The 57,671-nt window shown below is 52.2% G+C and carries 55 protein-coding genes (2 of these 55 running past the window's edge); 40 read left to right on the top strand and 15 right to left on the bottom strand.

What is annotated here, in order from left to right:
- From Q7T66_RS14580 to Q7T66_RS14605, 6 genes are all read left to right on the top strand, one after another.
- Positions 1 to 1,197, top strand: the 3' portion of a protein-coding gene (locus Q7T66_RS14580; protein ID WP_304933925.1) for a TonB-dependent receptor. It extends 816 nt beyond the left edge of the window; 1,197 of the gene's 2,013 nt are visible here — the last part of the coding sequence; its start codon lies off the left edge, out of view; the stop codon is at positions 1,195 to 1,197.
- Between the two features lie 171 nt (positions 1,198 to 1,368).
- Positions 1,369 to 2,823: a hypothetical protein gene (locus Q7T66_RS14585; RefSeq protein ID WP_304933924.1), complete on the top strand. Its 1,455-nt coding sequence runs from the start codon at positions 1,369 to 1,371 to the stop codon at positions 2,821 to 2,823.
- 167 nt (positions 2,824 to 2,990) lie between these two features.
- Positions 2,991 to 3,527, top strand: a complete 537-nt coding sequence (gene hslV, locus Q7T66_RS14590) for an ATP-dependent protease subunit HslV (protein ID WP_304933923.1) — start codon at positions 2,991 to 2,993, stop codon at positions 3,525 to 3,527.
- A 59-nt stretch (positions 3,528 to 3,586) separates the two neighbouring features.
- Entirely contained in the window at positions 3,587 to 4,951 is a 1,365-nt protein-coding gene (gene hslU / locus Q7T66_RS14595) for an ATP-dependent protease ATPase subunit HslU (protein WP_304933922.1), read from the top strand.
- A 31-nt stretch (positions 4,952 to 4,982) separates the two neighbouring features.
- Positions 4,983 to 5,201 (top strand): hypothetical protein, encoded by a 219-nt coding sequence (locus tag Q7T66_RS14600; protein WP_370691653.1) that lies wholly within the window; start codon positions 4,983 to 4,985, stop codon positions 5,199 to 5,201.
- A 138-nt stretch (positions 5,202 to 5,339) separates the two neighbouring features.
- Positions 5,340 to 5,672 carry a cupin domain-containing protein gene (locus Q7T66_RS14605; RefSeq protein WP_304933921.1) on the top strand — a complete coding sequence of 111 codons (333 nt, stop codon included), beginning with the start codon at positions 5,340 to 5,342 and terminating at the stop codon, positions 5,670 to 5,672.
- Between the two features lie 66 nt (positions 5,673 to 5,738).
- On the opposite strand, the gene Q7T66_RS14610 is transcribed toward Q7T66_RS14605, so the two are convergent.
- The 5 genes from Q7T66_RS14610 to Q7T66_RS14630 form a co-directional block, all read right to left on the bottom strand.
- Entirely contained in the window at positions 5,739 to 6,734 is a 996-nt protein-coding gene (locus Q7T66_RS14610; RefSeq protein WP_304933920.1) for an NAD(P)H-dependent glycerol-3-phosphate dehydrogenase, read from the bottom strand.
- 97 nt (positions 6,735 to 6,831) lie between these two features.
- On the bottom strand, positions 6,832 to 7,281 hold the full coding sequence (locus Q7T66_RS14615; RefSeq protein ID WP_304933919.1) for an SH3 domain-containing protein: 450 nt from the start codon (positions 7,279 to 7,281) through the stop codon (positions 6,832 to 6,834).
- An 83-nt stretch (positions 7,282 to 7,364) separates the two neighbouring features.
- Positions 7,365 to 7,859: a protein-export chaperone SecB gene (gene secB / locus Q7T66_RS14620; protein ID WP_304933918.1), complete on the bottom strand. Its 495-nt coding sequence runs from the start codon at positions 7,857 to 7,859 to the stop codon at positions 7,365 to 7,367.
- 126 nt (positions 7,860 to 7,985) lie between these two features.
- Positions 7,986 to 8,249, bottom strand: coding sequence for a glutaredoxin 3 (grxC, locus tag Q7T66_RS14625; protein ID WP_304933917.1), 264 nt, complete (start codon positions 8,247 to 8,249; stop codon positions 7,986 to 7,988).
- A gap of 45 nt (positions 8,250 to 8,294) precedes the next feature.
- Positions 8,295 to 8,696, bottom strand: a complete 402-nt coding sequence (locus tag Q7T66_RS14630) for a rhodanese-like domain-containing protein (protein WP_304933916.1) — start codon at positions 8,694 to 8,696, stop codon at positions 8,295 to 8,297.
- Between the two features lie 106 nt (positions 8,697 to 8,802).
- On the opposite strand from Q7T66_RS14630, the gene gpmA reads away from it, so the two are divergent.
- The 4 genes from gpmA (at position 8,803) to Q7T66_RS14650 (ending at position 13,373) form a co-directional block, all read left to right on the top strand.
- The gene (gene gpmA / locus Q7T66_RS14635) at positions 8,803 to 9,549 is read left to right on the top strand and encodes a 2,3-diphosphoglycerate-dependent phosphoglycerate mutase (RefSeq protein WP_304933915.1); all 747 of its coding nucleotides are present in this window, start codon (positions 8,803 to 8,805) and stop codon (positions 9,547 to 9,549) included.
- A gap of 83 nt (positions 9,550 to 9,632) precedes the next feature.
- Positions 9,633 to 11,015 carry a murein hydrolase activator EnvC gene (locus Q7T66_RS14640; protein WP_304933994.1) on the top strand — a complete coding sequence of 461 codons (1,383 nt, stop codon included), beginning with the start codon at positions 9,633 to 9,635 and terminating at the stop codon, positions 11,013 to 11,015.
- Between the two features lie 2 nt (positions 11,016 to 11,017).
- Positions 11,018 to 12,493, top strand: coding sequence for a S41 family peptidase (locus Q7T66_RS14645; RefSeq protein WP_304933914.1), 1,476 nt, complete (start codon positions 11,018 to 11,020; stop codon positions 12,491 to 12,493).
- A 127-nt stretch (positions 12,494 to 12,620) separates the two neighbouring features.
- A complete protein-coding gene (locus tag Q7T66_RS14650) occupies positions 12,621 to 13,373 on the top strand; it encodes a molybdopterin-synthase adenylyltransferase MoeB (protein WP_304933913.1) in 753 nt (250 codons plus the stop codon).
- A 90-nt stretch (positions 13,374 to 13,463) separates the two neighbouring features.
- Here Q7T66_RS14650 and Q7T66_RS14655 read toward each other — a convergent pair whose 3' ends face one another.
- Entirely contained in the window at positions 13,464 to 14,267 is an 804-nt protein-coding gene (locus Q7T66_RS14655) for a type IV pili methyl-accepting chemotaxis transducer N-terminal domain-containing protein (protein WP_304933912.1), read from the bottom strand.
- Positions 14,268 to 14,570: 303 nt separating this feature from the next.
- Here Q7T66_RS14655 and Q7T66_RS14660 point away from each other — a divergent pair, with 303 nt between their 5' ends.
- The 3 genes from Q7T66_RS14660 to Q7T66_RS14670 all read left to right on the top strand — a co-directional run bounded on the left by Q7T66_RS14660 (position 14,571) and on the right by Q7T66_RS14670 (position 17,388).
- Positions 14,571 to 15,170 (top strand): Spy/CpxP family protein refolding chaperone, encoded by a 600-nt coding sequence (locus Q7T66_RS14660; RefSeq protein WP_304933911.1) that lies wholly within the window; start codon positions 14,571 to 14,573, stop codon positions 15,168 to 15,170.
- A 219-nt stretch (positions 15,171 to 15,389) separates the two neighbouring features.
- The gene (locus tag Q7T66_RS14665; protein ID WP_304933910.1) at positions 15,390 to 16,112 is read left to right on the top strand and encodes a response regulator; all 723 of its coding nucleotides are present in this window, start codon (positions 15,390 to 15,392) and stop codon (positions 16,110 to 16,112) included.
- Positions 16,105 to 17,388 (top strand): cell wall metabolism sensor histidine kinase WalK, encoded by a 1,284-nt coding sequence (locus Q7T66_RS14670; RefSeq protein ID WP_304933909.1) that lies wholly within the window; start codon positions 16,105 to 16,107, stop codon positions 17,386 to 17,388. The genes Q7T66_RS14665 and Q7T66_RS14670 overlap by 8 nt, the downstream gene beginning before the upstream one ends.
- Positions 17,389 to 17,413: 25 nt before the next feature.
- Here Q7T66_RS14670 and pabB read toward each other — a convergent pair whose 3' ends face one another.
- From pabB to Q7T66_RS14685, 3 genes are all read right to left on the bottom strand, one after another.
- Positions 17,414 to 19,276, bottom strand: a complete 1,863-nt coding sequence (pabB, locus tag Q7T66_RS14675; RefSeq protein WP_304933908.1) for an aminodeoxychorismate synthase component I — start codon at positions 19,274 to 19,276, stop codon at positions 17,414 to 17,416.
- 102 nt (positions 19,277 to 19,378) lie between these two features.
- Positions 19,379 to 19,954 carry a nucleoid occlusion factor SlmA gene (gene slmA / locus Q7T66_RS14680; protein WP_304933907.1) on the bottom strand — a complete coding sequence of 192 codons (576 nt, stop codon included), beginning with the start codon at positions 19,952 to 19,954 and terminating at the stop codon, positions 19,379 to 19,381.
- Between the two features lie 28 nt (positions 19,955 to 19,982).
- Entirely contained in the window at positions 19,983 to 20,708 is a 726-nt protein-coding gene (locus Q7T66_RS14685; protein ID WP_304933906.1) for a pyrimidine 5'-nucleotidase, read from the bottom strand.
- A gap of 40 nt (positions 20,709 to 20,748) precedes the next feature.
- Between Q7T66_RS14685 and Q7T66_RS14690 the strand changes: the two genes are divergently transcribed.
- Positions 20,749 to 21,711 carry a TraB/GumN family protein gene (locus tag Q7T66_RS14690; protein WP_304933905.1) on the top strand — a complete coding sequence of 321 codons (963 nt, stop codon included), beginning with the start codon at positions 20,749 to 20,751 and terminating at the stop codon, positions 21,709 to 21,711.
- 111 nt (positions 21,712 to 21,822) lie between these two features.
- On the opposite strand, the gene Q7T66_RS14695 is transcribed toward Q7T66_RS14690, so the two are convergent.
- Both Q7T66_RS14695 and argB read right to left on the bottom strand, forming a co-directional pair.
- Positions 21,823 to 23,421: a methyl-accepting chemotaxis protein gene (locus Q7T66_RS14695; RefSeq protein WP_304933904.1), complete on the bottom strand. Its 1,599-nt coding sequence runs from the start codon at positions 23,419 to 23,421 to the stop codon at positions 21,823 to 21,825.
- A 455-nt stretch (positions 23,422 to 23,876) separates the two neighbouring features.
- Positions 23,877 to 24,779, bottom strand: coding sequence for an acetylglutamate kinase (gene argB, locus Q7T66_RS14700; protein WP_304933903.1), 903 nt, complete (start codon positions 24,777 to 24,779; stop codon positions 23,877 to 23,879).
- A gap of 212 nt (positions 24,780 to 24,991) precedes the next feature.
- Between argB and Q7T66_RS14705 the strand changes: the two genes are divergently transcribed.
- A complete protein-coding gene (locus Q7T66_RS14705; protein WP_304933902.1) occupies positions 24,992 to 25,216 on the top strand; it encodes a cysteine-rich CWC family protein in 225 nt (74 codons plus the stop codon).
- Between the two features lie 38 nt (positions 25,217 to 25,254).
- Here Q7T66_RS14705 and Q7T66_RS14710 read toward each other — a convergent pair whose 3' ends face one another.
- The 3 genes from Q7T66_RS14710 to Q7T66_RS14720 are packed head-to-tail and all read right to left on the bottom strand — an operon-like array spanning position 25,255 to position 27,600.
- On the bottom strand, positions 25,255 to 26,007 hold the full coding sequence (locus Q7T66_RS14710) for an SPOR domain-containing protein (protein ID WP_304933901.1): 753 nt from the start codon (positions 26,005 to 26,007) through the stop codon (positions 25,255 to 25,257).
- Positions 26,001 to 26,780: a type III pantothenate kinase gene (locus tag Q7T66_RS14715; protein ID WP_304933900.1), complete on the bottom strand. Its 780-nt coding sequence runs from the start codon at positions 26,778 to 26,780 to the stop codon at positions 26,001 to 26,003. The genes Q7T66_RS14710 and Q7T66_RS14715 overlap by 7 nt, the downstream gene beginning before the upstream one ends.
- A gap of 34 nt (positions 26,781 to 26,814) precedes the next feature.
- The gene (locus Q7T66_RS14720) at positions 26,815 to 27,600 is read right to left on the bottom strand and encodes a biotin--[acetyl-CoA-carboxylase] ligase (protein WP_304933899.1); all 786 of its coding nucleotides are present in this window, start codon (positions 27,598 to 27,600) and stop codon (positions 26,815 to 26,817) included.
- A 112-nt stretch (positions 27,601 to 27,712) separates the two neighbouring features.
- Between Q7T66_RS14720 and Q7T66_RS14725 the strand changes: the two genes are divergently transcribed.
- The 14 genes from Q7T66_RS14725 to Q7T66_RS14790 all read left to right on the top strand — a co-directional run bounded on the left by Q7T66_RS14725 (position 27,713) and on the right by Q7T66_RS14790 (position 41,184).
- Positions 27,713 to 28,840, top strand: coding sequence for an ABC transporter permease (locus tag Q7T66_RS14725; protein ID WP_304933898.1), 1,128 nt, complete (start codon positions 27,713 to 27,715; stop codon positions 28,838 to 28,840).
- Entirely contained in the window at positions 28,840 to 29,733 is an 894-nt protein-coding gene (locus Q7T66_RS14730) for an ABC transporter ATP-binding protein (RefSeq protein WP_304933897.1), read from the top strand. The genes Q7T66_RS14725 and Q7T66_RS14730 overlap by 1 nt, the downstream gene beginning before the upstream one ends.
- An 18-nt stretch (positions 29,734 to 29,751) precedes the next feature.
- Positions 29,752 to 30,690, top strand: a complete 939-nt coding sequence (locus Q7T66_RS14735) for an MlaD family protein (protein ID WP_304933896.1) — start codon at positions 29,752 to 29,754, stop codon at positions 30,688 to 30,690.
- A gap of 21 nt (positions 30,691 to 30,711) precedes the next feature.
- A complete protein-coding gene (locus Q7T66_RS14740; protein WP_304933895.1) occupies positions 30,712 to 31,326 on the top strand; it encodes an ABC-type transport auxiliary lipoprotein family protein in 615 nt (204 codons plus the stop codon).
- Positions 31,296 to 32,453: a VanZ family protein gene (locus Q7T66_RS14745; RefSeq protein ID WP_304933894.1), complete on the top strand. Its 1,158-nt coding sequence runs from the start codon at positions 31,296 to 31,298 to the stop codon at positions 32,451 to 32,453. Before Q7T66_RS14740 ends, Q7T66_RS14745 begins: the two co-directional genes overlap by 31 nt.
- 37 nt (positions 32,454 to 32,490) lie before the next feature.
- The gene (locus Q7T66_RS14750) at positions 32,491 to 32,811 is read left to right on the top strand and encodes a ferredoxin (RefSeq protein ID WP_304933893.1); all 321 of its coding nucleotides are present in this window, start codon (positions 32,491 to 32,493) and stop codon (positions 32,809 to 32,811) included.
- Positions 32,812 to 32,867: 56 nt separating this feature from the next.
- Positions 32,868 to 33,491, top strand: a complete 624-nt coding sequence (locus Q7T66_RS14755) for an alpha/beta hydrolase (RefSeq protein WP_304933892.1) — start codon at positions 32,868 to 32,870, stop codon at positions 33,489 to 33,491.
- Positions 33,492 to 33,605: 114 nt separating this feature from the next.
- Positions 33,606 to 34,784 carry a D-alanyl-D-alanine carboxypeptidase family protein gene (locus tag Q7T66_RS14760; RefSeq protein WP_304933891.1) on the top strand — a complete coding sequence of 393 codons (1,179 nt, stop codon included), beginning with the start codon at positions 33,606 to 33,608 and terminating at the stop codon, positions 34,782 to 34,784.
- Positions 34,785 to 34,994: 210 nt separating this feature from the next.
- Complete coding sequence (locus Q7T66_RS14765; protein WP_304933993.1) at positions 34,995 to 35,843, top strand: D-amino acid aminotransferase; 849 nt, start codon at positions 34,995 to 34,997, stop codon at positions 35,841 to 35,843.
- 69 nt (positions 35,844 to 35,912) lie between these two features.
- On the top strand, positions 35,913 to 36,218 hold the full coding sequence (locus Q7T66_RS14770) for a DUF493 family protein (protein ID WP_304933890.1): 306 nt from the start codon (positions 35,913 to 35,915) through the stop codon (positions 36,216 to 36,218).
- 11 nt (positions 36,219 to 36,229) lie between these two features.
- A complete protein-coding gene (lipB, locus tag Q7T66_RS14775; protein WP_304933889.1) occupies positions 36,230 to 36,880 on the top strand; it encodes a lipoyl(octanoyl) transferase LipB in 651 nt (216 codons plus the stop codon).
- 187 nt (positions 36,881 to 37,067) lie between these two features.
- Positions 37,068 to 38,099 (top strand): lipoyl synthase, encoded by a 1,032-nt coding sequence (gene lipA, locus Q7T66_RS14780; RefSeq protein ID WP_304933888.1) that lies wholly within the window; start codon positions 37,068 to 37,070, stop codon positions 38,097 to 38,099.
- A gap of 56 nt (positions 38,100 to 38,155) precedes the next feature.
- Complete coding sequence (locus Q7T66_RS14785) at positions 38,156 to 39,742, top strand: BCCT family transporter (RefSeq protein WP_304933887.1); 1,587 nt, start codon at positions 38,156 to 38,158, stop codon at positions 39,740 to 39,742.
- Between the two features lie 161 nt (positions 39,743 to 39,903).
- A complete protein-coding gene (locus Q7T66_RS14790) occupies positions 39,904 to 41,184 on the top strand; it encodes an MFS transporter (RefSeq protein ID WP_304933886.1) in 1,281 nt (426 codons plus the stop codon).
- 120 nt (positions 41,185 to 41,304) lie between these two features.
- Here the strand turns inward: Q7T66_RS14790 and Q7T66_RS14795 are convergent, their stop codons facing one another.
- Entirely contained in the window at positions 41,305 to 43,161 is a 1,857-nt protein-coding gene (locus Q7T66_RS14795; protein ID WP_304933885.1) for an ABC transporter ATP-binding protein, read from the bottom strand.
- Between the two features lie 219 nt (positions 43,162 to 43,380).
- Here Q7T66_RS14795 and Q7T66_RS14800 point away from each other — a divergent pair, with 219 nt between their 5' ends.
- The 11 genes from Q7T66_RS14800 to Q7T66_RS14850 form a co-directional block, all read left to right on the top strand.
- Positions 43,381 to 43,827, top strand: coding sequence for a CopD family protein (locus tag Q7T66_RS14800; RefSeq protein ID WP_304933884.1), 447 nt, complete (start codon positions 43,381 to 43,383; stop codon positions 43,825 to 43,827).
- Positions 43,828 to 44,184: 357 nt separating this feature from the next.
- Complete coding sequence (locus Q7T66_RS14805; RefSeq protein ID WP_304933883.1) at positions 44,185 to 47,115, top strand: monovalent cation/H+ antiporter subunit A; 2,931 nt, start codon at positions 44,185 to 44,187, stop codon at positions 47,113 to 47,115.
- Positions 47,115 to 47,456 carry a Na+/H+ antiporter subunit C gene (locus tag Q7T66_RS14810; RefSeq protein WP_304933882.1) on the top strand — a complete coding sequence of 114 codons (342 nt, stop codon included), beginning with the start codon at positions 47,115 to 47,117 and terminating at the stop codon, positions 47,454 to 47,456. Before Q7T66_RS14805 ends, Q7T66_RS14810 begins: the two co-directional genes overlap by 1 nt.
- Complete coding sequence (locus Q7T66_RS14815) at positions 47,456 to 49,084, top strand: monovalent cation/H+ antiporter subunit D (protein WP_304933881.1); 1,629 nt, start codon at positions 47,456 to 47,458, stop codon at positions 49,082 to 49,084. The genes Q7T66_RS14810 and Q7T66_RS14815 overlap by 1 nt, the downstream gene beginning before the upstream one ends.
- Positions 49,081 to 49,587 carry a Na+/H+ antiporter subunit E gene (locus tag Q7T66_RS14820; protein ID WP_304933880.1) on the top strand — a complete coding sequence of 169 codons (507 nt, stop codon included), beginning with the start codon at positions 49,081 to 49,083 and terminating at the stop codon, positions 49,585 to 49,587. Before Q7T66_RS14815 ends, Q7T66_RS14820 begins: the two co-directional genes overlap by 4 nt.
- The gene (locus tag Q7T66_RS14825) at positions 49,584 to 49,862 is read left to right on the top strand and encodes a K+/H+ antiporter subunit F (RefSeq protein WP_304933879.1); all 279 of its coding nucleotides are present in this window, start codon (positions 49,584 to 49,586) and stop codon (positions 49,860 to 49,862) included. Before Q7T66_RS14820 ends, Q7T66_RS14825 begins: the two co-directional genes overlap by 4 nt.
- A complete protein-coding gene (gene mnhG, locus Q7T66_RS14830) occupies positions 49,859 to 50,233 on the top strand; it encodes a monovalent cation/H(+) antiporter subunit G (RefSeq protein WP_304933878.1) in 375 nt (124 codons plus the stop codon). Before Q7T66_RS14825 ends, mnhG begins: the two co-directional genes overlap by 4 nt.
- A 210-nt stretch (positions 50,234 to 50,443) precedes the next feature.
- A complete protein-coding gene (locus tag Q7T66_RS14835) occupies positions 50,444 to 53,803 on the top strand; it encodes a DUF748 domain-containing protein (protein ID WP_304933877.1) in 3,360 nt (1,119 codons plus the stop codon).
- 235 nt (positions 53,804 to 54,038) lie between these two features.
- Positions 54,039 to 54,224, top strand: a complete 186-nt coding sequence (locus Q7T66_RS14840; protein ID WP_304933876.1) for a hypothetical protein — start codon at positions 54,039 to 54,041, stop codon at positions 54,222 to 54,224.
- A gap of 147 nt (positions 54,225 to 54,371) precedes the next feature.
- On the top strand, positions 54,372 to 54,971 hold the full coding sequence (locus Q7T66_RS14845) for a hypothetical protein (RefSeq protein ID WP_304933875.1): 600 nt from the start codon (positions 54,372 to 54,374) through the stop codon (positions 54,969 to 54,971).
- Between the two features lie 495 nt (positions 54,972 to 55,466).
- Positions 55,467 to 57,671, top strand: the 5' portion of a protein-coding gene (locus tag Q7T66_RS14850; protein ID WP_304933874.1) for a Tex family protein. It continues 147 nt past the right edge of the window; 2,205 of the gene's 2,352 nt are visible here — the first part of the coding sequence; its start codon is at positions 55,467 to 55,469; its stop codon lies beyond the right edge, outside the window.

Here is a 57,671-nt window from a genome sequence, read left to right as displayed (position 1 = left end):
ACGCTGAAGCAAACTCGCTTCGACATCGATGGCTTGATCAAGGAGCCATTCGGCAACTTTGAATCCCTGCGCTTCAAACTGGGTCATACAGATTACAAGCACACAGAAAATCTGGAAGACGGCACACCGGCTACCGATTTCAAAAACAATGCGCTGGAAAGCCGCATCGAATTGACGCATAAACCGATGGCCGGTTGGCGCGGCACCTTCGGTCTGCAAACTGAAAACTCAGAGTTCTCGGCACTCGCCGCAGATGGCAGCGGACCGGAAACAGTACCTCTGACCAAAACCAATTCCATCGCGGGTTTCTTGGTGGAAGAACGTGACTTCGGCCCGTTCCGCGCCAGCGCGGGCGCACGGATAGAATCCGTCAAACGCAAGCCGGATGCGGTATCGGGATTGACGCAACGCGACTTTAATCTCGGCTCGTATTCGCTGGGAGGTTTGTGGACCTTCACGCCGGGTTATGGCTTGGGCGCTACTGCGTCTGTCGCGCAACGTGCACCTGCAATCGAAGAGTTGTATTCCAACGGTCCGCATGAGTCGACCGCGACCTACGATATCGGTGACAACAACCTGAACAAGGAAACTTCACGCAATTTTGAAATCAGCCTGCAAAAGACTGAAGGCTTGATCCGCTGGAAAGCCAACCTGTTCCAGAATCGCGTAAAAAATTATATCTACGGCCGCACTGATGGCACCACAGTTGATGAAGCTGGCGTGGTAGATCCAACAGGCGAATTCACCGAGCGTTTCTGGTCGCAAAACAGCGCGACGATACGCGGTGCCGAAGCAGAGATCAGTTACAACCTGCGCGGCGAAGGTTGGTCACTGCGTGGTTTTGCCGACACATCGCGCGGCAAACTGACTGGCCTAGACAACCTGCCTTTGCAACCAGCGACGCGTTTTGGCGGCGAAGTTGGATACCGTCAAGGCGGCTGGCGCTCGGGCGTCAAGGTATTGCATGCGCAAGAGCAGGACAAACTGGCCAGCTTTGAAAACTTTGTCACACCGTCCTACACACAGGTCGACGCCAATTTGTCGTACACACAACGCATCAATTCCAACGACGTAACCTGGTTCGCCATCGTCAAAAATCTGTTGAACGACGACATACGCCTGGCAACGTCGGTGTTACGCGAAGAAGCTCCACTACCGGGTAGAAACCTGATCGTTGGCGTTCGTACAAGTTTTTAAAGATAGTTCTTCGTTTTTTGGCTACACTAGTGACCTGCAGGAGCACTGCGGGTCGCTTTGTGCTGTCGGCCTGTGTTACCTTTAGGCGAGAATTTTGTCTGGTCTTTTTCGGGCGTAGATCCGATCAGGGCATTTATAAACTTGGCGCACTGTTAAATATTTGGCAAGTGCATGCCGTTGTTCACCAGGATAGACGTGGGGATTTTTTCGCTATTTGGAAAGAAGGACGGCCAATCGGCGCGCAAGCCGACTGAGCAAGAGATTTCGCAAAAAAAACGCGACGATAATGCCGCTCGCGCCGCAAAAACCGAAAACGAACAAACGCAACAAGTGCAGCGTAAAGCAGCCCACGCGACCGCCATGAAGATCGATGCCATTGAATCTGAAATGTCATCCGAGTTCGTCAAACCGCTGCCCTTCAGCGGCAATACGATGCCTGGCCCATCCAGCCAATTCATGAATACCGAGCAGCGCCTGCCTGAAGTGCGCGCTCAAGCAAAAGCAAAAAACACGGATGCCGCAGCGCTCGATCAGCCGTCCATGCTGCCTGACATCATGGGCGCCAGCACCGCCTTCCTGCTAGGTGCAGAAACAGTCATCGGGCCGGTCGCGATCTCGGCTTCGGAAGCCGCACCTGTCATTGAAGAAGCAGCGATTCTGTTTGCCAATGGTCAGACCGATCTGGTCGAACCTATTCTATTGAATGCAATAGCCGAAGATGCGCTAGGCAACACACCATTAACTGTGTGGGGCATGTTGTTCGATCTGTATCAAATTACCGGTCAGCGCATGTCGTTTGAAAACCTGTCCATCGAATACGCCAACAAATTCGAGATGTCGCCACCGGCATGGATAGACAGCAATAACGTCGAGCCAAAAGCGCAAGAAGCCGCACCACGTCCCGGCACCACGCCTAGCGTGGCATTTTCCGGCAAGCTCGATGCGACCAGCATCAAGCAACTGGAACGCATCAAAAACATGGCTGAGATGAGCAATATCATCAAGCTTGAGTTCGCGCGCGTTACCGAAGTCGATCCTGTCGGTTGCGGCCTGTTATTCAGCGTATTGCAAAAACTGCAAAAATCCGGCCACAACCTGATACTGGTTGGCGCGCCCGAACTGGCAGAAAAAATTCGTGCGATCCTGATGGTTGGTCGCCGTGATGAAACCGAAGCACCGTGGCTTTTGCTGCTGGAGCTGTTGCGCTTGTTGAATCGCGAATCCGATTTTGAAGAAACCAGTATCGATTACTGCGTCACCTTCGAAGTATCGCCGCCCTCCTTCGTATCGCCGCAAAACAAGGTCGTCACCGCTGCGGAAGAAAGCGTCAATTCTGATGAAGCGGCAGGCGACCATTTCGCCATGCCGGTAGTGATCGATGCCCGCACCGATACTCTCGTCCAAAGCATCACTGCGTATGCCCACACGCACAATCCCTTGATCCTCGATTGCACACGCCTGACGCGTATGGATTTCAATGCGGCGGGACGCTTGTTTGGCGGTTTGACACCGCTCATCAGCGCTGGCAAAAGTATCGAATTGCATAATGCGAATCATTTTATTGTCGCGCTTTGTCACGTCATGGGTGTTGCCGAACTTGTACGTATCGTCCCGCGCAAAAACTAACTCTGCAATCAAGGACGAAATTTCGACTTGCAATCGAATCGTCCGCCCCCATTTTTTCTAGAATGCCTCTTGATGCCTCACACATCAAGCGCGCAAGTTTTATCCAACGTCATCCGTTTTGCAGCAGCATTTTGCATTGAGTCAGCCACTTCATTTCAGAGGCAAGCATGGAACAATTTCACGGCACCACCATACTCTCGGTGCGACGCGGCAACATCGTCGCACTAGGCGGCGATGGCCAGGTCACATTAGGCAATATCGTCATGAAGGGCACTGCGCGCAAAGTGCGCAAGGTTTATAACGGCAAGGTATTGGTCGGCTTCGCCGGCGGCACCGCAGATGCATTCACCTTGCTGGAACGTTTTGAATCCAAGCTGGAAAAACATCAAGGCCATTTGATGCGCGCATCAGTCGAACTAGCCAAAGACTGGCGCACCGATCGCATGTTGCGCCGCCTTGAAGCCATGCTGCTGGTCGCAGATCACGAAACCACATTAGTCATCACTGGCAATGGCGATGTGCTGGAACCTACAGACGGCATAGGCGCGATCGGTTCTGGTGGTACTTTTGCTCAATCGGCGGCCAAGGCCCTGCAAGAAAACACAGATATGTCGCCGCTCGATATCGTCAAGAAATCACTGACGATTGCGGGCGAACTGTGCATCTATACCAATCTCTCGCACACGATAGAAACGCTGGACTAAGCTCCCGATTAATTGCGAGATCAATACAGGAAAGCGCCTGCATTTAGGCGAAAGACATCATGAACATGACACCCAAAGAAATCGTTTCCGAACTGGATAAACACGTGGTTGGCCAAGCCAATGCCAAACGCGCCGTCGCGATTGCATTGCGTAATCGCTGGCGCCGTCAGCAAGTGCAAGAGCCGCTGCGTCACGAAATTACGCCAAAAAATATTCTGATGATAGGACCGACCGGCGTCGGTAAAACTGAAATCGCTCGTCGTCTCGCCAAATTGGCAGACGCGCCGTTCATCAAGATTGAAGCGACCAAATTTACCGAAGTCGGCTACGTTGGTCGCGACGTCGAAACCATCATTCGCGACTTGATCGACATCGGCATCAAGCAGACGCGCGAACTGGAAACACGCAAAGTCCGCGCTCGCGCAGAAGATGCCGCCGAAGATCGCATCATCGATATTCTTGTACCGCCAGCACGTGATTTTGGCTTCACCTCATCGACCAATGCCAATGCCGCCGCAGGATCAACGGGTGCGAGCAGCACGCCAGACAACACCACGCGTCAAACATTCCGCAAGCGTTTGCGTGAAGGTTCACTGGACGATACTGAGATCGAAATTGAACTGTCCGAAGCAGGGCCGTCCATGGAAATCATGGCGCCGCCCGGCATGGAAGAAATGACAGAGCAAATCAAATCGATGTTTTCCGGCGTAGGCGGCAATCGCAAGAAAGCACGCAAGATCAAAATCAAGGAAGCACTCAAACTCTTGGTCGAAGAAGAAGCCGGCAAGCTGGTTAACGAAGATGAGCTGAAGCAAAAAGCGATCAACAATGTTGAACAAAACGGCATTGTCTTTCTGGACGAAATCGACAAGATTGCAACACGTTCGGAAACCGGCGGCGGCGAAGTATCCCGCGCCGGTGTACAGCGCGATTTGCTGCCATTGGTCGAAGGTACCACCGTCAACACCAAGTATGGCATTATCAAAACCGATCACATTCTGTTTATTGCATCGGGCGCATTTCATCTGGCCAAACCATCGGATCTGATCCCGGAATTGCAAGGTCGTTTCCCGATTCGCGTCGAACTGGAATCCTTGTCTATCGCCGATTTCGAACGTATTCTGACTGGCACCGATGCCTGCTTGACCAAGCAATATGAAGCCTTGCTCGCAACCGAAGGAATCAAAATCGAGTTTGCACAAGATGGCATACAACGAATGGCGGAAATTGCGTATTCGGTCAATGAAAAAACCGAAAACATAGGTGCGCGTCGTCTATATACAGTGATGGAAAAACTGCTGGAAGAAATTTCGTTTTCCGCCAGCGACAGCCCGGATCAAACCATGACTATCAGTGCGGCGTATGTTGATGAAAGACTGGGGGCATTGTCTGTCGACGAAGATCTGTCGCGCTATGTGCTGTAATTAATCATGGAGAAAAGACGCGCATCGCAGCATGCGCGTCATTCACATCATGGCCAATAAAGCACTCGCCAAACGTCAAAAACTCACGATACGCATAGAGCCTTCACAACAGGCACTGAAACCGCGCAACCACGTTGCGTTGGCGGCAAAAACGCGCATCGGTGGCTCACATCAAAAGTCCGTCTCGGCACAGAGACAAATCCAAAAATTGCAGTTGCAGAAAAAACTCACCAAGCCGGACGAAGAGTAAGTCGCGCTGCTACTTGCTTCCAGAGCTCATTTAGCGAGAGATTGATTCAGCCCGGTTTGTTTGTTATAACAAAGGGGGAAATCGCCAAGGCGAAGCACATTTGCCTGATCGCACTCGAACCACATTGAGGAGAAGATAATGGCTCTACCGCATGCAACATCCGGCCAGTTGATCGACATACGTCCACTAGGCTCGCGGATTACAACATCCGTTTCGAATGCCCTTTTTAAAACGCCACAACTGGAATTGATGCGCCTCGTGCTACCGCGCGGCAAAGGCATGCCTGAGCACTCTGTGCCCGGCGCAGTCACCATTCAGTGCCTGGAAGGCGCGATTGAATTGCACGCGCATCAGCAGACGCAAACAGTGAAAGCCGGCGAACTGGTTTATCTGGCAGGTGGTGAACCGCATGCATTGCATGCGTTGGAAGATTCGTCGGTTTTGTTGACGCTATTGCTGCAACCACATTGATGTGGCGGTAGTGCGGCGTTTATGCGGCTGGATTGATAACCAGGTTTGGGGCAGGAAGAGCTTGGCTTAAGCTGCTTCATCCCGCGCATCGCGTGCAAGTATGCGTCCGACCATTTCCAGCGGTGAATCACCATCGAAAAGAACTGCCGCGACTGCATTGGTAATCGGCATGTCTATGCCGTGCTTAATCGCCAATTCGCGCACGGCTTGCGCACAACGTACGCCTTCGGCAACGTGACCCAACTCGGTCACGATCTGCTCCAGTTTTTTCCCTTGCGCCAAACCCAAGCCAACCTTACGGTTACGCGATAAATCGCCAGTACAAGTCAAAATCAAATCACCCATGCCGGCCAAACCCATGAAGGTTTCGGCACGTCCGCCCAAAGCCACACCAAAGCGCGTGATCTCTACCAGGCCGCGCGTAATTAACGCTGCGCGCGCATTCAAGCCGAGCTTAAGTCCATCAATAACGCCGGTGGCAATTGCCAGAATATTTTTGACCGCGCCACCAACTTCCACGCCGATCAAATCATCGGTTGTGTAAACGCGGATGCTAGGCCCGTGCACCGCAGCGACAACCAGCTCCCGCAAGGCGGCGCTATCGGATGCAATCGCCAAGGCGCATGGCAAGCCTTGCGCGACTTCTTGTGCAAACGAAGGGCCAGACAATGCGCCCGCAGGAATATCCTTGCCCAGCACTTCACGCACGATCTGATGCGGCAGTAAATGCGTGTCGGCTTCAAAGCCTTTGCATAGCCAAACAATATTCGGGATCGCATGTGACTTCAGCTGTTCAGCCAAAGGACGCAGACCAGACAAAGAACTGGCAACGATGAGCAAACCATCTGTACCTGCATGCGCGATGGCGGACGAAAAATCAGCGCTTACAGACAAGGTGTCGGGTAAACGAAAACCCGGCAGATACGCAGAATTTTCTCGACTCTGTTGTGCCTGCTGCATCACTGCGGAATCGCGGCCCCACAATACAACCGCATGCCGTTCAGCCAGCGACATCGCCAAAGCCGTACCCCATGCGCCCGCGCCTAGTATTGTGATGTTCATGCAGTGAGTTTGCTTAAGAAGATTAAATATCGAAGACTGCAAATGATGGCAAAGCTTTGATCAAACGCTGATCCTCCGCGCAATCATGGGAAACGAATTACTCGCCCCACACTTCATTGGTTCTTGCAAAACCGATGGGTCCGTCTTTGTGTTTCAGTTTGACCCACCCGGATGCTGGGGGCGTAACTAATTCCAGTAATACGTTCTTATCAACGGTAGCAACAACAGCGGAATTTTCTTCAGCCGTGGCATGCAGTTTGAGATTCGCGGACGTGACAATCACATTGCGTTTTGACGTCAGTGCTGACGCATCAACCCAAGATAAATCGCCGGCGACATCACGCACTTTGCTCCAGCCGTTTTGCGTCAAAATAATTTCGACCGGCATGCCGCGCGGCGCGATGAATATTTTGCGGCCACGCTCAGACGGCGCGTTGTACATGATCGCAGGATTTGCACCCACAGCTTTGAAATCGGCGGCATGCGTCACACCGGTTGCCAGCGTTGACATCAGCAGTGCGGCATAAGCGGGGAAAGACCATTTCATGCGCTTACCTTCAAGTCATTATTCGGAAAGTGCAGCGCACCCGATTGATCCACGATCGAACGGGTGCGCACTGTACGCTTGAATTAATGCTTTGCGACGGAACCGTCAGCCATCACGATGCCTGAGCTGCTATCAGCTTGTTGCTGCGCCAAAGCTGCCAGACGTTGTTGGTAGAACACTTCGAAATTGATTTCGGTCAGGTGCACAGGAGGGAAGCCGGCGCGGGTAATCGCATCAGCAATATTCGCGCGCAAATACGGATAAATCGTGCTTGGGCAACCGATGCCGATCAATGGATCGAGTTGTTCATCAGGGATGTTGCGCGCTTCGAAAATACCGGCTTGCTTGCCTTCGACCAAAAATGCGATCTTGTCTTTGATTTTTGCAGTGACAGTAATCGTGACAGTCGATTCAAAAATGCCATCAGCGATTTGTTCTGCGCCGACATCAACCGCTACTTCGATTTCTGGCGATTCTTGTTCGAGGAAAATTGCTGGCGAATTAGGTTGTTCCAGCGACAGATCTTTCAGGTAAACACGTTGGATCTGGAATACAGGTTGCAGATTTTCGTCAGCCATGAAGCACTTTCAGTCAGATTAAAAATGGAGGGCGATCAGCCCTCCTAACAGTTACCGCTTATTTCATTTACTTGATTTCATTTGGTACAGGTTACCGCATCGTCAACTCTAAGTGAGCCAAACTCGTCAGGCAGCTTGCAACAAAGCATCCAGCTTGCCCGCACGTTCCAGCGCGTTCAAGTCGTCGAAGCCACCGACATGCGTATCGCCAACATAAATCTGCGGCACGGTACGACGACCGGTTTTCTCCATCATTGCAATACGTTGCGCAGGATCGAGATCGACGCGAATCTTTTCAATATTGTCTATGCCTTTGGCAGCCAACAAACGTTCTGCCATCGTGCAATAAGGGCAAACGCCAGTGCTATACATCGTCACATGCGCAGTCATAATTTTTCCTTCTTTAACTTTGAATTACTTGATGCTTACCGAGTCTTACTTGGTAACAGGCAAACCTTGCGATTGCCATGCATCCAAGCCACCTAGTAAACTAGCGGCTTCGGTGTAGCCCGCTTTCTTCAGTTGTGCGGTCGCTTGTGCCGATTTCAATCCCTTGGCGCAGACAACAACCACTGGACGCGCCTTGAATTTTTCCAATTCATCGATGCGTGTTTTCAATTCTTTTAATGGAATGTTTTTCGCGTCACGGATATGTCCGGCAGCAAATTCATCTGCAGTTCTGACGTCGAGAATCAGGGTTTTTCCCTGATTAATGATCTGGGTTGCCTGTAATGGCGTAAGTTTTGCACCCATGCGTTGCAGTGTATGTGCGACCAATGCGCCGCCGGATACCAAGACGAGGACAATCAGAATAATGTTATCAATGATGAATTTCACGTTGTTCCAATGAGTAGAAAGAATGTTCGCATTATAAAATAGAAGACCGAATACAATTCGGATTCGGCATTTTGCATCAAAAAACCATTACTTACCTATTAGAACCATGTACAAAATCGTATTGATGCGCCACGGCGAGTCCACATGGAACCTCGATAACCGCTTTACCGGCTGGGCCGATGTCGATTTGACGGAAAAAGGTTGTGCTGAAGCAAAGCACGCCGGTCAACTGCTGCGCGAAGCCGGATTTACCTTCGATCTGGCGTATTCCTCAGTCTTGAAACGCGCGATACGCACGATGTGGATCACGCTCGACGAGATGGATCTGATGTGGATACCGGTCGTCTGCGACTGGCACCTGAACGAACGCCATTACGGCGCGTTACAAGGCATGAACAAAGCGGAAACGGCAAAAGAATACGGCGCTGACCAGGTTCTGCAATGGCGTCGCAGCTACGACATTCCGCCAAAACCACTGGCAGAAGACGATCCGCGCACGATGTACAACGATCCGCGCTATGCCAATCTGAAGCGTGAAGAAATTCCGCTGGGCGAATGTCTGAAAGATACATTGCTGCGCGTAGAACCATATTGGAATGACACCATCGTTCCATCAATCCGTGCCGGCAAACAAATCATCATCTCGGCGCACGGCAACAGCCTGCGCGCGCTGATCAAGATTCTGGACGGCATCAGCGATCAAGACATCGTTTCGCTCAGCATTCCAAATGGCCGCCCTATCGTCTATGAGCTGGATGACAACTTGAAACCGATACGCCACTACTATCTCGGCGATCAGGCATCGCTGGAAGCAGCCGTCAAAGCAGCCGCCAGCCACGGACCAACCCCATAAATTCCGTGCCAATTTCGCTTCTTTCGTCCTTCACTCGCAACACGCGCATACCCGTCGGTGACCAACTTCAAGGCTTTCCGGGTATGCGTTTCATCACGTCGTGCGTCGTATTGGCACTCTGTGCCAGCATAGTTACCAACGCCAGAGCACAAAAAGCCACAGATCGCAGCAAGCAAAAAATCGTGGCCGAGAGTGAGCGCGCAGATTTGCGTCAAAAGCTGACGACACTCAAACGCAGCATAGACAAGACAGAAACCGCCAAGAGTTCTGCAGCCGATGCTTTGGCCAAATCCGAAGAAGCGATATCGGATGCACAACGCAATTTGCGCGACCTGGCTGAAGAACAGCAAAAAACCCAAGCCAAGCTGAAGGATTTATCCAGTCAGCAAGCCGCGCTGCAAAAAATCGTCGACGCCCAGCAGAGCCAGCTCGCCAAACTGCTGCGCGAACAATACATCGCCGGCAATGAAGATCGCATCAAGCTGCTGCTGTCTGGCGACAATCCGAACCGCATCAACCGCGAACTGCAATACATGGGCTACGTCTCGCGCGCGCAAGCAACGTTGATCGAATCATTGCGCACCAATCTGCAAGCGATTGCAGACAACCAGGCCAGCGTGCAAAACGCCAAGGAAGAACTAGACGAAATTGCTGGCGAAGCGCGCGAACAGCACGCGATTCTGCAAAAAGAAAAAGCCCAACGCGCGACTTTACTCTCACAGTTGTCCAACAAACTCACGGCACAACGCAAGGAAGTCGGCAACATCGAACGCGATGAAAAACGCTTGGCCAGTCTGGTCGACAAACTCGCCGTGTTAATTCAAGAACAACGTAAAGCCGAAGCTGCCGCAGCAGAAAAGCGCAAGCAGGAACGCGCCGCACGCGAACGCGAAGAACGCGAAAGACGTTTAGCGCTGGCAAAAAAACGTAGTGAACAAAACGACAAAACATCCAGTGGCAAAATTACCAATCCGAATGCGATTGAAGACGACGAGCCGCCAGTACGCGAAAAACCATCACAAGCCTTGGCCCGCAATGACCTGACGCCCGACGCCAGCGTCCAAGATGGAGCCTTCGCAGCACTGCGCGGCAAATTACGCCTGCCTATACGCGGCGACGTCACTGCCAAATTTGGCAATAAGCGCGGCGAAGGCCCGACCTGGAAAGGTTTGTTTATTCGCGCCGATGAAGGCACCGAAGTCAAAGCGGTCGCGCCCGGCCGCGTGGTATTTGCCGAATGGCTGCGCGGTTTTGGCAATTTGATCATTGTTGATCATGGCAGCCAGTACATGACGATTTACGGCAATAATCAGTCGGTGTTGAAACATGCTGGCGATGCGGTTAAAACCGGCGAAGTGATTGCCAGCACAGGTAATAGCGGCGGCAATGAACAATCAGGTTTATACTTTGAAATGCGACACCAAGGTCGTGCGTTTGACCCACTCAGTTGGGTAACTATTAGGTGAACATGGGAACGAAACTCAAGAATATCGGATTGATCGGTTTAGGCATGGTTGCCGGCGCGATCGGTATGGGCACGCAGCTGGATGCCATGGCACAGAAAAGTGCCGGTAATCCTTTGCCTATCGAGGAATTGCGCCAACTAGCCGATGTATTCGGACTCATCAAATCGGATTACGTCGAACCGGTCGATGATAAAAAATTGTTGACCGAAGCAATCTCCGGCATGGTCTCGTCACTGGACCCACATTCAGCCTATCTTGATAAAAAAGCATTCAAGGAATTGCGTGAAGGTACGCAAGGCAAGTTTGTCGGACTCGGTATCGAAGTCGGCATGGAAGATGGTTACGTCAAAGTCATTTCGCCTATCGAAGATTCGCCTGCATATCGTGCGGGCATCAAGGCTGGCGATTTGATCACGCGCCTGGATTCGACTCCGGTCAAAGGTTTGACGCTGGACGAAGCAGTCAAAAAAATGCGCGGTGAACCGAATACCAAAATCACGCTGACGATTGCCCGCAAAGACGAAGACAAACCAATCATCACCACCATTACACGTCAGGAAATTCGCGTACAAAGCGTGAAATCCAAAATCGTTGAACCTGGTTATGCATGGCTGCGCGTTGCGCAATTCCAGGAACCGACAGTCGATGACATGGCGAAAAAAATCGCTGCGCTCTACGCACAAGATCCTAACTTGAAAGGTCTGGTACTCGACTTGCGTAACGATCCGGGCGGCGTATTGCCGGGCGCGATCGGCGTCTCTGCAGCCTTCTTGCCGAAAGACGTAGTCGTTACTTCGACCAATGGTCAGTTGCCTGATTCGAAAGCCAGCTTCTACGCACGTCGCGAATTCTATGCAACGCGCGCAGTCGGTGATCCACTCGCAAAATTACCTGATGCGATCAAGAAAATCCCTATGGTGGTCTTGGTCAACTCCGGTTCAGCTTCTGCCTCTGAAATCGTGGCCGGCGCATTGCAGGATTACAAGCGCGCCACCATCATGGGTACGCAAACTTTCGGCAAAGGCTCGGTACAAACCATACGTCAGCTTTCCGCTGATACCGCGGTCAAATTGACGACCGCGCGTTACTACACACCTAGTGGCCGCTCGATTCAAGCCAAAGGCATCGTGCCGGATCTGATGGTGGATGAAACCGCAGAAGGCGATGGCTTGAACGGCTTGCGTCTGCGTGAAGCCGATCTGCAAAAGCATTTGATCAACGACAAGGACAAAGAAGCTGAAGCCCGTCCTGCAGTTGATGAACTGGAAGAAGAACAACGCATCGCTGCGTTGGAGAAAAAACGCAAACCACTGGAATTCGGCAGCAAAGACGACTTCCAGTTGGCACAAGCTTTGAATCATTTGAAAGGCTTGCCTGTCATTCTTTCGAAAGCAAAAGTCGAAGTGAAGAAAGAACCTGGCATCAACCAACCAAAAACAGATTCAAAAACTGAACCGAAAACCGACGACAAGAAATAGTCGCCAGCATTCGCAAAAAAGGCCGCAGCGATGCGGCTTTTTTTGATTGCAGCACAGTGTTTTCTTCCAACAGTTCTGCAAATAATTTACGCAGCATGCATCACTCATCAAGCAACTCGGACACCTTATGAACGACCAACAATTACTGCGTTACTCACGCCACATCCTGCTCGATGAAATTGATATCGAAGGCCAGGAGAAATTGTTGGCGGCGCATGCGTTGATCATAGGTGCAGGTGGCTTGGGTTCGCCTGCAGCGTTCTATCTAGCCTCCGCCGGCATCGGCACCATCACGCTGGTCGATGACGACACAGTCGATCTGACCAATCTGCAACGGCAGATTTTGCATACGACAGAACGGGTTGGTCAGGCCAAGGTTTTATCGGGACAGCACACGCTGACTGAAATTAATCCAACGATAGAAATCGTCGCGCTGAAAGAACGTGTTTCAGGCGAACGTCTGAATGAACTCGTACGCAATGCATCAGTAGTATTGGATTGCAGCGACAACTTCGCCACCCGGCATGCCATCAATCGCGCTTGCGTTGCGAATCGCGTGCCGCTGGTTTCCGGCGCGGCGATCAAGTTCGATGGTCAAATCAGTGTGTTCGATAAACGCGATGAAAACGCGCCGTGCTATTCCTGCCTGTTCCCGGAAGATCAGCAGTTTGAAGAAGTGAATTGCGGCACGATGGGCGTATTCGCACCACTGGTGGGCATCATAGGCAGCATGCAAGCGGCGGAAGCATTGAAGGTGATTGCAGGCATCGGAGAGCCGTTAAAAGGCCGCCTGTTATTGCTGGATGCGCGGACGATGGAATGGAACAGCATCAAGTTTGCACGCAATGCCAATTGCAGCGTTTGCGGGCATGCTCATTAAATTCAGATTCAGAAATTAGTCAGCTAGAAGTGCATCAGTAAAACTTTTTGAGTTGCGGTCTCGCCGCAACTCAAACTACAACATACGCGCTTAACTCAACTGCTCGTACATCCCGGTAATCCTGTCCATCGTTTCCAGAATGCGTTCGCTGGTGGTAGCCACATTGGTCGCAAAGCGCACCTTGGTTTCCATACTATCCGCACTACTCTTCAACGCTTGATCGAAGAAAAACCATTGCTGTTGTGCCAGTGTCATTTCTGCGTTGATCGCTGGCGTATTCTTCGGCGACGTCGATAGCTCCGTCATCCCCAGCAAAAATTCGTCGCGCGCCTTGGCCAGATTGATCAGCCCATCCGACGATGCCACACCCCAATTGATCGCTTGATAAAACTTCGCCATACGTTGCGACAACATACGCTGACGTCCCGAAATATTAACCAGCCGCGCTGCTGCCGAACCTGAAGTTTTTTCCAACTGGACCGTGGACGCATGTGCCAGTGCCAGGACTTGTTCATTGACCACCATGATGGTTTTCGCATCCTGACGATTCGGCGCATTGCCCACCAACACGGTCTTGTAGCCAGCCCAGGTTTTTCTCAAGTCAGCCAAGGTTGCCTTGTTTTCCGGCGTGGGAGCGAACGCTTCCAGCTCATACAGTTGACGCTCAAACAAAGCGATGGAGGCGCTGAATATTTTTTTCGAACGTGGCAAATCGATGGATTGGCCGATCTGCAAATAACTTTTTGCCATACGCTGCGACAGCATCCGTTGACGGCCGGATTTATTGATGGCGTCATTGATGTGCGTGATAGGCCCATCCGCATACGCGGCCGGAAAAACCAGCAAACTTGTGCTGGCAGCCAAACTGGCTTGAAGAAAGTGACGCCTGTTCATTTTTATTCCTTATTATTTTGGGCTACCGTCGAATTGAGACAGGATCGGTATAGATTCCTGACTGCAAAAGATGTGCCAGCCGCGCCCTGCAGCACTAGGCAAACGCCAGTCATGCGGCTCTCGCATCATCGCCAAATTGGTGCGTGATCAAGCTGAGTCAGCATGCCATTGCACCAACAAAGACGATGACATCCCTTTACATAACTTTACCGCTCGCTAGCGTGGCCGCAACAGAGCCGCACTACAGTAACTCCATGCCCGCAAAACACAGCGAGCACCACTTGAACCACAAAGGAGTTTCGAATGAACAAGCAAATCGCAGGTAAAGCATCTTTCGTTAAAAGTACGCCACACGGTCGTCGCCTGATGATGATCACTGCTGGCGCCGCGCTGGTCAGCGCTCTTTCCATCGTCGGAGTCAGCTACGCACAAGAAGGCCCTGCTGCGCAAAAGCCAACAGCAGAACGCCATTTCGGCCCGCACGGAAAAATGGATCCGGCAAAAGCAGAAAAACGCTTTCAGCACATGTTGAAACGTTTGGTGCCAGATGCAACCGCGGAACAAAAAACCAAATTGAGCGCGATCGCAAAAGCAGCCTTCACTGACCTGCGCCCTATCCAGGAAAAAAGCCGCGAAGCACGTGCACAAGGCGTGAAATTGCTGGCGCAGCCAACGATCGATCGCAATGCGCTTGAACAAGTCCGTCAAACGCAACAGCAATTGGACGATCAGCGTTCACGTCGCATGTCACAGGCATTTGCCGATGCCGCCGAAGTGCTGACACCTGCGCAACGCGTCAAAGCAGCGGAAGAAATTGGCAAACGCGGCCATCGTTTTGGTCCTGATGGTAAAGGCCCACGCCCTGATCATCGCGGCGGTCCTGCACCAGCAGCAAAACCATAAGCCTAGGGCTTGTAGGAACAGCGCCAGCATCACCGGAAATCGGTCATGCTGGCGCGGGCGTTTTAGAACGCCGGTACAAAATTTTGCAGCGAATTTGTAATAACGTTTTCAAAGTAACGCATCAGATTTTTCATTCCGCAATCGCATCGAACACATTTACAAGCGGAAGCAAACAGTACGATTCTCGTTTTGATTACGAAATGGAATTACACTAACAAAATGACACAACGCCTACTGATGATAGAAGACGACCAACGCCTCGCCAGCATGGTCGCCACATACCTGAACCAAAACGGGTTCGAAGTGCAACACAGTGCTACGGCAAAAGATGGTTTGCATCAATTACAGCAAGCCGATGCCACGCAGCCGTTTGCCATTGTTCTGCTCGACCTGATGCTGCCAGATGCAGACGGCTTGGACGTCTGCCGTCAGATACGCGCACAACCGCAGCCGACAGGCGCACTGCCGATTGTCATGCTGACGGCCAAGGGCGATCCTATGGACCGCGTAGTCGGGCTTGAACTAGGTGCCGACGATTACATACCCAAACCATTTGAACCGCGCGAATTACTGGCGCGATTGCGCGCCGTTTTGCGCAGGCAGCAAGGCATCGCCACAACGGGTGGCGAACGTGTGCTGCGTTTCGGCCGTTTGGAAATCGATCTCGATGCGCGTGTGATTCGTCTCGACGATCAAGACAAACCTGTGACGGCTTATCAATTCAATTTATTGGCAGCGATGGCGGATAGAGCCGGACGTGTTTTATCGCGCGAGCAATTGATGGACGCCGTCAAAGGCGAACCGCTGGAAGCATTCGATCGATCAATCGACGTACACATAGGCCGCTTGCGCGCAGCGATTGAAGACGACCCTAAACAGCCTAAGCGCATCATCACCGTACGCGGCGCGGGCTACGTATTCGCGAAAGCACAAGATGTCTGAAGCAGCGACACGATCACGTTTCCGCTGGTCGCACCGCTTGTATGTGCGCATCTATCTGGCGATGCTGATCAGCCTCACTGTGGCTGGTTTGTTGTTCGCTGCCGCGTGGCGCATGAATGCAGATTCGCGACAGATCGGCCCGAGTCTGGAATCGTTCGCCGCGATTGCATCCGACATTTTGCCGCCGCCAGAAGCCAGCAACGAAGAGCAGCAGCAAGCGCTCGAACGCTGGCAATCACGGATGCGCGCAGACTTGACGCTGTACTCAGCCAAGCGGGAAAAAATCGCTTCCGCTGGTCGTGAATTGCCGCCACTCGATGAAGCACAAACCACTAGCGGCTGGATGGGCGGTGGTCCGCCAGTGTTTGCGGTCAAATTACCGGATGATCGATGGCTGGTCGGTCAGCATCCGGGGCGACGCAAACCACCCTTCAGTTTTTTTACCACGCTGGTCTTGATAGGTCTGGCGATGGGTATAGGTTCTTATCCGATTGTGCGTCGTTTGACGCGCCGGCTGGAACGTCTGCAAACCAGTGTTGAGGCCTTAGGTGCGGGTCAGTTATCGACACGCATTGCAGTAGAAGGACAAGATGAGGTCGGACGACTCGCGACCAGTTTCAATCGTTCCGCCGCACGTATAGAAGCATTGGTTGATGCGCAAAAAGCTTTGCTGGCGAATGCATCGCACGAATTGCGCTCACCATTGGCACGCATACGCATGGCCATCGAATTAATGGGCAACGAAGCGCAGCCGGAAATACGCGGCGAACTGAAGCGCAACATCGGCGAACTCGATCAACTGATTGATGAGATTTTGCTCGCCAGCCGACTCGATGCGACTGCAGATACGGCACAAGCGTTTGAGAATATCGATCTCACTGCGCTGGTTGCTGAAGAATGCGCGCGCCTCGATGCGCAACTCGAAGCACAAGCGATTGAACTACCCGGCGATGCGCGGCTGTTGCGTCGCATGGTGCGCAATCTGTTGGAGAACGCAAAGCGCTATGGCAATGGCACAGCAATCGACGTGACGCTTTCAAAGCATGGAAATAATATCTTGCTGCAGGTATGTGATGGCGGCCCTGGCGTTCCGGACAAAGAACGTGAAAAAATCTTTGAACCCTTCTATCGCGTAGCTGGTGCCAGCGAGCGGGAAGGCGGTGTTGGTCTGGGCTTAAGTCTGGTGCGACAAATCGCGCGCAGGCACGGCGGCGATGTCACCTGCGTTGTGCGTAACGAACCTGGCAGTTGTTTCAACGTCAGCTTGCCCGCCTGATTGTCAAAACCGCGACGATCGTTTTTTAGTTATTCCAAACGATCGTCGCAGGTAATGCGCCACGCAAGGCATTGCAGATCACAACTTCCTCTGCCCTGCGCAAATCGGTCAGGGTTAATATTTTTTCTTCTGCGTTCAAGGTCGCATCTTCCAGCAATACGGCACGCATCACACCAGGCAATACACCGACACTCAAAGGCGGCGTGTACCAATGGCCATCGAGTTTGATGAACACTGTGCTGCGGCCACCTTCCGTCAATTGGCCATCTTGATTGCAGAATAATTGATCGAAAGCGCCCTGCTGCTCAGCGGCACGCCATGCGGCGTCGTAGCCAGAACGGACCGTAGTCTTGTGTCGCAAAAAGATATCGCCAGCATCGGTCGGCGTTTCTGCCAGCAGAACTTTTACCGGACTTGTTATTGCTGACAATGGCGCTGATTGAATGATGCATGCGCCATCAGCCTGCAAAGCAAGTCGCAAGCGATATGGCGTCGCCTCGGAAAATTGTAAGCAGGTATCGCGTAAGGCGTCGCGTATTTTCACATCATCAAACGCGAAACCAAAATACTCTGCTGAACCACGCAAGCGTTGCAAATGGCGATCAATATGTCGGCAACCATCAGCGCGGGTTGCATAGATGGTTTCAAATAATTCAAATTCAGCCGGCATATCGATCAAAAAACCTGCCTTGATGCGGCATTCTTCATATTCAGCTTTTGCAACGCTGTCATGCACGATGCCAGCACCTACGCCCATTTCGCCGCGACGAATTTGCAATTCGTCTTGCGCTTGCAACTGCAAGGTACGGATAGGAACCGACAGGCAAAAATTACCAACCGTTTGCGTGGACTGCGGCGGATCGAACCAGCCTATCGCGCCGGTATAAATGCCGCGTGGGTTGGCTTCCAGCTCGCGAATGATTTGCATCGTTCTATGTTTGGGCGCACCGGTAATCGAGCCGCAAGGATACAAAGCATCGAAGATCTCGGGCAGTGCAATATCGTCACGCAATCGCGCATGCACAGTCGAAGTCATTTGCAACACGCTGCTATAACGCTGCACATCGAACAACTTATCGACGACGACAGTACCCACTTCAGCAATCCGTCCTAAATCATTCCGCAGCAAATCCACAATCATCAAATTCTCTGCACGATTTTTTGGGTCGGCGGCCAAGGCATGCGCCGATACATCATCTTGCTGCGGGTTACCGCTGGCTGCAGCCGTGCCCTTCATAGGCCGCACAGTCAACAAACCATCATCGTGTCGTACAAACAATTCCGGCGATAAGGACAGCACCGCGCGACCATCCGGCAATCCTATCAACGCACCATACGGCACCGGCTGACGTTCACGCAAACGGCGATACAGCGTATGCACAGAGCCGTAGGCATCGAAGCGCAAGCGATAGGTGTAATTGACCTGATAGGTATCGCCGGCGGCGATGTAATCGTGGATACGTGCCAGCGCGCTATCGAATGCTGCTTCAGATATATCAGGATGTACGTTGGCGATTCCCGCTGGTGAGGAAGATGCGTGTTGGGCTAGCCATGCGCTGACCTGTTCGGCGGAGAGTTTTTCACAGCGCTGAAACAGCAGTACTTCTGCCAAAGGCACAGCCGTCGCATCTGATGCTGTTTCATGCGGCGCGATGCCATGCATGGCAGCACCGAGTTCATAGGCAAACAAACTGACCGCGAACTGTCCTTGCAGCAAAGCCTGCTGCATTTGCTGCAACATGGCTGGCAGCTGATCCGCTCTCTCGCAGACTAGAGTGCCAACATGCGAGGAATAAAGTCGCGAGCGCGCATCTACCGCGCTTGCATCATTATCATCAAGCAGAGCGAAGCAGTTGGAAGAGGAATCAGCGGGAACGAACAGGGACATAAGTCAGGAAAAGCGATGCTGGGCAAGGCGCTATTGTACGACCAAGCGACCTGACCTTGCCGACGTCAGCATACGATTTAAAAAACGATGACGAACCAGCTATTAAGCCAGCAACATCGCGATCTGCGCGGAGGCATAGACGGATGGATTTTGTTTGAAGCCGGTTTTGGCATAACGCTGCCAATGACCAAGCACTGCACTTGTAATCAAGTTGGCGCGCGCGGCGACTTCTGCTTCGTTGGCCTGCCCCTGGCTGGCAGCGACACGCAAAGATTGTTTGATCGCCAGCTCTATGCGCTCAATGAATTGATTCATGCGTGCTTGCAGACGTTCATCTTCATTCACCAATGCGTCGCCTATCATCACGCGCGTCATGCCAGGATTACGTTCAGCAAAGTTAAGCAGCATCAGTACGGTTGCTTGCACTTGCGACAAACCATTTTCCTGCTGTTCGGTAATTTTGTTGATCAAGCCAAACACCGTCGATTCGATGAACTCGATCAAGCCCTCGAACATTTGCGCCTTGCTGGCGAAATGTCGATACAAGGCCGCCTCCGAAACTTCGACGCGCGCAGCCAAAGCTGCGGTCGTAATTTTTTCTCCCTTGGGCTGCTCCAACATCGTCGCCAATGTCTGAAGTATTTGCAGCTTGCGTTCGCCTGGTTTGGTGGTTGCCATATTTTTTATAAGTAGGTAAGCAATCGGACTAGCGCAGTCGGTGCAACTTCCTGAATAGTTGCCCAACGGATTTTACTTTGACATCGACATAAATAGGGCGTTTTGTGTAGGCGACTGTTGCGTGCTTGTCGTCTGCCGCTCCTTTTATCGAATCGCTGGCCAGATATTGCGTCACCCAGACCGTGTGCATGCCGAGTTCCTTCGCGCCTTTTAAATGCGCGACTGTGTCTTCGACCAGTATGCAATCACGAGCTGAAATGCGCTGGCGCGCCAGCAGCTTTCGCAGCATCTGTTTCGATGGTTTGGGATGCAAGCGGCCATGTACGCGCATCGCTTCTATCGGAATGTGTTTGGCGAAATGCCTATGCAAGCCAAGATGTCGCAAGACGTCAGCCGAATAGCGGCGGGGTGCATTGGTCAGTAAAATTTTTTGACCTGGAAGTCTACGCAATAATTTTCCCAGACCACGCTCGGCACGAATCATCGTCGCCAGATCATCAAACCGATGCGCCTCACGCAAGAAATCTTCAGGCCGCACCTGATGATGATTTACCATACCGAGCAAGGTGGCGCCGTAACGCTGCCAGTACATGACGCGCGCGGCATTGACGGCGGCTTCATCAGAGGGCAAGCCGGACTTGTGCAGCACCCGCTCGATAAAGACATTCATATTCAGATGGATCGCGGGAAAAATCGCATGCGACGCATCGTGCAGCGTATTGTCCAGATCGAACAGCCAGGTCAGCTTACGCATGATGCAGGCAGCGCATTATCAATACAGAAAAAGGAGTTACATGCATCGTCATTTTGTTCTTGTCCTTAGCCTACTATTCAGTTGCTTCTTGTCGCAGGCGCATGCGGATGCTAGCGCTGACGCTAATGCAAAAAACACCGCACTCAAAACGCCAGCCGTACACTCGCAGAAATCGACAGCGCCACAGCGCGGCGTTTTATATCGGGTCAGCCATAAGGGCAACACCAGCTATCTGTTCGGCACCATTCACGTCGGGCAAGCTGCATTCTACCCACTCGAACCGCAAGTGACACGCGCCTTGTCGGCCGCCGACAAGCTGGTGCTTGAAGTCGATATCCGCGATACGACAGCGCTGCAACAAGCCGCCGCCAGACATAGCATTTATCCAGACGGCCAAACCATAGATCAGCATATTTCAGCGGCCAGTCTGGAAAAATTGAAACAAGCACTGCAAAGCGCGAGCATTCCATTTGAAAGCATAGTCCGCATGAAGCCGTGGCTAGTCACCAATCTGTTGATCGTGCAAGCCATGGCGCGCGCAGGTTACCCGGCTGAACAAGGCATAGAACTGTATTTTCTGACGATCGCAAAGAATGAAAAGAAAACCGTAGCGCAGCTTGAAACTGCAGATTACCAACTCTCTCTTTTCAATGGTTTGACTGATAAGCAGCAAGAAGAATATCTATTGGAAACACTCGCTCAACTGGCCGACGGTAGCGCCATCAAAAAGGGATTAGCCCTGATCACCGCATGGCAGCATGCAGATAATCCAGCTTTGGAAGCGGCATTGTTGGAGTTGCAAAACGAAGAATCTACGTCCGCCAAATTCTTGCAGCACGTGCTACTGGATGAACGCAATCCAAACATGGCGGACAAGATAGGGACACTACTGAAAACAGACAAGAAAAGTTTTGTCGCAGTAGGCGCCCTGCATTTGATCGGTGATAAAGGCGTACCGGCCTTATTGCAAAAACAAGGCTACAAGGTTGAGAAGTTGTATTGAATCCAAATGCACACGGGGTCGAGAAATAACTTGTCGACCCCGTGTTTGCTCTACGTACTTGCGCTCTTGTGAGTGATCAAAAACGCAAAGCAATCGCCACTACCATCTTGCTCAACGCAGTTGCAAAGCCGCCTGCTGGTTAGTACCCGACAGTTTGAAAACACCAACCACGTCATTCAATTTACGCGCCTGATCCTGCATCGCTTCGGCTGCTGCGGCGGCTTCTTCTACCAATGCAGCATTTTGCTGCGTCACTTGATCCATCTGCGCGATCGCCTGATTAACCTGCTCGATGCCTGCGCTTTGCTCTCTGCTCGCCGCAGTGATTTCAGCCATGATGTCGGTCACGCGTTTCACGCTGCTGACGATTTCGTTCATCGTGACGCCCGCTTCCGCGACCAGGTGACTACCTGAATCAACCTTGTCTACCGAGTCGCCGATCAAGCTCTTGATTTCTTTGGCGGCGGAGGCGGAGCGTTGCGCCAGATTTCTTACTTCGGTTGCGACGACGGCAAAACCACGGCCTTGCTCACCAGCACGTGCAGCTTCGACCGCCGCATTCAAAGCCAGAATATTGGTCTGGAACGCGATGCTGTCGATCACGCTGATGATGTCGACAATCTTCTTCGAGGAATCAGTGATGGATCCCATCGTATCGACCACGCGCGCAACAACTTCGCCGCCTTTGACCGCAACTGCGGAAGCCTGCGCCGCGAGTTGATTAGCTTGTTGAGCATTGTCTGCATTTTGTTTGACGGTGGAAGTCAGTTCTTCCATCGACGATGCGGTTTCTTCCAGCGAGCTTGCTTGCTGTTCGGTACGCGATGACAGATCCAGATTGCCGGCTGCGATCTGGACCGAAGCAGTGGCGATGGTATCGGTACCGACCCGCACTTCACCGACTACTTTCGCAAGACTGTCGCGCATGCTCTTCATCGCGAATAACAGACTGGTGCTATCACCTGGACGTGTCTTGACGTCTACCGTCAAATCGCCGTTCGCGATATCGCCTGCGATCGCTGCCGCGTAGCCTGGCTCACCACCAAGTTGTTTGAGCAAACCGCGGGTAATCACCATGCCGATGACAAACAAGATTATGGCCAGAATCGCCGCGCCTATCCCGAAGTAAATCAGGCGCTGCATGATCGTGGCTTCCACGGTATCCATATAGACACCGGAACCGATGATCCAGCCCCAAGGTTCAAAACCTTTGACGTAAGACACTTTCGGCACCGGCTCGGAATTGCCCGGCTTGGCCCACATATACGGCACGAAACCAGCGCCTTCTGCCTTGACGATTTTGACGAATTCCACGAATAGATGTTTGCCAGTCGGATCTTTATTTTCCGTCAGATCCTTGCCGTCCAGCGCTGCATTGATCGGATGCATCAACATGCGCGGTTGCATGTCATTGATCCAGAAATATTCGTTGCCGCTGTAACGCAAACCCTTGATGGTTTGCATCGCTTGTTGTTTGGCGTCAGTCTCGGTCAGCGTCCCTTTGCTGGCCAACTGCTGGTAATAAGCGAGTATGCCGTGCGCCGCTTCTACTACCTGGCGCACATTACTTTTGCGCTCTTCAAGAATGAGTTTTCGTTCAGAGATCAGGGATAAGGCGGTGAGAATAATAATGCCGAGAATCGCGCTGGCGATGAGCAGCCCGAGCTTTTTGGCGATCGTCATTGAACTGCGTGTTTGCAGGCTGGACATAGGAATCTCCAAAATTTTAATTATTGTTTTACAGCTTCGGCAGCTCACTCAATCAAGTCGATCGAATCGCCACCCTCCGTCCCTTAAATATTCACTTAGAATGCTCTCAAAAGGAATTGAAATCCTTTGCTGTGCGAACGCTCCATTCAACGACAGGTATTGAAGTATTGCTGACAGAATGCAACATTAATATCCCATGTTTATGGTTCGAATGATCAACATTTCATTTGAGAATGTTGCGAAAAAATCAGGCGGGACAACACTTTCCCTTAGCCGCACTCGCTTGATGCATTTTCTCGAATGAATAATTTCCACATGGAAATTCACTACTACATACAGGTAAAAATGAAGACGTGAATAGCTCAAGCAGGAAATCTGCAAGCAAACAAAAAGGCCTGCTAACAGTGAAGTCAGCAGGCCTTTTTTGCGAGTGAATCGCTAAAGCGAAATTCTGTTTAGTGCGAACGTATCATCGTACCGAATGCTTGCTCGGTCAGCACTTCCAGCAGCAAGGAATGTTCGATACGACCGTCAATGATATGCACGGTGTTGACGCCGGATTTCGCCGCATCCAGCGCGGAAGAAATCTTCGGCAACATGCCGCCAGAGATCGTGCCGTCGTCGAACATTTCGTCGATTTCACGCGCGGATAAATCGGTCAGCAGATTGCCTTGCTTGTCTTGTACGCCAGCGATATTGGTCATCATGATCAGCTTTTCAGCTTTCAGGATTTCCGCGATTTTGCCAGCGACGACGTCGGCATTGATGTTGTAAGCCTGGCCGTCATCACCAAAACCGATAGGCGAAATGATCGGGATGAAGGCATCGTCCTGCAATGCTTTTACGACCGCAGGATTGATCGCTTCGATCTCGCCGACAAAACCGATGTCGAGGAACTGACCTGGGTTTTCACGATCTGGCATTTTCATTTTGTGCGCACGAATCAGGCCGCCATCTTTGCCGGTCAAGCCAACAGCCTGGCCGCCGTAATGATTGATCAGCATGACGATATCTTGCTGCACTTCGCCGCCCAAAACCCATTCGACAACTTCCATGGTTTCTTCATCGGTGATGCGCATGCCCTGGATGAAGGTGCCTTGCTTGCCGATTTTCTTCAGCGCGTTGTCAATTTGCGGACCGCCGCCGTGAACCACAACCGGGTTCATGCCGACCAGTTTCAACAAAATCACATCGCGAGCGAAGCTGTGCTTCAGACGCTCTTCGGTCATCGCATTGCCGCCGTATTTGACGACGATGGTTTTGCCGTGAAATTTGCGGATATACGGCAGCGCCTCGGCCAGAATTTGCGCCTGTATTTGCGGCGAAACTACAGTAAGATCGGCATTCGTGTCAGTCATGGCAAGTCCTGAAAATAGATGACCGCGATTTTACAGTGAATGCCGAATGTTTTCCCGGCTCTTGTCTGAATTCCCACAAAATTTCCGCACACATATTGCACGTTTGACAAAATGCGACAAAAATCTTGCGCCATGCGCGCCTGCCATCTGCCCCAGTTCACAAGCCAGCATCCCGCTTTACGCCCTACTTTGATGCATGATCGGATAAACCTATGAGCCATTGCTCACAATGCGGCGCTACGTTTTCATGCGGCATGGTCGATACGATATCAGCGCAACGGTGCTGGTGCACCGCCTTGCCGACGGCAAGCAAATCTGAATTGGTATTGGATGCAAACGGTCAGGCAAAAAACTGCATGTGCGAAAAGTGTTTAGCCGTCTTGCGCGCATCACGTGCGCAACAGCGTCTTGAAGACAAGCTATCGCAAACTAGCTGACTCATGTTCGCGATATTTCTGTAAGGCCTCGCGAGAGTTTAGCCAGCAGCAGCGCTGCATTCACGCAGCTCTTGCTTGGGGAAAGCTTCCTTGATTTTAGTCACGCTGTTCTTCGCAGCTACATCCAGCCCACGCAGTTGAAACGCAACTTTGGTCGCGCTTGGCGTGTGCGCACCCACGCGCGCACTACGCACGCCTTTTTGATTCAAGGCGGCGAGTTGATTACGTGCGGCTTCCTCGGATTTGAAGATCCCCAGCGAAATTCCCCATTGCAAAGGCGAATTGTCTTGAATGACGAAGAAGTCTTCCACGCCTAGTCGCTTCAGTTCGCCGGCCTTTTTATCGGCAGCGTCTTTGCTTCCCAAAGACGGGATGTAGACCATGTGTCGTACATTCTCAGGAATGGCACGGCGCGTCAGTCTGTCACCAAGTGACAGTGCGGCCAGTTGCGCTTCGAATTTCTTAGCTTCTGCTGTATCGAAATTGCCGACCTCGGCGCATGCCAGCCCATTCGACATCTTGTCTGCGCGGGCCAGATTTTTTTCCGGCTCAGCAGGCGCTACAACAGCAGCCTCTTTCACTTCCGATTTGGTTTCGGATTTAGCACCAGCTTTATCGTTGGTAGTTGCGGCAGTCGTCGTTGAAATCAATTTGAGTTTGTCAGCATTCAATTGCTGCGCCAAACGCGACGGTTCACGGTTCGATGGCGACAAGGTGTCGAGATAACCTTGTTGATAAGCGAACAAGCCGCCGTTGAGCAATAACAGTAAGCCGAACAGAATTTTTAGCATGTAGGTAAAGTTTGAGTAGCCACAGTATGCAAACCGATCAACACCAGATTATCGACGCGCTGATAAGCAATCGACAGCTGCGGCGCAATCAAATCCGCCGCGCCGCCAGCCAGAATACAGCAAACCTCGTCGTCAGGATGCGCGTTTGAGTGCGCCGCAAATGCACGTTCTATCGCGCCGGCCTGCGCCGCCAAACAACCGCTGACGATCGCCGCATCCGTATGATCGGCAAATGGTTGCGAGGCATCCGCGTGCAAGGCAACTTCCGGCAGCTGCGCAGTATTTTTTGCGAGTGACGATGCCATCAAACCCAATCCGGGCAAAATCATGCCGCCGACAAAAGTGCCGTCTGCATTCACGGCATCGATGGTGGTCGCCGTACCGCAAGTCGCGACCAGCAAATTTTTATTCGGGAACAAGGCATGCGCACCGATGACTGCGGCAAAACGATCGCTGCCGAGCTGGTTCGGATTCAAATATTGATTGCGCACACCGCCTAACAAAGCAGCAGACTCAAACCATTCCATCGCGACTGGCTTCATGCCGGCCGAATGCGATACCGCTTTTTCAAGTTCGTCGCGCATCCCGGCGCCGGCCACGTTTGACAAAAGAATACGACCGATTTTAAAAGCACTCCACGCCTGCACCAGTTGCGCTGCATCGGCGCGCGCCACGTTGCCTGATGCATGCCAGATGCCCGGCGTCTGCGCGATCGATCTATCGACCACCGCCCATTTGATACGCGTATTGCCTGCGTCGACCAATAACAACATCGTCTTGTTTCTCCGTGTATTTCTCTGTGTATTCTTATGCAGTTCGCAAGGACACATCGCCAGCGACAATCGCAATACGGCCATCTGCTGTATCCAGCAATAAGCGACCCGCATCATCAACGCCGGCCGCTGTACCGCTATGCAGAATTTTTCCTTGATCCAGAATATTCACATCAAGTCCGCCATAGGCGTCCAGCGCATTCCACGCGGCTGCAAAAGCAGAAAATCCATGTTGCTCGAATGCCGGCAAGGCGACGCTAAAACGATTCAGCAAGGCAGCCATGACTGGTTCACGTTGCGCCAGCAACTCGGGCGCATCGGCTACAGCACGACCTAGTTGCTCGCTTAATTGCTCAGCCTGCGCAAGATTGATGCCTATGCCTATGATGGTCCAGATCGCTGAGCGATCGTCTTTATCCACTGCGGTTTCAATCAAGATGCCGGCCAACTTGTCGCCGTCTTTTAATACATCATTAGGCCATTTCAAGCTGGCAGCGACGCCGAACGATGTCAGCGCTTCTGCCACGACGACACCAACCGCAAGCGATAAGCCCGCCAGCGCTTGAGCCGGCAAGTCAAATTTCCACGCCAGAGAAAATGTCAGCGTGGCGCCAGCCGACGAATGCCAGTTGCGGCCAGCGCGGCCTTTACCCGCCGTTTGCGACTCGGCCCACAACAAGGTCGGACCAGTGAGCCGCCCCACTTCAGACAGCAAATCGGCATTGGTCGACCCAGTTTCGGCGACGATATGGATGGCAATATTCTGTGCGCTTGATTCACACAATGAAGCAAGGGTTTTTACTGTGGCGGTCAATGTCATGTGCGCATTGTAGCGGGATGGCTACGCCGACGGAACCAATCCAGCGACCGGCAGCTCGCGGATGTGCGGTGCCGCACGTGACGCCCGCGCGTTTCTCCCTTACACTTCCCGCATGCCCAACGATGCATCCCCTACTCTCAGCTACACCTCAGACGACAATGCCACTGCGACGCTAACCGGATCGTGGCAGGTACGCGCACTGGCGGAGGGCAACACGATGCAAACCATCACCGCAGCACTGCAAGCACCTGCCAAAGTGACGGATGAAGTGCGCTGGGATCTGTCGCAAGTGACAGCACTGGATTATATAGGCGCCCAATTATTGTGGGACGCGTGGGGCAAAAAGCGGCCAGCGCAATTGACGCTGGCACCGCAACATGAAGATTTTTTCCATAGACTGGAAGAAACCGGCCCGCTGGCTTTAAAGAAGCCGCCTAAAAAATACTGGTACGCGCCTACCTCTTTGCGCTTACTCAAGGACAAGCTGCAGGATCATCTGATCGGCTTCGTCAGCCTGATTGGCCAGTTGGTAATGGATCTGGGCCGTTTCGTCAAAGAACCTGTGCGCGGCCCCTGGAAAGAAATTTCCGCGAATATTTTTCATACCGGTTATCAGGCACTGGGAATTACCGCGCTGGTGGGATTTTTAATCGGCGTCGTGCTGTCTTATTTATCGGCACAACAATTGCATCAATTTGGCGGCGATGTCTTCCTCGTCAATATTCTGGGCATGAGTGTGGTGCGTGAGCTCGGCCCTTTGCTGGCAGCAATTCTGGTGGCGGGTCGGTCCGGCTCATCGATCACGGCGCAGCTAGGCGTGATGCGCGTCAATGAAGAACTCGACGCGATGCTGGTGATGGGCTTGCCGCACGGCTATCGCTTGATCATGCCGAAAGTGATTGCGCTGGCGATAGCGATGCCTTTGTTGGTGGTGTGGACAGATGCGATGGCCTTGATAGGCGGCATGGTCGCGGCCAATCTGGAGCTCGGTTTGTCGTACAAATATTTTATTCGCGAATTGCCGGATGCCGTGCCGATTGCGAATTACTGGATAGGTTTGGGCAAGGGCGTTGTCTTCGGCGGCTTGATTGCATTGGTCGCATGTCACTTCGGATTACGCATAGAACCAAATACAGAGAGCTTGGGTGAAGGCACCACGACTTCAGTGGTCAGCGCCATCACCATCGTGATTCTGGCGGATGCGGTGTTTGCCATCATCTTCACCGGAGTGGGGTTTTAATGGAACACACCAGCGAAAAAGTACCGGAAAATGTAATCGACTGCCCCGCTGCAGACGAAAGCGCACGCCCTATCATCCAGATCGAAAATCTGCGCACGCAATTCGGCGATACCGTTGTCCATGAAAATGTAAATTTGACCATCAATCAAGGCGAAATTGTTTCGCTGGTTGGTGGTTCTGGTTCAGGCAAAACAGTTTTATTGCGCCAGATGCTGGGCTTGAATCATCCGGCGAGCGGTACGGTGCGCATCTTCGGCGAAGACATCAATCAGATCAGCCAGGAAGAGTTGCAAAAATTACGCAATCGCTGGGGCATGTTGTTCCAGCACGGCGCGCTGTTCTCGGCACTGACAGTATTCGATAACGTGGCGCAGCCTATGCGCGAATTGCGCGTACTGCCCAAGCAATTGATACGCGAAGCAGCACTGCTGAAATTGCAAATGGCAGGCATCGGTCCTGAGCATGCACTGAAGATGCCATCCGATTTATCCGGCGGCATGATCAAGCGCGTAGCACTGGCACGTGCACTGGCATTGGAGCCGGAGTTGCTGTTCCTCGATGAGCCGACTGCAGGACTGGACCCGAATGCATCGGAGAGTTTTGTCGATCTGATCCGTACCTTGCGTGATGAAATGCGCTTGACAGTGGTGATGGTCACGCATGATCTGGATACACTTTTTTCGCTGTCATCGCGTGTCGCAGTGTTGGCCGACAAACACATCATTGCGTACTGTGATCCGGCCAATGTGGTCGAGTTCAAGCATCCGTTTATTGAAACGTTTTTCCGTGGTGAGCGTGGTTTGCGCGCCATCGAAGCATTACCAGACTCACCGGAAAACAACGAAGAAAAACGTCAAGCGCAGCAACACCATCATCAGGACAACGCATCGTGAACATTCTAAAAAATAATTATGGAAAATAAAGCGCACGCATTAATGGCCGGCATTTTCACGATCGTTTTATTGATCGCTGCCGTGCTGATTGCCCTCTGGTTCAACCGCGATCGCGTGGAACGTGTCCCCTACGAAATCGCCACCACGCTGTCAGTGCCGGGCCTCAATCCACAAGCTGGCGTGCGCTATCGCGGCCTCGACGTCGGTCGCGTGGATGCCGTCCTGTTTGATCCGCAAAAACCTGGTCAGATCCTGATTCGCTTCAGCGTGTCGAAAGATACGCCCATCACGCACTCGACCTTTGCAACTTTGAGCTATCAAGGCGTGACCGGCATCGCTTACGTACAACTGGATGACGATGGCACCAAGCCTACTTTGTTGCCATCGACAGCAAAAAAAGTAGCGCGCATAGAATTGCGTCCGGGTTTCCTCGACACCTTACAGCAACGTGGTCTGGAGATTCTCAAACAAACCGAAGTCGTAATGAGCCAAATCAATACACTCTTGTCTGAAGAAAATCAGAAAGATATTCTGGCCGCTTTCAAGGATGTCAGCGCCGCGGCCAACAAGGTCGGCATGATTCGGGATGACCTCGAACCAGCATTAAAAAATATGCCTGAATTGACACGCAAGGCAGACAAGGCATTGGCTTCGTTCAATAAACTCTCGGATGACGCGACTCGTTTAACCGGCAGCCTGAATGAATTCACCGCCAAGTTGAATGCACCTGACGGCCCATTGAACGGTTTCAACGGCGCAGTCAATAATATCGGCTCGGCTGCTTCCACCGTGGAATATCAAGTCGTACCGCTGATCGATGAAACTCGCACCACCATGCGCGCACTGAATCGCACCTTGGAGACGGTCAATCAGCAACCACAAAGTATCTTGTTTGGCACCACGCCGGCGCAACCAGGGCCAGGCGAAGCCGGCTTCAGCGCACCTGCAAGTAAATAAAATCATTGCTCAAGGCTTCCGATGAAAAACATGACTCGCCGATTTTTTACCCTGTTCGCACTCAGTTCCAGCTTGCTGCTCACAGCGTGTGCAACCGACCAGCAATCTGCCGCGCTCTTTGATCTGGGCCCCTTGCGCGCGCAAGCGCCTGTGAGCGCAGGTGCACCCTTGCCTGCCATCAGCATTGCCGATATCAAAGCACCGGTCTGGCTCGATAGTCAGGCCATGTTTTATAGACTGAATTACGCCAACGATTTACAACCGCGGCCGTATTCGGCGAGCAAATGGACGATGGCACCGGCACAGTTATTCCAGTTGCGTTTGAAGTCGCGACTGTCGCAAGCTGGCGGCGTGGTGGTTCCAGCTTCGGATGGCGCAGTCAATCTGCCGGTCTTGCGAATTGAAGCCGATGATTTTTCGCAAGGCTTCGATAGCGCAGGTAAAAGCAGTGCAAATATCGCCATACGCGCATCCTTATTCGACGGCCGCATTTTGCGCGCACAGAAAATGTTCGTGAAACAAATGCCTACCAGCAGCGCAGACGCCCAAGGTGGCGCTGCTGCATTGGCAGTTGCGAGTGATGCAATCATCGATGAAATGGCCGTATGGTTAGCGACACTGCCGCCGAAAAAATAAGTCCGTTACCACCGCTCGCGCCGACGCCACAAGCGTCGGCTTTTTCGCGTGGTGCGCTGCTGGCGTATCTACTGCTGATCGTCTATGCCAGTTTGTATCCATTTTCAGGATGGCAAAGCATGGGCCTGCCGCTGCAAACTTATTTGCTGGCAGGCTTCCCGCGTTACTGGACAGGCTTCGACGTTGCGATCAACATCCTCGGCTATATTCCCCTCGGCATCCTGACTGTATACGCGCTCCATCCCAAAATTCGCGGTGCGATTGCCATTGTGCTGGCGATGCTTTTTGGCATCGTGTTGTCCGGCTCTATGGAAGCAACTCAAACCTTATTGGCAAATCGCGTCGCATCCAATCTGGATTTTTTTACCAATAGCCTGGGCGCATTGATAGGCGGCGTCATCGGCAGTGTCAGCAGCCATCTGGTGCTGGAGCGCAGTCGCTTGCGCTATTACAGACAGCGCTGGTTTTCGGCACAAGCGAGTCGCGGTTTGATCATTTTTGCGCTATGGCCTTTGGCGCAAATTTATCCGCAAAGCTATTTATTCGGCAATGGACAAATGCTGCCTATCTTGTCCGACTGGTTATCGATGCTGCTGGAAATGCCCATCGATCTGGGTAGTTTGTTACGCAATGGCGTGCAACTTTCAGTCGAACAATACTGGATGGCAGAAGCGATCATTACGGCTTTGAGCATGAGCGGCGCTTTGCTCGCCTTGCTATGCATGTTGCGCGACAAGGCGCCACGCGTCGTGCTGTTACTGGCATTGTTGGTTGCCGCGCTGGCCGTCAAAACATTATCGACCGCATTATTCTTTACACCAGAAAACGCATTTACCTGGATCACTCCGGGCGCGCAAGGCGGCGTCTTGCTGGGCTTGGGATTGTTGACTGGCTTCGCTTTTCTGCCGTCATCCACGCAAAGACGCTGCGCCGTCGGACTCTTGATTGCGGCGCTGATCGTGATCAATGTTGCGCCAACTAATCCTTATTTTGTCGCCACACTGGAAACCTGGGTGCAGGGCAAATTCCTCAACTTCAACGGTGCGGCGCAATTCCTCTCGCTGCTATGGACGGTTGCCGCATTGTGGTTCCTGCTGCATGCGAGCCATCGCGTGAAACGAAAATGATGCGGGTGTATCATTCCGGTCTTTGAGGAATACCCTGATGACCGAAAACAAACAACATTTTGGCCAGCATCTTTTTATCTGCATGAATCAACGCGACGATGGCCGCGAATGTTGTGCTGAAAAAGGTGCGCACGCCGCGCAACAGCATCTGAAAGCACGCGTCAAAGAGCTGGGCTTGAGCCGCAGCGGCGAGGTGCGAGTCAATCAATCCGGCTGCCTCGGTCGCTGCGAAGAAGGCCCTGTACTTGTAATTTATCCGCAAGGCACCTGGTACACCTATATCGACAACGACGACATCGATGAAATCATCGACGAACATCTGGTTGGCGGAAAAATTGTAAGTCGCCTGAAAATCTGAAGTTCTTCATTCGATATTCAAATCGCCATACAGCCATCCTTCATTCAAGATAAAACATGAACGCCCAAACCCAACGTTTTTCCTTGCAAGGTGCAGCCGGCGCGCTTGAATGCGCATTGGATATTCCTGAAACGACACCGCGCGGCCTCGCGCTGATCGGCCATCCGCATCCGCTGTTCGGCGGCACGATGGATAACAAGGTTGTACATACCTTGACACGCGCATTCGTGGCACTTGGCTATGCAGCGGTACGCATGAATTTTCGCGGCGTCGGTGCTTCTGAAGGTGCATACGATGAAGGCGTGGGCGAGACCGACGACATGGCGCAATTGCTGACGCATATGCGTGAACAATATCCGGATGTACCGTTTGCATTGGCCGGCTTTTCTTTCGGTACCTTCGTGCAAACTCAATTGCAAAAGCGTTTGGAAGAACAAGGCACGCCGGCCGAGCGTCTGGTATTGGTCGGCTCCGCGCCGGGCAAATGGCCTTTGCCTGATGTGCCAGCCGATACCATTTTGATACACGGCGAGTTCGATGAAACGATTCCATTAACGAATGTTTTTGAATGGGCGCGTCCGCAAGATCTGCCTGTAATCGTCGTGCCGGGTGCCGATCATTTCTTTGGCCGCAAGCTGCATCACATCAAAAATCACGTCATTGCATTGTGGCGTGCTTGATGGAACTTGTTTCCATCTCTGTCCGTCCAAGTGCCGCACGTCTATAATTACCCTTTCTTCAATCAGCAGATGCATGATCGACATGATCATCGCTTGTGCGCAATGCAAAGTCTTATGAAAAAATTATTTGCGGTCATCGCAGCCTCCATCTTTTCCCTTTCCGCCGTCGTCACCAGCAACGCCGTTGCGCAGACATCTTTTGCACAAGCTATCCCGGCACCGACCATCGCTGCCAAATCGTGGCTGTTACTCGATTCGACCAGCAATCAAATCCTGGCATCAAGCGAGCCGGATATGCGCATAGAGCCGGCGTCGCTGGTCAAATTAATGACGGCGTACATTGCCTTTTCTGCAATTCAGGAAAAACGCATCAGCTTGAATCAAATGGTGACCGTCTCGACCAATGCGTGGAAAGTCGATGCAGAAAGCTCGAAAATGTTTATCGAGCCGCGCGTGCCGGTTTCGGTTAACGATTTGCTGTACGGCTTGATCGTGCAATCGGGTAACGATGCTGCAGTGGCATTGGCAGAAACAGTTGCAGGCACTGAAGATGCCTTTGCAGTGTTGATGAACCGTGAAGCAGAACGCATGGGCATGAAGTCCACCCGTTTCGCCAATTCGCATGGCTTGCCTAGCCCGAATAATTATTCGACCGCACGCGATCTTTCGATTTTGGCCGAGCATTTGGTCAACGACCACCCAGAGTTTTACAAGATCTATGCGACCAAGGATTTCACGTACAACAAGATCAAGCAATCCAACCGCAATCGTTTGCTGTGGCTGGACCCAAGCGTGGACGGTATGAAAACTGGCCATACGCAACAAGCTGGTTACTGCCTGATTTCGACAGCTAAACGTCCGAATGGCAATCATGAACGTCGCTTGATTTCTGTTGTGCTGGGTACCACTTCAGATCAATCCCGCGCGCAAGAAAGCCAGAAGCTGTTGAACTGGGGCTTCCAGAATTTCGACACGGTCAAACTGTATTCAAAAGATGTGGCAATCGCCACGCCTAGTGTCTGGAAAGGTTCGCAAAACAGCGTCAAGATCGGCTTTACGCATGATGTTTATGTGACCGTGCCAAAAGGCCAAGGCGACAAAATCAAACCACTGCTGTCGCGCAAAGATCCACTGGTCGCGCCTATCGACAAAAACAGCCAGGTTGGCACTATCAAGGTGATGTCGTCCGAAAATAAAGTCATTACCGAATTGCCGGTAGTAGCCTTGGAACAAGTAGCGCAAGCCGGCATGTTCGGCCGCGCACTTGATTCGATCCGTTTGTGGATACATTAATGCTGTCGGGCATAGGTACCTGACTGACAAGTAAGAACAAGTAAAAGAAAAGCGGCGCATTCAAACTTTTGAATGTGCCGCTTTTCTTTTGTTCTCGTCTTTTCCCTGCGCATAGTCTGAGCGGGTATTCGCTTTATGTTGCAAGCTTTTCAACGCGCGCTGAGTGGCTTTGTGCCAAAATCACCCTTCAATCCCGATTTGACCGCAGCCATGGATGATCCCTTCGTATACCTGAACGGCACGATGACTCCGCTTTCCGAAGCGAAAGTGCCGGTGCTGGACAGAGGCTTTATTTTCGGTGACGGTATTTACGAAGTGATCCCGGTTTATGGCCACAAATTATTCAGGCCAGAGCAACATTTAGTGCGCCTGTTCCGTGGTCTGGCTGCGGTGAGCATAGATAATCCGCATACCGAACGACAATGGCTGGATCTGATTGAAGAAGTCGTGCGCCTGCATCCGGCTGCAGATCAACTCGCGTATATTCAAGTCACGCGCGGCGTTGCAAAACGCGTGCATGCTTTCCCGAACAGTGAACCAACGCCGACAGTTTTTATCATGAGCAATCCGCTGATTCCATTGCCGGATACAGCACGCGAAAATGGTGTGGCCTGCGTCACAATGGAAGACAAGCGCTGGCTGCGTTGCGAAATCAAATCCATCTCGCTACTCGGCAATGTACTCGCAGCGCAAAATGCAGCCGCCAATGATGCGAATGAAACGATACAGTTTCGTGATGGTTTTTTGACAGAAGGTTCGGCATCGAATGTGTGGATAGTCAAGGATGGCAGCCTGATCGGCCCTCCGCGTGACAACCTGATTCTGGAAGGCATACGCTACGGCTTGATGGAAGAATTGTGCGCTGCCGACCACATCCCATTCAAGACGCAACGCATCTCGCGCGCAGAAGTGTTTGAGGCAGACGAAGTATTATTGTCATCAGCATCAAAAGAAATACTGCCGGTCGTCACCATCGATGGCAAAGCCATAGCAAATGGCAAACCCGGCCCCATATACAAGAAGTTATATGCCGCTTACCAAGCGGTAAAAATTGCGTAAAAATCAAGCGCTTCACGACATCATTCATTTACATCGTTGCGCGACTTGGCAACTACAGAGAGCATCATCATGACCGAACCGACTAAACCGCTTGATTTGACCAAACCGATAGATCCGTCAGAAAGCCTGATCGAATATCCTAGCGACTTCCCCATCAAAATCATGGGTGCGATGCATGATGAATTCGCCGCAACCATCGTCGAACTGGTGACGCTGCACGATCCTGAATTCCATGAGGGAAAACTGGAAACTCGCCCGTCTTCCGGCGGCAATTATCTCGCGCTGACAGTAACGATACGCGCGACCAGTCGTGAACAACTCGATAATCTATATCGTGCTTTGTCCTCGCATCCGATGGTAAAGGTTGTGCTGTAAGCCACGCACGAATGACAGCACTCAACCGTCCGCTGGTTCTGCAACGTGGACGCGAAGCCTACGACATCACATTCGCAGCGATGCGCGCATTTACCGATGCGCGCACGCCGCAGACTGCCGACGAATTGTGGATAGTCGAGCACCCGCCAGTCTTTACGCTCGGGCTGGCGGCTGATCCTACGCATGTCCTCGACGCGCACGACATTCCAGTCGTGCAAACCGATAGAGGCGGCGAAGTCACGTATCACGGCCCAGGTCAGGTTGTCATTTATTTACTGCTGGATTTGCGGCGCAATCAAGCCAATTCCCGCGTCTTTGCCCGCGAACTCGTCAACAAAATTGAGCAGGCGGTGATCGATACGCTGGCGGCGTATAATCTCGCCTGTGAACGCAAGCTCGGTGCGCCCGGTATTTACCTGTCGGACGGCCCGATGCAAGGCGCGAAAATCGCCGCACTCGGTTTGAAGATACGTGGCAATGGCTGCACCTATCACGGCGTATCGCTGAATGTTGCGATGGATTTGACGCCGTTTTCGTGGATCAACCCCTGCGGTTATGAAGGTTTGGCCACGATCGATATGCAAAGTCTGGGCGTGCAAACGACATTAAGTGCCGTGCAAAATGCGCTCGCGGAAAAGTTGACGCAAAGCCTGTCCAGATAAAAGCGATAAGCACGCAGCATTCACCATCCGCATTCCCGTTTTTGCATCGCCGTTTTTGTATTACCGTATTTATTACCCGCAGCATCCATTTTTATCGTGGCAAAGACGAACGTCCAAGCTACGCGTTGTTATCCAGCGCCGCACCCAGCACTGTAATGGCAACATTTGACGAAGAGCGACCAGCCCAATGACGATCGAAACGAATCCAGAATCCTCCGCAACAGCTGAAGCTGCTGCTCAAACTGCAGTCCCTGCCCGCGCTTACAACCCAAGCGAAAAGCAAAAAGGCTCAGCCAAAACCATACGCATCCCGATCAAGGTGATCCCGATGGAACGGCTGCCGAAGCCGGACTGGATACGCGTCAAAGCCGCCTCGCCATCTACCCGTTTCTACGAAATCAAAGATATTCTGCGCGCCAATAATCTGGTGACGGTATGCGAAGAAGCCAGTTGCCCGAACATCGGCGAATGCTTCGGCAAAGGCACCGCAACCTTCATGATCATGGGCGACAAATGTACGCGTCGCTGCCCATTCTGCGACGTCGGCCACGGCCGCCCAGATCCACTCGATGTGAACGAACCCGAGAATCTCGCAAAAACCATCGCTGCTTTACGCCTCAGCTATGTCGTCATCACCTCAGTTGATCGCGACGATTTGCGCGACGGCGGTGCTGGCCATTTCGCCGAATGCATACGTCGCGTACGCGAACTTTCGCCGAATACCCGCATTGAAGTGTTGGTACCCGACTTCCGCGGCCGCATGGATAAAGCATTAGAGATTCTGAATCTCGCACCACCAGACGTCATGAACCACAATCTGGAAACCGCACCGCGCCTCTACAAAGAAGCGCGCCCTGGTTCCGATTACGCCTACTCATTGAATTTGCTGAAACGCTTCAAGGCACTGCATCCAAATACGCCAACCAAATCCGGCATCATGGTCGGCCTCGGCGAAACCGACGAAGAAGTATTGCAAGTCATGCGCGACATGCGCGCTCACGATGTCGACATGCTGACCATAGGCCAGTACCTGATGCCTAGCGGCGACCATTTGCCGGTACGTCGCTATGTGCATCCCGACACTTTTAAAATGTATGAAGAAGAAGCCTACAAAATGGGCTTCGCACATGCAGCGGTCGGCGCGATGGTACGCAGCTCTTATCACGCAGATCAGCAGGCGCATGGTGTAACCACCGGCGGCGGAATCAGTAGCCAATAAACGAAGCAGCGCAAGATGGTTTCAGCCGCAGATGCAGCATCACCAAGAGGAAACGAATGGTTTTCGGTATTTCATTAATTCTGGTGATCTTACTGGCAGTGGTTGCGGGGTTCGCACCGCAACCATTTGAGGCTGTCAGCAATGCAGCGCTGGCAGCGGTCATCCAGCATGCCGGCTGGCTCTATCTGCTCATCGTGTTCCTGACTTTGGTGTTTCTTGCCTACCTTGCATTCGGCCCCACTGCAAAATTGCGGATAGGCGGACGCGATGCCGAACCAGAATTTTCGAACTCGACCTGGCTGTCCATGTTGTTTGCCGCGGGCATGGGCATAGGTCTGGTTTTCTGGGGCGCGGCTGAGCCTATCTCGCATCTGGTCACACCGCCGGAAGGATTGACACCACATACATCACAAGCCGCTCGAGCTGCGATGCGCTACACCTTCTTCCACTGGGGTCTGCATCCGTGGGCAATCTACGCGTTGATGGGATTGGCCATCGCCTGGTTTCAATACAACCGCAACGGCCGCGGTCTGATCAGCGACTTGCTGCAACCACTAATCGGCGACCGGCATCTCGGATGGATAGGCAAGCTGGTCAACATTGTTGCTGTCGTCGCCACTGCGATAGGCGTGGCGACTACGCTGGGCTTTGGCACCATGCAGATCAGCGCAGGTATTCATCGCGTTTTCGGCCTGCCAAATGGCATAGTCATGCAGTTATCGGTGATTGCCATTTGCTTCGTGCTATACATGGCATCCAGCATTAGCGGAGTTGATCGCGGCATCAAATGGCTATCAAGCTTCAATCTTGCATTGGCCGGGGTACTGCTGCTGGCAGTCGCATTGCTGGGGCCAACCAGCTTCATCTTTGAAAACTTTACTACGACGCTAGGCAGCTACCTCGACCATCTGGTGGATATGAGCCTGCGTATGTCGCCGTTCTCTGCCAACACCTGGGTGGCCGACTGGACAATTTTTTACTGGGCTTGGTGGATTTCCTGGTCACCATTCGTGGGCGCTTTCATTGCGCGCGTATCGTACGGGCGCACCGTGCGCGAGTTTGTGTTCGGTGTGGTCGTCGCGCCCAGCCTGCTGGGCTTTGTGTGGTTTGCCACCTTTGGTGGTACCGCACTATGGAGTCAGATTTTCGGTGGAGTAGACATGGCAGGTGCGCTTGCAGCCGGGCACGAGACGGTGCTATTCCGCATGTATGACGCCCTGCCGCTATCCTCGCTGCTGTCTGGTCTGACAATTCTGTTGTTAGTGATTTTCTTCGTCACTTCCGCTGACTCGGCTGTGCTCGTGCTGGGATCGATGTCCAGTGAATCCTCTGGCGATCCGACACTGCCACGCAAGTTTGCATGGGGTATCGCCATCGCACTGATCGCCGTGGCGATGCTGATGGCTGGCGGTCTACAGGCACTGCAGACGCTGATCACTGTGGCCGCACTACCGTTTGCGCTCTTAATGCTTGCCGTGATGATCGGACTGTACCGTGTGCTAAGCGTGGAAGCGTCACGCGAGAAAGCCGAAGAAAGACGTGCGCGCCGTGCGATTGAAGACTGGATTGCACGTGAGCAGCGTGAGAAGAACATCGCTCAGCCAACCGGCAAGGCGACTGATGGCAGCGCTGAACCGCAATGATAAATCAGTGCATATATTTTAAGCAGCTCGACGCAGACATCAGCAAAATGACGAAGCGGCGAGCAACTATTACAATGCAACGCAACTAAGAATCACCTTTTTAGCTGGATTGTGCAGCCTCTGCATAATTTAAAAAATAATAAAATCCTGGGTAACGCACGATGAGCAATTCTGACTCCAAAAAAATAAATTCTCCGTCCACAGTTCTGTTCGCCAGCCTGATCGGCACCACGATCGAGTTCTTTGATTTTTATATTTACGCAACTGCGGCGGTGCTGGTTTTTCCTCATCTGTTTTTCCCTTCATCCAGTCCGACTGCTGCGGTGCTGCAATCGCTGGCAACTTTTGCCATCGCATTTTTTGCGCGCCCGATCGGCTCTGCCGTTTTCGGCCATTACGGTGATCGCATCGGACGCAAGGCGACGCTGGTTGCTGCACTGCTGACCATGGGGATATCAACTGTTGCGATTGGTTTGCTGCCGACCTACGAAACGATAGGTACATTGGCGCCGTTGCTGCTGGCCTTGTGTCGCTTCGGTCAAGGTCTGGGACTTGGCGGCGAATGGGGCGGCGCAGTTTTACTCGCTACTGAAAATGCACCACCGGGAAAAATCGCCTGGTATGGTTGCTTTCCACAATTGGGTGCGCCGCTGGGCTTCTTCATGTCGGGCGGAATTTTCTTGTTGCTGAGCGAAACGCTGACCAATGAACAATTCTTCAGCTACGGCTGGCGCATTCCTTTCCTCGCCAGTGCAGTGTTGGTGCTGGTCGGTTTGTATGTGCGTTTGAAAATTACGGAAACACCCGCTTTCCAAAAAGTGTTGGACCAAGGCGAGCGCGTCAAACTGCCACTCGCGACGGTATTCCGCGATCATGGTCGCATGCTGGTGTTGGGCACCATCATCGCGCTCGCAACCTTCGTTTTGTTTTACCTGATGACGGTGTTCGCCTTGAGTTGGGGTACCACAGCGCTCGGATATTCACGTCAAGAATTTCTGATCGTCCAATTGTTTGCGGTCGTGTTCTTTGCGATCACGATTCCGGTCTCCGCTTTGCTAGCCGACAAATACGGTAGACGTATCACGATGATTCTGGTGTCCATCGGCATGATTATTTTTGGCTTGGTGATGACGCCTATGTTTGTAGCTAACGACCTGGTTAGCGTGACGATATTTCTATCGCTGGGATTGGCATTCATGGGCATGACTTACGGTCCGCTCGGCACGATGCTGTCTGAGCTCTTCCCTCCAGAAATTCGCTACACAGGCGTTTCTTTGACCTTCAATCTGGGCGGGATTTTTGGCGCATCGCTGGCGCCGTATGCCGCGACGTGGCTGGCGACCAATTATGGTTTGCACTACGTCGGCTTTTATCTGTCGGGCGCAGCGGCCTTGAGTCTGATTGCTTTAGCCTTGGTCGGCAAACCGAAACAAGCTATGTAAGTTTTTATAAAATAAAATCTTACAAAAAAAGGGAGCATGTGATTACATGCTCCCTTTTTTATTTTCATCAGACTGGCAGTTCACACCATTTGATGTTTTAAACGCGCTTCAAATTCACCATCAACCATTGGCGATTAATTGATCGTCATCTGCTTCTTCACCGAGGAAGCCACCACTTTGATGCGCCCACAAGCGCGCATACAAACCATTCTGTTGCAGCAGTTCGTGATGTGTACCTTGTTCGACGATGCGGCCTTTATCCAGCACGATCAATCTATCCATCGCGGCAATCGTCGATAGTCGATGCGCAATCGCTACTACGGTTTTGCCTTCCATCAGTTCATACAAGCTGGTTTGAATTGCGGCCTCGACTTCTGAATCGAGCGCACTGGTTGCCTCATCCAGCAACAGTATTGGCGCATCTTTCAACATCACGCGCGCGATCGCAATCCGCTGACGCTGACCGCCGGATAATTTGACGCCGCGCTCACCGACATGCGCGTCGTAACCGGTACGGCCTTTGGCATCACTCAAGTTCAAAATAAAATCGTGGGCTTCAGCGCGCTTGGCCGCATCGGTCATGTCGGCATCGCTAGCATCGGGTCTGCCATACAAAATGTTGTCACGTACCGAACGATGCAAGAGCGAAGTATCTTGCGTGACCATGCCGACCTGCGCGCGCAGACTGTTTTGCGTGACGTGTGCAATATTCTGGCCGTCAATCAAAATCCGACCTGACTCCAGATCATAGAAGCGCAGCAGCAAATTAACGATCGTCGATTTACCCGCACCGGATCGGCCGACCAGTCCGACCTTCTCGCCTGGACGTATCGTCAGATCCATCTGATCGATCACTGCACGCGTACCGCCATAAGCGAAGCCGATGTTATCGAAGGTCAACTCGCCCTTGGCTACTTGCAAAGGTTTTGCATCAGCAGCGTCGGTCACTGTATGTACGCGTGACAGCGTGTTGATACCGTCCTGCACGGTACCGACTTGCTCGAACAGCGATGACATTTCCCACATGACCCAATGTGACATACCGTTCAGGCGCAAAGCCATTGCGGTCGCGGCGGCAACGGCACCTACCCCGATCTGACCCATCGCCCATAACCACAACGCGACACCAGCAGTGCCGAGGATCAACAACATGCTGAGGCTGTGATTGACGACTTCAAAACCGCTGACCAAACGCATTTGTCCATGTACCGAAACCATGAACTCTTTCATCGCGCTGCGGGCATAACCGGCTTCACGACCAGCATGCGAAAACAATTTGACGGTACTGATGTTAGTGTACGCATCGGTGATACGGCCGGTCATCAGCGAACGCGCATCAGCCTGCTTGCGCGAAACCTTGCTCAAACGCGGGACGAAGTAACGCAAGGCGCACAAATAGAAAAATGCCCACGTCAAAAACGGTACCAGCAGCCAGCGATCAAAGCTGCCGACCACGGTCACCAACGTGACGAAGTAAATCAGGACGAACACCAGAATGTCGCACGTGATCATGCACACATCGCGCACCGCCAGCGCTGTCTGCATGACCTTGGTCGCGACACGACCGGCAAATTCATCCTGATAAAAACCCATGCTTTGATTCAGCATCATGCGGTGAAAATTCCAGCGCAACTGCATAGGGAAGTTACCGGACAGCGTCTGATGCTTGAAGAAAGTCTGCAACGCCACAAGGATCACGCTCAGCATGACGATGGCCGCCAGCCACAAAAGATTGTCGCCTTCCTGTTGCCACAACATTGCCGGCTCGACATGCGCCAGCCAATCGACAATGCGACCCATCATCGCGAACAATAATGCCTCGAACGCACCAGTCGCAGCCGTGACCACCGTCATCGCCAGGATGTAACGACGCGCGCCTTTGGTACACGACCAGATAAATGCAAGAAAGCCGCGCGGCGGTGTCGCCGGCACTTCTTCCTGATACGGATGCAACAATTTTTCAAACCAGCCCAGCATTTAATTCTCCAAATAACGATCATTCACGGATCGCTGTTACTTCTCGTTGTTACTTTTCGCTATTACTTCTTATGTGCACTAAATAATTCTCGCCGAAAAATTCGCGAAGACAGATTATCGCTTACTCGACACATCAACGTCGGTCGTCAAACTACTTTGTGATGTGCGGTGCATCGGCTACTCTATGGCTCTCACTATTCATTTCCCAAAGAAAATCTCATGATCATTGCGAAATTTCTACACATCCTCGGATTCACTATTTGGGTAGGCGGCATGTTCTTCGCCCATAACGCGTTGCGCCCTGTTGTCGCAGTGACATTAGAACCGCCGCAACGCCTGACTTTATTGGCAGGTGTATTCACCAAATTTTTCTTGTGGGTATGGATTTCAATTGCGCTGATTTTCGGTAGCGGAATGGCAATGATGGCCGGCATGGGCAAACCGCCACTGCACGTCATGCTGATGTTTGTGCTCGCGGTTGTGATGCTGCTGATTTTTTCTCACATCTTCTTTGCGCCTTATCGTCGCTTGAAACGCGCAGTCGCAGCACAAGACTGGAAAGCCGGCGGCGCCGCAATGGCCACCATACGCAAACTGGTCGCCGTCAATCTGATCATCGGCTTGCTGACGATTACGATTGGCACCTTGGGACCACTTGCACTGTAAAAATTGCTCGTCGAAAAAGATCGCGGATGATTTTCTGTCCGCGACTTTTCATCATGCCCTTATAATATTGGCTGAAGCAAACTTGATGCGTGCAACATTTGCATCAAATCTTCAGTATCAAGTAAGTACCGCGACGTTTAAACACATCGCACTCAACGCAAACCTGTCAGGCCTTTAGTCTGGTTGTTGAGAGTTGTATCCAGTCCTGGACTGTGACCGACGCAAGTCATACGCTGATCTCTACACATTGAGGAGATATTTTTATCAATCAAGAATTCTCGCGCCCATGCGATGCGAGCCGTGTCTGCTGATTTTTACTGATATTGGCTGATTATTTTTCCTGAAGATTTACTGCGCATGTACAGAATTCCCGAATCCATATTGCTACTCACCATCGTTATCGCGCCCTTCATCGGTAGCGTGATCGCCGCATGCATGCCGGCTAACGCCCGCAATCGTGAATCAATATTGGCCGGTGGCGTCGCATTGCTCGGTCTGCTCATTTCGGTATATCTGTATCAACAAGTCGGCGCAGGAGAAGTAGTCCGTTATCAAGCTGCGTGGATGCCGGCCTTCGGCGCGGAATTCATGTTGCGCATGGATGGGCTGGCGTGGCTGTTCGTGATGCTGGTGCTGGGCGTCGGCTTGCTCGTCGTGCTGTATGCGCGCTATTACATGTCCGAGCAAGATCCAGTGCCGCGCTTCTTCGCGTTTCTGCTGGCGTTCATGGGCTCGATGTTGGGTGTGGTGTTGTCCGGCAATCTGATTCAACTCGTGGTGTTCTGGGAACTGACCAGCATCACATCCTTCTTATTGATTGGTTACTGGCATCACCGTATCGATGCGCGACGTGGTGCGCGTATGGCATTTACGGTGACCGGTGCTGGCGGCTTGTGCCTGCTGTGCGGCGTGCTGATCATCGGTCATATCGTCGGCAGTTATGACCTCGATACCGTGCTTGAAGCTGGCGACCTGATACGCGCACATGATTTGTATTTGCCGGCATTGATACTGGTCGCGCTGGGCGCATTGACCAAAAGTGCGCAATTCCCTTTCCATTTCTGGCTGCCACATGCGATGGCTGCGCCTACACCGGTATCGTCATATCTGCATTCGGCGACGATGGTGAAGGCCGGTATTTTCCTGTTAATGCGATTCTGGCCAGCTTTGTCCGGCACGGAAGAATGGATGTGGATCATTGCTGGCGCTGGTGTCTGCACCCTACTACTCGGTTCTTTCGTCGCGATTTTTCAGCACGATCTCAAAGGCTTGCTGGCCTACTCCACCATCAGCCATCTTGGCTTGATCACGGTATTGCTGGGCATAGGCTCACCGCTAGGCATGGTCGCGGCGATTTTCCACACAGTGAATCACGCGATTTTTAAAGCATCGTTGTTCATGGCTGCCGGCATCATCGATCACGAAACCGGCACCCGCGATATGCGCGTCTTGCGCGGTTTGCGACATGCTCTACCGATCACGGCGACGCTGGCGATTGTCGCGAGCGCAGCGATGGCCGGCGTGCCTTTGTTGAATGGCTTTCTGTCTAAGGAAATGTTCTTTGCCGAAACCGCGCTGGTCGGTGGCAACGATAGCTGGTGGATGTCCTATGCGGCGGTCGCGATGGGTATTTTCAGCGTGACGTATTCCTTGCGCTTCATTAGTGTGTTCTTCGGCAAGCTGAATCAAGACTTGCCAAAAACTCCGCATGAGCCGCCGCGCTGGATGCGCTTCCCGGTTGAATGTTTAGTCTTGCTTTGTTTGATCGTCGGTGTTGCTCCTGGCATTAGTATCAAACCGTTTTTGGATAGCGCAGTGGTATCGGTACTTGGCGCGCGCGCGCCAGTATACGATCTGGCAATGTGGCACGGCTTCAACCTGCCGCTGTTAATGAGCTTTGCTGCACTCGCTGGCGGCATAGCTCTGTATGTCATCTTGCGCAAATACTTCACCTTGCAGTCACGCGATCGCGTGCCGGTATTCCACAAATTAAGCGGCGCACAAGCCTACGAAAGCACGATGTTGCGCTTGTCTTCCGGTGCCGCATTTTTGGTCAAATGGTTGGGCACGCGACGTCTGCAGCCGCAATTATTCTTGATGATTGTGGCGATGATTGCGATACCGCTTTTACTCGTCAGACCTTTACCAACATTAGGCAATATCTCTTTTACCAATGTCGATCCGCTGTTCGCGATGATGTGGGTGATCGGTTGTGCCTGCGCAATCGCGGCCGCGTGGCAAGCGAAGTATCACCGACTCGCCGCCTTGATTTTAATCAGCGGTACAGGCGCGGTCGTCAGCATGACCTTCCTCTGGATGTCGGCACCTGATCTGGCCTTGACGCAGTTGATGGTGGAAACCGTCACCACCGTTTTGATCCTGCTTGGTTTGCGCTGGTTGCCTCGCCGTCTGGTGCCGCGCGAATTGAATATGCAAATTCCACGCACAGTATGGTTGCGCCGTTCACGCGATATGGTGCTGGCGATCATAGGTGGTCTGAGTATTGCCGCGGTCAGTTACATCGTGCTGATGCATCCACAACCGGCCAGCATAGGTGACTTCTTCCTGCTGCGCGCGTTGTCAGAAGGTGGCGGCACCAATGTCGTCAACGTGTTGCTGGTCGACTTCCGCGGTTTCGATACGATGGGGGAAATTACCGTACTCGCCATCGTCGCATTGACGGTTTATGCCTTGCTGCGACGCTTCCGTCCAACGCCGGAAAGCATGGCACTGCCTGAGCAACAACTCAACAACATCGACCCGGCTGCCAAACAAATGCCGGCGGAACAAGTTGAGAGCGGTTACCTGATGATCCCTGCCGTGTATCTGCGCTTTTTGCTGCCATTCATGGCGATGATCGTCGCGTACTTCTTCATGCGCGGCCACAATCTGCCGGGCGGCGGCTTCGTCGCCGGCTTGATCTTCGCCGTCGCCATCATCGTGCACTATATGTTGACTGGTACCACCTGGCTGGAATCGCATTTGCATCTGCGGCCGCTACGCTGGCTGTCATTTGGGTTGATCACCGCGTGCGTTACCGGCCTCGGTGCGGTCGCGCTTGGCTATCCTTTCCTGACCAGTCACACCGCGCACGTGAACTTCCCGCTATTGGGAGAAATTCATATTCCTAGTGCGTTCTTCTTCGACCTCGGCGTCTTCGTGGTCGTGGTCGGTGCCACCATGTTGATCCTGGTCGCGCTGGCGCATCAATCCATACGTAGTCGTCGTCCGCAAGCTGGCATTGCCAATGAAGCGGCCACGACAAGCAACAAGCGAGGAGTCATTTAATGGAAATTGTTATCTCGCTTGCTATCGGCGTGTTGTTCGGATCGGGTATCTGGCTGATCTTGCGTCCACGTAGTTTTCAGGTGCTGACCGGATTGATGTTGATGTCGTATGCGGTCAATCTGTTTATCTTCATCATGGGTCGGCTGTGGGTTAATCGTCCGCCGCTGACGCTGGGCGCTGGCGTGCCCGATCCCACGATGTTCAGTGATCCATTGCCGCAAGCACTGGTATTGACCGCAATCGTCATCGGCTTTGCGACTACCGCTCTTTATCTGGTCGTCATGATCGGTTCGCGCGGCTTGACCGGCACCGATCACGTCGATGGTGAGGAGTCCGATTGATGAAGCTGGATTGGATGCAACACCTGATCATTCTGCCGGTGCTGTTGCCGCTACTGTGCGGCGCATTGCTGATCCTGATTAACGAGAAACGCCATCAGTTCAAGTTCTTCGTCAATCTTTCCTCCGTGCTGTTGCAGCTCGCCGTTGCGGTCGCATTGATCCATCTGACCGACAGTGGCAAATGGACTGAAGGCATGGGCGTCTACTTGGCCGCGAACTGGTCAGCGCCATTCGGGATAGCTTTGGTCGCCGATAGACTGGCGGCTATGATGTTATTGCTGACCGCAGTGTTGGCGACTGCTGCATTGTTGTTCTCTATGCTGCGCTGGAGCCGCATAGGCGTGCATTTCCACACGCTATTCCAGTTTCTGTTGATGGGAATTAACGGTGCGTTCCTGACGCATGACTTGTTCAATCTATTCGTGTTTTTTGAAGTCATGCTGGCCGCATCGTATGGTCTGGTTCTGCATGGCTACAACACCAATCGCATACGTGCCGGCATGCAATACATCGCCGTCAATCTGGCGGCATCACTCTTGTTCTTGATCGGCGTCGCCTTGATTTATGCGAGCACCGGCACGATGAATATGTCGGATCTGGCAGTGCGTCTGGTGAACATCGCGACCACCGATCTGATCTTGTTGAAGATAGGCGTGGCGATCTTGGCGATTGCCTTCCTGGTGAAAAGCGCGATGTGGCCGCTAGGCTTTTGGCTGCCGACCACTTACTCCGCCGCCTCGCCACCAGTTGCTGCGATGCTGGTGCTGATGACCAAGGTCGGCGCTTATGTGATTTTGCGTTTGTGGTTGCTGGCTTTTTCTTCCGATGCCAGCGCGGCTGTCGGCTTTGGCTTCGAAGCATTGTTGTGGGGTGGCATGGCGACCATCGTGTTCGGCGCAGCCGGCATGTTGGCGAGTGAAACACCGGGTCGCATGGCGGCGTATGGCGCGATCATTTCATCCGGCACGCTGCTCTCGGTGATCGGTTATGGACAAGAGTCCTTGGTCACAGCCGGCTTGTATTATCTGATCGGCTCGACACTTGCGATGGCTGCCTTCGTGTTGCTGATCGAATTGGTTGAACGTATACGCTCACCGGGTGCGGCGATGCTGGCACTGACGATGGAAGCGTTCGCGATTGAAGAAGCACCTGAAGAAACCGCCGGCATCGGCATTCCAGGCGCATTGGCTTTTCTCGGCTTGGCATTCGCCGCGTGCGCATTGATCATCACAGGCTTGCCGCCTTTGTCCGGCTTCGTTGCGAAGTTCGGTCTGATCCATGCAATGCTTAATCCTGAGGCTAAGGATACGATTATCGGCACAACGACCTGGGTCTTGATGGCGCTGATCGTACTGTCTGGTTTAGCCGCGATCATCTCGATGCTGCGTTTTGGTGTGCGTACCTTCTGGGCATCAGGCGCCATCGCTGCGCCACGTCTGCATATTTCAGAAGTCGCGCCGATCAGCTTGTTATTGATCTTGTGCGTGGGCTTGACTGTGCAAGCCGGGCCTGTCTACGAATATCTGGCACGCACCAGCAAAGACCTGCATCAGCCTACGCAATATATTCATAAAGTGCTGGATGCCACGGCGGTGCCGAGTCCGCGCAAAGAAGGAGGCACGCCATGAAGCGCTGGCTACCTTCGCCCTGGATGTCTTTTGCATTGCTGCTGTTCTGGCTGCTGCTGAATCAAACTTTAGAGCCGGCCCATTTACTGTTGGGCGCATTCCTTGCTGTTGTAGTGCCGCTGCTGACAAAATCATTGCAACCGATGCCTTATCCACGCATCAAAAAACCATTCACGCTATTTCGATTGATCGGCATGGCTTTGGTGGAAATTGTGCGTTCCTGCTTCAACGTTAGTTGGCTGATTCTGTTTACGCCCAAGAGCAAATTGAATTCGCAGTTCATCAAGATACCGCTGACGATGCGCGATCCTTACGGGCTGGCTCTGTTGTCGTGCCTGATCAATTCAACGCCGGGCACAGTGTGGGTCGAAATTCTTTCAGAGAAACATGAACTCGCGCTGCATGTATTCGACTTGCATGACGAGCAATGGTGGATAAAGACCATCACGACGCGATACGAAAAACCATTGATGGAAATTTTTGAACAGGAGCAGAACGCATGACGACGCTACTGGAATGGTCTATCGCATTCGCCTTCATCTGCATCCTGCTGGCAATGCTGTTTTGTACCGTACGTTTGTTGCTCGGCCCTACCGCGCATGATCGCGTACTCGCGCTCGACACCCTGTGGATGTGTGCGATGCTGCTGTCGTTAATGATGGGCATCACCTTCGGCAGTCAGATTTATTTCGAGGCAGCGATGTTGATTGCGCTGCTTGGTTTTGTATCCACCATCGCGCTGACCAAATTCCTGATGCGTGGGGAGATTATTGAATGAAGACTTTTGAGAGTTTGCCCGCCTGGGCAGCATTACCGGTATCGCTACTATTGATACTCGGTGGCGCGATCATCTTGATAGGCGCACTGGGCTTGATGCGCTTGCCGAGTTTTTATCAACGCATACACGGCCCGGCGATCACCGTTACGCTGGGAGCCGGCTGCATATTGCTGGCATCCATGCTGTACTTCTCGGTGCTGCAATCGCGCGTGGTGATTCATGAAATTATCATCTCTTTATTCGTTCTGCTGACAGCGCCGGTCGTCGCCATGCTGATCATGCGTGCAGCGGTTTATCGCGATTTGCGTCTGGGCAAACGCGCTGAGCCAGCAGACGCGGCTGAGGTTTATCAATTCTCCAAAAAGGATTGAATGTTGATTTGAAGTTTTGAATTCAAACTTCATCAATTAAAAAACTGGGCATGCAGCGCCACACTTCAAGTTGGCGCTGAGTTTCAACTATCCGCAGAGCGCAGTTCTACGCTTTTCTTTATTGCAGAAAAGCGTATTCAGATCAGCAACATTTCGCCTATCCCGCTGGTAGAATCAGAACACCGCCACTCTTGGTCAGTGCTGACTCCCATGCAAAAATCCCTCCAGCAGTTGCCCCAGTCTTTACGTCAACTTTCCGGCAAGCCGGCTTTCAGACGAACTGCGATCGGGCTGGTGATTTTCATCGTCTTTATCGGCTTGTTTGGCTACTTTGCGCTGCCCGGCATTATCAAGTCGCAAGCTGAAAAAATCATTTCCGAAAAACTGAATCGGCAAACCACAATAGGCCAGGTCGAAGTCAGCCCTTACGCGATGCGTCTTACCTTGCGCGACGTCAAGATGATGGAGCCGGAAGGCGATGTGAAGTTTGCAGGCTTCGACGCACTGACCGTCAATTTATCCATCCAATCACTATTCCGCTTCGCACCAGTAGTCGAACAATTGCAAGTCAGCGCGCCGTATGTGCATCTGGTGCGCAAGGACGACACGCATTACAACATCGATGACATCATCGAACTGATCAATAGCCAACCGCCTTCGCCAGAACCGGCGCGCTTTTCTGTCTTCAATATCGAGATCGATAGAGGACATATTGAATTCGATGACAAACCAGCCAAGACCGTGCACAAGGTCACTGACTTGAAAATCGGCGTGCCCTTTATTTCATCACTGCATTCCAAAATCGATGTATTCGTCGAGCCATTATTAAGCGCCAACGTCAACGACACGCCGCTGCTGATCAAGGGAAAAACACTCCCCTTTGCCGATCCTGTACAAGCTGTGGTTGACCTGAATCTGGACAATCTGGATCTCACTACGTATTTGAAATACATCCCGGGCACGCCGCGTTTCAAAGTGCCAAGTGCACGCCTTGATCTACATTTGATCGCGAATTTTCAGCAACCAAAAGATAAAGCGCCAGCGCTGCTGCTGAGCGGCGACATCAAGTTGAAATCGCTGCAGCTGAATGATCAAGACAATAAATCCATCATCAAACTGCCTGAGCTTGCCGTCACATTAAAAGATGCGAGCCTGCTGAGCGATCGTATAGAAGTCGCCAAGCTAGCAATCAACGGTGTAGAAGCTGACATTACACGCAATGCAAATCAGCAGTTCAATTTTGAAAATCTGCTGGTGCCACCGACAGGCGCAGCGCCATTAAAAACAGCGAAAAAACCTGCGGTCGAACCTGCAACAATCACGACTGCAGATCCAACTACAACAGCAAAACCGGCAGTGGTTGCGGAACCTACCAAACCGAAAGCTGCACTCAGTTTTGCATTGGCAGAACTGGATATTAAAAATGCCGCGCTGCGTTTTACCGATATGCAGACTGCGCATCCTATGCAAGCCAAGGCAGAAAAGTTTGATCTGAGCGTGCGCAAAATTGAAGTTGATACTGGCAGCAAAATCGTCAGCGTCGATGAAGTCGTTTCGAATCAAGCCGCTTTCTTTTTGCAACAAGACAAACCACGCGCAGACTCCGGCAAAGTCGCAGCGCCTGCTAGCAGCAAAACTAAAAGTAACGATGCCAGCGCTGCTTACGTCGTCAATGTCAAAAAAATTGGCATCGATAATTGGTCAGCACGATTGGAAGATCGCAGCCTGAAACGTCCCGCTGTCACCACTATAGAACCATTGAAGTTAGCCCTGCAAGACATCTCGACCAAGGCTGGAGCACGCGGCAAACTCGACTTGCAAGCTGCGGTCAATAAAACCGGCAAGCTGGCAGTCAGCGGCGATCTCGGCATGGCACCTTTGCATGCAAATCTGGCGCTCGACTTGAAGAACGTCGACATCATGCAAGTGCAGCCCTACATCACCGACAAGATCAATATTCTTTTGACGCGCGCTGACATCTCCAGCAAAGGCACGCTGCAAATAGACGAAGGAAAAAATGGCGAACTGCTGGGCGGCTTCAAAGGCGATCTGACGCTGGGCAATCTCGCGACCGTAGACAAACTCAGCACCAGTGAATTTTTACGCTGGAAGTCTTTGTATTTCGGCGGCATGGATGTACGCCTCTCACCGCTCGCCCTGAACATCGATCAAATTGCGCTCAATGATTTCTTTGCACGCGTAATTCTCGATCCAAACGGCCGCATCAACTTGCAAGATATCCGCGTAGTGAACACCGGCGGCGTACAAAAAAGCGTGACAGAAGCAGCACCGACCGTAGCACCGGCACCGATTGCACCCGTCGCAGAAAAAACCGCAGTACTACCGCCGCCAGCAAAAGCAGCCAGCGATATTCCACCTATCAAAATCAAGAAATTGACGATGCAAGGCGGCCACGTTCGCTTTACCGATAATTTCATCAAACCAAACTACACCGCCAACCTGATGAAATTTGGTGGAGTGGTTAGTGGCTTGTCGTCGGATGTAAATTCCAGCGCCAACGTCAATTTAAAAGGCGAAGTAAATAGCGCACCGCTCAACATCGACGGCAAGATCAATCCGCTCAAGGGCGATTTGACGATGGATATCAAAGCCGCAGTGCAAGGCATGGAACTGGCGCCGCTATCCGCTTATTCCGGCCGTTACATCGGCTATGGCATCGAGAAAGGCAAGCTCTCTTTTGACGTCGCCTACAAGGTAGAGAATCGCGTACTCACTGCGCAGAATCGACTAGTTCTAGAACAACTAACGCTAGGCGAAAAAATTGAAAGCCCAACTGCAACAACGCTACCTGTGAGCTTTGCCCTGTCGCTGCTGCGTGACAGAAACGGCGTGATCGACATCAATCTACCGATAGGCGGCTCACTCGATGACCCTCAGTTTTCCGTAGGCGGCTTGATCGTCAAGGTCATCGTCAATATCCTGACGAAAGCAGTAACAGCACCATTCAGCTTGCTGAGTTCGATGTTCGGTGGCGGCGAAGAATTATCGATGCTTGAATTCGACGCAGGCCGCGCCCGCATCAATGACGCTAGCGAAACCAAACTGAAAAGCATGGCGAAAATATTAGTGGATCGCCCTGCGCTGAAACTCGAAATCACAGGCCGCACCGATCCTGAAGCAGATCGCGAAGGTTTGAAAAAAGCATCCATAGACCGCAGAGTCCGCGCCTTGAAATTAAAAGACATGGTCGGTCGCGGCGAATCCGCTGAAGCAAACAGCATCACCATTACGCCACAAGAATATCCAGCCTTGTTGAAACGTGTTTATAAAGACGCCGACTTCAAGAAACCACGCAATATGGTCGGCCTGCAAAAAGATATACAGGTTGAAGAAATGGAAAATCTTTTAAGCACCAACGCCACCGTCAGCGACGACGATTTGAATTCACTAGCCAATCGCCGCGCACAAGCGGTGAAGGACTGGCTGACCGGTGAAGGCAAAGTCCCGGATACGCGGATTTTCATACTGGGTTCGAAGTCGGGTAATCAAGGTGCTAAAGACGACGCGGCTAAAGCGAAGGCGAATCGTGTGGATTTTTCTTTGAAATAACGGCGCTTGCAAAAAAACAGAGCGATACAGACTTTTAATCGCTTTTAATCAGGGGAAAAGACCAACGCTACAGAAGAATTGATGTTGCCGCTTTTGATTTTGTTTACGGCTACTGATTCTCGCAGTACTTTTTTTATGAAGTAACCATGTGAATTTTTACGGGAAAGGCGCGCCCAGTTACATAGCGGCTCCCAAATTATCCATCACTTCTCCGGTTTAAACCGAGTTAGGCGCTATGAGCATCATCGACCTTATCGTTGCTCCCGGCACTGCCGTAGGTTGTGTCATCGGGATAGCTATTGCTGTTGGTTTGAATTGGCTATTTCCAGAAAAAGATTTGATAACGCCTCAAGCATTGGTTGTTGTTGCTACTACTGCTGTTGGAATGTTTTTCGAGTTTTGGCCGCCTAGGAAGGACTAAAACGAATACTCCAATTAACTTCGCGGGCTAACCCCATCAATCATAAGTGACTGCAGAACTGACGTGGCGAAATTCTTCAACCGCCATCGCGTCGCAGCCCCTTACCTTCAACGTTAGGATTTTATGTATTGCGATAAATGTTTCACATTGAGTTCAGACAAAAGTACCCATTGCATTCAATGCGGGAAGACCTTCTTTGAGGAAAGGCCTAAACTTCAATCTCCCATCAAGAAATCAAACGACGGCATAGGCCTTTTTACAGGTATCGCAGGGCTAGCAGTTGGTCTATATTCCGGCATATTTGTACTGCTGCTGTTAGCGGCTTACGGCGTGACGTCTTGGTGCGGGAAGAAATTCTTAAATCGAAAAGCAATTCCATTCCTTCCTACTATCGCAGTACAAATTAGTTTGATAGTCATTCCTACGACCTTTTACTTAATTCTTTACCTAAAAGGGTTAATGCCACTATCAGCAACGTTTCTCTTAATAGATATGAGTCTTCCGTGTATTGGTCTTATATGGCTGATAAAGAAGCCAGGCGTGAAGCCAGCAATTGCACTTAGTGTTTTCCAACTAGTTACTCTCGGTGTGAACGTTATGGCTATTTTAGAAATGGATATTGGTACCCAAAATCACAAAGCACTTGCAAACTATATAGTTTGGCGTGTAGGTGCCCTATATCTTTTGTGGGCTCCGTTTTTATGGCGTAAGGAAGACATTATTCATGACACAGAAAAAGTATTCTGACTCGTCGCTGAACCTAGGCACGCAAGCTTGTTTGTTAGCTGAGTGCAAACACGGCTATTTCAATTCATCGTCATTAAGGTTTGTGCTTCTGCAATGCAGAAGGCGAGCCGAACCAATCGTTCTTCCGCTTTGACGCTGCCGTTTGTGCGGAGCAGAAAATGGAAAAAGAAGTGAACGCTGTCTGAGCGCAGCGAGTTTCGTTCGCTTCCCATTTTTTGATTTGCACAAACGGGAACCCGAAGGGCAGCGGCTTGCGGTCGCTTTTTTGGGTTACCTTTTTTGGCGAAGCAAAAAAGGGTAACTAGCCGCCGGGCTACCCCCGGCAACTGAGCCAGCCCGAAGAAAACACCCCATCAGCTACCAGCAAACGTGACAACAAGAAACATCCCTCAATAAACTGCATTTCATCTCCCGAGTTTTCACCTCTGTCAAGACTGGCGCAATCGTCTAGATTGCGTATCATCTAGCGCTCGCTACACTCATTAATCAATATTCATGCTGCCTTCCATAGAACAACGTCTCGCCGTCGAACTCGCGGCCAAACCCGTACAAGTTGCTGCGGCAATCGCCTTGCTGGATGAAGGCGCGACCGTGCCTTTTATTTCCCGTTACCGCAAAGAAGCAACCGGCGGCCTGGATGACATCCAGCTGCGCTTGCTGGAAGAACGCCTGCGCTATTTGCGCGAACTGGAAGACCGACGCGCAGCCGTCATTGCATCCATCGAAGAACAAAACAAGATGACGCCGGCGCTGCTCGACGCTATCACACATGCAGAAGACAAAACCCGTCTGGAAGATCTGTATCTGCCATACAAGCAAAAACGTCGCACCAAGGCGCAGATCGCAGTCGAAGCCGGCCTGACAGAATTAGCCGATGCATTGCTGGCTGATCCAACATTGAATCCTGAAGAAGAAGCGGCGAAATATTTGAAGCCTGCGTTCACCGTGGATGGCATCGACAATCCCGGCGTGGTTGATACCAAAGCTGCCCTCGATGGCGCACGCCAGATTTTGATGGAGCGCTTTGCCGAAGATGCAACGTTGCTGCAAGCCTTGCGCGAATACCTGACTGAGCACGGCATCGTTGAATCCAAAGTAGTCGAAGGTAAGCAGGATGCCGGTGAGAAATTCGCCGATTATTTCGATTACTCGGAGACCATCGGTACCATTCCTTCGCATCGCGCACTCGCATTGTTCCGCGGTCGCCGCGAAGAAATGTTGAACGTCAATTTGCGTCTGGATACCGAAGAAGAAAAACCAAAGTGGGATGCGCCGCACAATCCGTGTGAAGGCCGCATTGCAGCGCGCTTCGGTATCAGCAATAAAAATCGTGCTGCCGATAAATGGCTGGCCGATACCGTGCGCTGGACCTGGCGCGTGAAAACTTTCATGCATCTGGAAACCGAGTTGATGACCAACTTGCGTGAGAAAGCAGAAGTCGAAGCGATTCACGTTTTTGCATTGAATCTGAAAGCGCTGCTGCTGGCAGCACCGGCTGGCCCGCGCGCAACCATGGGTCTCGACCCAGGTTTGCGTACCGGCGTCAAGGTTGCGGTGGTCGATGCGACCGGCAAAGTGGTCGATACCGCGACCGTCTATCCGCATCAACCGCGCAACGATTGGGAAGGCACTTTGCACACGCTGTCGCAATTGGCAGAGAAGCACAAAGTTGCATTGATCTCTATCGGCAACGGCACCGCATCGCGCGAGACCGACAAGCTGGCGCAAGACTTGATCAAGCTGCGTCCTGAATTAAAGCTGACGAAAATCGTTGTGTCGGAAGCCGGCGCATCGGTGTATTCAGCATCTGAATTTGCGTCGCGCGAATTACCGGATATGGACGTCTCAATACGCGGCGCAGTATCCATTGCACGCCGCTTGCAAGATCCATTGGCCGAACTGGTGAAGATCGATCCGAAATCAATCGGCGTCGGCCAGTATCAGCATGACGTCGGCCAAACCCAATTGGCGCGTTCGCTCGATGCGGTCGTCGAAGATTGCGTGAATGCGGTCGGGGTTGACGTCAACACTGCCTCTGCACCATTACTGGCGCGCGTGTCGGGCTTGAACAATAGCGTTGCACAAAGCATCGTCAGCTATCGCGACATGAAGGGCATGTTTGCATCGCGTGCCGATTTGCGCGCAGTGCCGCGTTTGGGCGACAAGACGTTTGAACAAGCTGCAGGTTTCTTGCGCGTGATGGTCAGCGACAATCCACTTGATGCGTCGGCAGTGCACCCGGAGTCGTATCCGCTGGTTGAAAAAATCCTGGCTGACATCAAGCGCGATGTAAAAAGTATCATCGGTGACGAAAAAACATTGAAGTCTTTGAATCCGGCCAAATATGCGGATGAGAAGTTTGGCGTGCCGACGATTACCGACATTTTGAAAGAGCTGGAGAAACCAGGTCGCGATCCGCGTCCAGAGTTCACCACAGCGACTTTCAAGGATGGCGTGGAAGAGATGCGCGATTTGCGTCCTGACATGATTCTGGAAGGCGTGGTGACTAACGTTGCAGCCTTCGGAGCGTTCGTCGATATCGGCGTGCATCAGGATGGGCTGGTACATATTTCCGCGCTGTCGAACACCTTTGTCAAAGATCCACACACGGTGGTAAAAGCCGGTCAGGTCGTGAAGGTCAAAGTGCTGGAAGTGGATGAGAAACGAAAACGTATCGCTTTGACAATGCGTTTATCCGAT

It is taken from the genome of Herminiimonas sp. (assembly GCF_030655415.1).
The sequence above is the reverse complement of the archived record's forward strand: the minus strand, read 5'-3'. Positions and strand labels throughout refer to the sequence as shown.

Bases quoted from the DNA above. Each gene is read 5' to 3' on its own strand.
- Q7T66_RS14585 (WP_304933924.1), top strand. From the start codon at position 1,369: ATGCCGTTGTTCACCAGGATAGACGTGGGGATTTTTTCGCTATTTGGA.
- hslV (WP_304933923.1), top strand. From the start codon at position 2,991: ATGGAACAATTTCACGGCACCACCATACTCTCGGTGCGACGCGGCAAC.
- hslU (WP_304933922.1), top strand. From the start codon at position 3,587: ATGAACATGACACCCAAAGAAATCGTTTCCGAACTGGATAAACACGTG.
- Q7T66_RS14600 (WP_370691653.1), top strand. From the start codon at position 4,983: ATGCGCGTCATTCACATCATGGCCAATAAAGCACTCGCCAAACGTCAA.
- Q7T66_RS14605 (WP_304933921.1), top strand. From the start codon at position 5,340: ATGGCTCTACCGCATGCAACATCCGGCCAGTTGATCGACATACGTCCA.
- Q7T66_RS14610 (WP_304933920.1), bottom strand. From the start codon at position 6,734: ATGAACATCACAATACTAGGCGCGGGCGCATGGGGTACGGCTTTGGCG.
- Q7T66_RS14615 (WP_304933919.1), bottom strand. From the start codon at position 7,281: ATGAAATGGTCTTTCCCCGCTTATGCCGCACTGCTGATGTCAACGCTG.
- secB (WP_304933918.1), bottom strand. From the start codon at position 7,859: ATGGCTGACGAAAATCTGCAACCTGTATTCCAGATCCAACGTGTTTAC.
- grxC (WP_304933917.1), bottom strand. From the start codon at position 8,249: ATGACTGCGCATGTGACGATGTATAGCACTGGCGTTTGCCCTTATTGC.
- gpmA (WP_304933915.1), top strand. From the start codon at position 8,803: ATGTACAAAATCGTATTGATGCGCCACGGCGAGTCCACATGGAACCTC.
- Q7T66_RS14640 (WP_304933994.1), top strand. From the start codon at position 9,633: ATGCGTTTCATCACGTCGTGCGTCGTATTGGCACTCTGTGCCAGCATA.
- Q7T66_RS14645 (WP_304933914.1), top strand. From the start codon at position 11,018: ATGGGAACGAAACTCAAGAATATCGGATTGATCGGTTTAGGCATGGTT.
- Q7T66_RS14650 (WP_304933913.1), top strand. From the start codon at position 12,621: ATGAACGACCAACAATTACTGCGTTACTCACGCCACATCCTGCTCGAT.
- Q7T66_RS14655 (WP_304933912.1), bottom strand. From the start codon at position 14,267: ATGAACAGGCGTCACTTTCTTCAAGCCAGTTTGGCTGCCAGCACAAGT.
- Q7T66_RS14660 (WP_304933911.1), top strand. From the start codon at position 14,571: ATGAACAAGCAAATCGCAGGTAAAGCATCTTTCGTTAAAAGTACGCCA.
- Q7T66_RS14665 (WP_304933910.1), top strand. From the start codon at position 15,390: ATGACACAACGCCTACTGATGATAGAAGACGACCAACGCCTCGCCAGC.
- Q7T66_RS14670 (WP_304933909.1), top strand. From the start codon at position 16,105: ATGTCTGAAGCAGCGACACGATCACGTTTCCGCTGGTCGCACCGCTTG.
- pabB (WP_304933908.1), bottom strand. From the start codon at position 19,276: ATGTCCCTGTTCGTTCCCGCTGATTCCTCTTCCAACTGCTTCGCTCTG.
- slmA (WP_304933907.1), bottom strand. From the start codon at position 19,954: ATGGCAACCACCAAACCAGGCGAACGCAAGCTGCAAATACTTCAGACA.
- Q7T66_RS14685 (WP_304933906.1), bottom strand. From the start codon at position 20,708: ATGCGTAAGCTGACCTGGCTGTTCGATCTGGACAATACGCTGCACGAT.
- Q7T66_RS14690 (WP_304933905.1), top strand. From the start codon at position 20,749: ATGCATCGTCATTTTGTTCTTGTCCTTAGCCTACTATTCAGTTGCTTC.
- Q7T66_RS14695 (WP_304933904.1), bottom strand. From the start codon at position 23,421: ATGTCCAGCCTGCAAACACGCAGTTCAATGACGATCGCCAAAAAGCTC.
- argB (WP_304933903.1), bottom strand. From the start codon at position 24,779: ATGACTGACACGAATGCCGATCTTACTGTAGTTTCGCCGCAAATACAG.
- Q7T66_RS14705 (WP_304933902.1), top strand. From the start codon at position 24,992: ATGAGCCATTGCTCACAATGCGGCGCTACGTTTTCATGCGGCATGGTC.
- Q7T66_RS14710 (WP_304933901.1), bottom strand. From the start codon at position 26,007: ATGCTAAAAATTCTGTTCGGCTTACTGTTATTGCTCAACGGCGGCTTG.
- Q7T66_RS14715 (WP_304933900.1), bottom strand. From the start codon at position 26,780: ATGTTGTTATTGGTCGACGCAGGCAATACGCGTATCAAATGGGCGGTG.
- Q7T66_RS14720 (WP_304933899.1), bottom strand. From the start codon at position 27,600: ATGACATTGACCGCCACAGTAAAAACCCTTGCTTCATTGTGTGAATCA.
- Q7T66_RS14725 (WP_304933898.1), top strand. From the start codon at position 27,713: ATGCCCAACGATGCATCCCCTACTCTCAGCTACACCTCAGACGACAAT.
- Q7T66_RS14730 (WP_304933897.1), top strand. From the start codon at position 28,840: ATGGAACACACCAGCGAAAAAGTACCGGAAAATGTAATCGACTGCCCC.
- Q7T66_RS14735 (WP_304933896.1), top strand. From the start codon at position 29,752: ATGGAAAATAAAGCGCACGCATTAATGGCCGGCATTTTCACGATCGTT.
- Q7T66_RS14740 (WP_304933895.1), top strand. From the start codon at position 30,712: ATGAAAAACATGACTCGCCGATTTTTTACCCTGTTCGCACTCAGTTCC.
- Q7T66_RS14745 (WP_304933894.1), top strand. From the start codon at position 31,296: ATGGTTAGCGACACTGCCGCCGAAAAAATAAGTCCGTTACCACCGCTC.
- Q7T66_RS14750 (WP_304933893.1), top strand. From the start codon at position 32,491: ATGACCGAAAACAAACAACATTTTGGCCAGCATCTTTTTATCTGCATG.
- Q7T66_RS14755 (WP_304933892.1), top strand. From the start codon at position 32,868: ATGAACGCCCAAACCCAACGTTTTTCCTTGCAAGGTGCAGCCGGCGCG.
- Q7T66_RS14760 (WP_304933891.1), top strand. From the start codon at position 33,606: ATGAAAAAATTATTTGCGGTCATCGCAGCCTCCATCTTTTCCCTTTCC.
- Q7T66_RS14765 (WP_304933993.1), top strand. From the start codon at position 34,995: ATGGATGATCCCTTCGTATACCTGAACGGCACGATGACTCCGCTTTCC.
- Q7T66_RS14770 (WP_304933890.1), top strand. From the start codon at position 35,913: ATGACCGAACCGACTAAACCGCTTGATTTGACCAAACCGATAGATCCG.
- lipB (WP_304933889.1), top strand. From the start codon at position 36,230: ATGACAGCACTCAACCGTCCGCTGGTTCTGCAACGTGGACGCGAAGCC.
- lipA (WP_304933888.1), top strand. From the start codon at position 37,068: ATGACGATCGAAACGAATCCAGAATCCTCCGCAACAGCTGAAGCTGCT.
- Q7T66_RS14785 (WP_304933887.1), top strand. From the start codon at position 38,156: ATGGTTTTCGGTATTTCATTAATTCTGGTGATCTTACTGGCAGTGGTT.
- Q7T66_RS14790 (WP_304933886.1), top strand. From the start codon at position 39,904: ATGAGCAATTCTGACTCCAAAAAAATAAATTCTCCGTCCACAGTTCTG.
- Q7T66_RS14795 (WP_304933885.1), bottom strand. From the start codon at position 43,161: ATGCTGGGCTGGTTTGAAAAATTGTTGCATCCGTATCAGGAAGAAGTG.
- Q7T66_RS14800 (WP_304933884.1), top strand. From the start codon at position 43,381: ATGATCATTGCGAAATTTCTACACATCCTCGGATTCACTATTTGGGTA.
- Q7T66_RS14805 (WP_304933883.1), top strand. From the start codon at position 44,185: ATGTACAGAATTCCCGAATCCATATTGCTACTCACCATCGTTATCGCG.
- Q7T66_RS14810 (WP_304933882.1), top strand. From the start codon at position 47,115: ATGGAAATTGTTATCTCGCTTGCTATCGGCGTGTTGTTCGGATCGGGT.
- Q7T66_RS14815 (WP_304933881.1), top strand. From the start codon at position 47,456: ATGAAGCTGGATTGGATGCAACACCTGATCATTCTGCCGGTGCTGTTG.
- Q7T66_RS14820 (WP_304933880.1), top strand. From the start codon at position 49,081: ATGAAGCGCTGGCTACCTTCGCCCTGGATGTCTTTTGCATTGCTGCTG.
- Q7T66_RS14825 (WP_304933879.1), top strand. From the start codon at position 49,584: ATGACGACGCTACTGGAATGGTCTATCGCATTCGCCTTCATCTGCATC.
- mnhG (WP_304933878.1), top strand. From the start codon at position 49,859: ATGAAGACTTTTGAGAGTTTGCCCGCCTGGGCAGCATTACCGGTATCG.
- Q7T66_RS14835 (WP_304933877.1), top strand. From the start codon at position 50,444: ATGCAAAAATCCCTCCAGCAGTTGCCCCAGTCTTTACGTCAACTTTCC.
- Q7T66_RS14840 (WP_304933876.1), top strand. From the start codon at position 54,039: ATGAGCATCATCGACCTTATCGTTGCTCCCGGCACTGCCGTAGGTTGT.